The organism is Streptomyces sp. PA03-5A, from assembly GCF_033792725.1.
Lineage (GTDB): Bacteria > Actinomycetota > Actinomycetes > Streptomycetales > Streptomycetaceae > Actinacidiphila.
The window spans coordinates 112,033-167,151 of sequence record NZ_JARAVL010000015.1 but is presented as its reverse complement, the minus strand read 5'-3'; the positions used below and the strand labels follow the sequence as shown (position 1 = coordinate 167,151).

56 protein-coding genes and 1 pseudogene (1 of these 57 only partly in view) are annotated in these 55,119 nt (G+C 72.7%); 23 read left to right on the top strand and 34 right to left on the bottom strand.

What is annotated here, in order from left to right; translation table 11 throughout:
- On the top strand, window positions 1-202 hold the 3' portion of the coding sequence (locus tag PV410_RS20470) for a GlsB/YeaQ/YmgE family stress response membrane protein (RefSeq protein ID WP_500326465.1). It extends 62 nt beyond the left edge of the window; the window shows 202 of its 264 coding nt (coding positions 63-264); its start codon lies beyond the left edge, outside the window; the stop codon is at window positions 200-202.
- Window positions 203-366: 164 nt separating this feature from the next.
- Window positions 367-870, top strand: a complete 504-nt coding sequence (locus PV410_RS20465; protein WP_500326463.1) for a DUF6328 family protein — start codon at window positions 367-369, stop codon at window positions 868-870.
- On the opposite strand, the gene PV410_RS20460 is transcribed toward PV410_RS20465, so the two are convergent.
- The 3 genes from PV410_RS20460 to PV410_RS20450 all read right to left on the bottom strand — a co-directional run bounded on the left by PV410_RS20460 (window position 774) and on the right by PV410_RS20450 (window position 2,758).
- Complete coding sequence (locus PV410_RS20460; protein WP_500326462.1) at window positions 774-1,616, bottom strand: hypothetical protein; 843 nt, start codon at window positions 1,614-1,616, stop codon at window positions 774-776. The genes PV410_RS20465 and PV410_RS20460 overlap by 97 nt on opposite strands.
- On the bottom strand, window positions 1,613-2,257 hold the full coding sequence (locus tag PV410_RS20455; RefSeq protein WP_500326461.1) for a hypothetical protein: 645 nt from the start codon (window positions 2,255-2,257) through the stop codon (window positions 1,613-1,615). The genes PV410_RS20460 and PV410_RS20455 overlap by 4 nt, the downstream gene beginning before the upstream one ends.
- 132 nt (window positions 2,258-2,389) lie before the next feature.
- Window positions 2,390-2,758: an ATP-binding protein gene (locus tag PV410_RS20450; RefSeq protein ID WP_500326459.1), complete on the bottom strand. Its 369-nt coding sequence runs from the start codon at window positions 2,756-2,758 to the stop codon at window positions 2,390-2,392.
- Window positions 2,759-2,980: 222 nt separating this feature from the next.
- On the opposite strand from PV410_RS20450, the gene PV410_RS20445 reads away from it, so the two are divergent.
- On the top strand, window positions 2,981-3,847 hold the full coding sequence (locus tag PV410_RS20445) for a SigB/SigF/SigG family RNA polymerase sigma factor (RefSeq protein WP_500326457.1): 867 nt from the start codon (window positions 2,981-2,983) through the stop codon (window positions 3,845-3,847).
- A 78-nt stretch (window positions 3,848-3,925) separates the two neighbouring features.
- Complete coding sequence (locus PV410_RS20440) at window positions 3,926-5,122, top strand: low temperature requirement protein A (RefSeq protein WP_500326456.1); 1,197 nt, start codon at window positions 3,926-3,928, stop codon at window positions 5,120-5,122.
- Between the two features lie 57 nt (window positions 5,123-5,179).
- Here the strand turns inward: PV410_RS20440 and PV410_RS20435 are convergent, their stop codons facing one another.
- Window positions 5,180-7,357, bottom strand: coding sequence for a pectate lyase-like domain-containing protein (locus PV410_RS20435; RefSeq protein ID WP_500326454.1), 2,178 nt, complete (start codon window positions 7,355-7,357; stop codon window positions 5,180-5,182).
- 425 nt (window positions 7,358-7,782) lie between these two features.
- Between PV410_RS20435 and PV410_RS20430 the strand changes: the two genes are divergently transcribed.
- Entirely contained in the window at window positions 7,783-8,235 is a 453-nt protein-coding gene (locus tag PV410_RS20430; RefSeq protein WP_500326452.1) for a hypothetical protein, read from the top strand.
- On the opposite strand, the gene PV410_RS20425 is transcribed toward PV410_RS20430, so the two are convergent.
- Window positions 8,183-9,682, bottom strand: coding sequence for a hypothetical protein (locus PV410_RS20425; protein WP_500326450.1), 1,500 nt, complete (start codon window positions 9,680-9,682; stop codon window positions 8,183-8,185). The two genes, PV410_RS20430 and PV410_RS20425, sit on opposite strands and share 53 nt — an antisense overlap.
- Before the next feature lie 82 nt (window positions 9,683-9,764).
- Here PV410_RS20425 and PV410_RS20420 point away from each other — a divergent pair, with 82 nt between their 5' ends.
- Window positions 9,765-10,100, top strand: coding sequence for a YkvA family protein (locus PV410_RS20420; RefSeq protein ID WP_018562476.1), 336 nt, complete (start codon window positions 9,765-9,767; stop codon window positions 10,098-10,100).
- A gap of 24 nt (window positions 10,101-10,124) precedes the next feature.
- Here the strand turns inward: PV410_RS20420 and PV410_RS20415 are convergent, their stop codons facing one another.
- From PV410_RS20415 to PV410_RS20405, 3 genes are all read right to left on the bottom strand, one after another.
- Window positions 10,125-11,582, bottom strand: coding sequence for an ATP-binding protein (locus PV410_RS20415; RefSeq protein ID WP_500326448.1), 1,458 nt, complete (start codon window positions 11,580-11,582; stop codon window positions 10,125-10,127).
- Window positions 11,579-13,237, bottom strand: a complete 1,659-nt coding sequence (locus PV410_RS20410; protein ID WP_500326446.1) for an NAD(P)/FAD-dependent oxidoreductase — start codon at window positions 13,235-13,237, stop codon at window positions 11,579-11,581. Before PV410_RS20410 ends, PV410_RS20415 begins: the two co-directional genes overlap by 4 nt.
- A gap of 145 nt (window positions 13,238-13,382) precedes the next feature.
- Entirely contained in the window at window positions 13,383-13,739 is a 357-nt protein-coding gene (locus PV410_RS20405) for a DUF427 domain-containing protein (protein WP_500326445.1), read from the bottom strand.
- A gap of 160 nt (window positions 13,740-13,899) precedes the next feature.
- On the opposite strand from PV410_RS20405, the gene PV410_RS20400 reads away from it, so the two are divergent.
- Window positions 13,900-14,412: a hypothetical protein gene (locus PV410_RS20400; RefSeq protein WP_500326443.1), complete on the top strand. Its 513-nt coding sequence runs from the start codon at window positions 13,900-13,902 to the stop codon at window positions 14,410-14,412.
- Between the two features lie 161 nt (window positions 14,413-14,573).
- Here the strand turns inward: PV410_RS20400 and PV410_RS20395 are convergent, their stop codons facing one another.
- The 4 genes from PV410_RS20395 to PV410_RS20380 form a co-directional block, all read right to left on the bottom strand.
- On the bottom strand, window positions 14,574-15,410 hold the full coding sequence (locus PV410_RS20395; RefSeq protein ID WP_500326441.1) for an endo alpha-1,4 polygalactosaminidase: 837 nt from the start codon (window positions 15,408-15,410) through the stop codon (window positions 14,574-14,576).
- An 88-nt stretch (window positions 15,411-15,498) separates the two neighbouring features.
- Window positions 15,499-15,765 (bottom strand): hypothetical protein, encoded by a 267-nt coding sequence (locus PV410_RS20390; protein WP_499515626.1) that lies wholly within the window; start codon window positions 15,763-15,765, stop codon window positions 15,499-15,501.
- Window positions 15,766-15,940: 175 nt separating this feature from the next.
- Window positions 15,941-16,093, bottom strand: coding sequence for an MFS transporter small subunit (locus tag PV410_RS20385; RefSeq protein WP_499515627.1), 153 nt, complete (start codon window positions 16,091-16,093; stop codon window positions 15,941-15,943).
- A complete protein-coding gene (locus tag PV410_RS20380; RefSeq protein ID WP_500326439.1) occupies window positions 16,090-17,481 on the bottom strand; it encodes an L-lactate MFS transporter in 1,392 nt (463 codons plus the stop codon). The genes PV410_RS20385 and PV410_RS20380 overlap by 4 nt, the downstream gene beginning before the upstream one ends.
- A 331-nt stretch (window positions 17,482-17,812) precedes the next feature.
- Here PV410_RS20380 and PV410_RS20375 point away from each other — a divergent pair, with 331 nt between their 5' ends.
- The 3 genes from PV410_RS20375 (at window position 17,813) to PV410_RS20365 (ending at window position 22,076) form a co-directional block, all read left to right on the top strand.
- Complete coding sequence (locus PV410_RS20375; RefSeq protein ID WP_500326437.1) at window positions 17,813-19,345, top strand: GMC family oxidoreductase; 1,533 nt, start codon at window positions 17,813-17,815, stop codon at window positions 19,343-19,345.
- Window positions 19,346-19,433: 88 nt separating this feature from the next.
- The gene (locus PV410_RS20370; RefSeq protein ID WP_500326436.1) at window positions 19,434-21,224 is read left to right on the top strand and encodes a SpoIIE family protein phosphatase; all 1,791 of its coding nucleotides are present in this window, start codon (window positions 19,434-19,436) and stop codon (window positions 21,222-21,224) included.
- A gap of 6 nt (window positions 21,225-21,230) precedes the next feature.
- Window positions 21,231-22,076, top strand: a complete 846-nt coding sequence (locus PV410_RS20365; protein WP_500326435.1) for a GNAT family N-acetyltransferase — start codon at window positions 21,231-21,233, stop codon at window positions 22,074-22,076.
- Between the two features lie 98 nt (window positions 22,077-22,174).
- On the opposite strand, the gene PV410_RS20360 is transcribed toward PV410_RS20365, so the two are convergent.
- Window positions 22,175-23,047: a chitosanase gene (locus PV410_RS20360; RefSeq protein ID WP_500326433.1), complete on the bottom strand. Its 873-nt coding sequence runs from the start codon at window positions 23,045-23,047 to the stop codon at window positions 22,175-22,177.
- 242 nt (window positions 23,048-23,289) lie between these two features.
- Here PV410_RS20360 and PV410_RS20355 point away from each other — a divergent pair, with 242 nt between their 5' ends.
- On the top strand, window positions 23,290-25,440 hold the full coding sequence (locus PV410_RS20355) for a SpoIIE family protein phosphatase (RefSeq protein WP_500326431.1): 2,151 nt from the start codon (window positions 23,290-23,292) through the stop codon (window positions 25,438-25,440).
- 73 nt (window positions 25,441-25,513) lie between these two features.
- On the opposite strand, the gene ykgO is transcribed toward PV410_RS20355, so the two are convergent.
- Window positions 25,514-25,636 carry a type B 50S ribosomal protein L36 gene (gene ykgO / locus PV410_RS20350; RefSeq protein ID WP_018562490.1) on the bottom strand — a complete coding sequence of 41 codons (123 nt, stop codon included), beginning with the start codon at window positions 25,634-25,636 and terminating at the stop codon, window positions 25,514-25,516.
- A gap of 120 nt (window positions 25,637-25,756) precedes the next feature.
- Between ykgO and PV410_RS20345 the strand changes: the two genes are divergently transcribed.
- Window positions 25,757-26,275 carry a DUF1003 domain-containing protein gene (locus PV410_RS20345; RefSeq protein ID WP_500326429.1) on the top strand — a complete coding sequence of 173 codons (519 nt, stop codon included), beginning with the start codon at window positions 25,757-25,759 and terminating at the stop codon, window positions 26,273-26,275.
- Here the strand turns inward: PV410_RS20345 and PV410_RS20340 are convergent.
- Complete coding sequence (locus PV410_RS20340) at window positions 26,270-26,611, bottom strand: hypothetical protein (protein ID WP_500326427.1); 342 nt, start codon at window positions 26,609-26,611, stop codon at window positions 26,270-26,272. The genes PV410_RS20345 and PV410_RS20340 overlap by 6 nt on opposite strands.
- Window positions 26,612-26,634: 23 nt before the next feature.
- A complete protein-coding gene (locus PV410_RS20335; RefSeq protein ID WP_499515636.1) occupies window positions 26,635-26,826 on the bottom strand; it encodes a hypothetical protein in 192 nt (63 codons plus the stop codon).
- 208 nt (window positions 26,827-27,034) lie between these two features.
- Between PV410_RS20335 and PV410_RS20330 the strand changes: the two genes are divergently transcribed.
- Window positions 27,035-28,801 (top strand): ABC transporter ATP-binding protein, encoded by a 1,767-nt coding sequence (locus PV410_RS20330; protein WP_500326425.1) that lies wholly within the window; start codon window positions 27,035-27,037, stop codon window positions 28,799-28,801.
- An 88-nt stretch (window positions 28,802-28,889) separates the two neighbouring features.
- On the opposite strand, the gene PV410_RS20325 is transcribed toward PV410_RS20330, so the two are convergent.
- Window positions 28,890-29,132: a hypothetical protein gene (locus tag PV410_RS20325; protein WP_500326423.1), complete on the bottom strand. Its 243-nt coding sequence runs from the start codon at window positions 29,130-29,132 to the stop codon at window positions 28,890-28,892.
- 295 nt (window positions 29,133-29,427) lie between these two features.
- On the opposite strand from PV410_RS20325, the gene PV410_RS20320 reads away from it, so the two are divergent.
- Window positions 29,428-30,627: a PP2C family protein-serine/threonine phosphatase gene (locus PV410_RS20320; protein ID WP_500326421.1), complete on the top strand. Its 1,200-nt coding sequence runs from the start codon at window positions 29,428-29,430 to the stop codon at window positions 30,625-30,627.
- Window positions 30,628-30,864: 237 nt separating this feature from the next.
- Window positions 30,865-31,023, top strand: coding sequence for a hypothetical protein (locus PV410_RS20315; protein ID WP_179279708.1), 159 nt, complete (start codon window positions 30,865-30,867; stop codon window positions 31,021-31,023).
- A gap of 123 nt (window positions 31,024-31,146) precedes the next feature.
- Here PV410_RS20315 and PV410_RS20310 read toward each other — a convergent pair whose 3' ends face one another.
- The 8 genes from PV410_RS20310 to PV410_RS20275 form a co-directional block, all read right to left on the bottom strand.
- Entirely contained in the window at window positions 31,147-31,599 is a 453-nt protein-coding gene (locus PV410_RS20310; RefSeq protein ID WP_500326419.1) for a DUF5990 family protein, read from the bottom strand.
- A gap of 2 nt (window positions 31,600-31,601) precedes the next feature.
- Entirely contained in the window at window positions 31,602-31,973 is a 372-nt protein-coding gene (locus PV410_RS20305; RefSeq protein ID WP_500326417.1) for an ASCH domain-containing protein, read from the bottom strand.
- A 74-nt stretch (window positions 31,974-32,047) separates the two neighbouring features.
- Window positions 32,048-32,995, bottom strand: coding sequence for a carbohydrate kinase family protein (locus PV410_RS20300; RefSeq protein WP_500326416.1), 948 nt, complete (start codon window positions 32,993-32,995; stop codon window positions 32,048-32,050).
- The gene (locus tag PV410_RS20295; RefSeq protein ID WP_500326414.1) at window positions 32,992-33,981 is read right to left on the bottom strand and encodes a zinc-dependent alcohol dehydrogenase family protein; all 990 of its coding nucleotides are present in this window, start codon (window positions 33,979-33,981) and stop codon (window positions 32,992-32,994) included. Before PV410_RS20295 ends, PV410_RS20300 begins: the two co-directional genes overlap by 4 nt.
- On the bottom strand, window positions 33,978-34,829 hold the full coding sequence (locus tag PV410_RS20290; RefSeq protein WP_500326412.1) for a carbohydrate ABC transporter permease: 852 nt from the start codon (window positions 34,827-34,829) through the stop codon (window positions 33,978-33,980). Before PV410_RS20290 ends, PV410_RS20295 begins: the two co-directional genes overlap by 4 nt.
- Window positions 34,826-35,800: a carbohydrate ABC transporter permease gene (locus PV410_RS20285; RefSeq protein ID WP_500326411.1), complete on the bottom strand. Its 975-nt coding sequence runs from the start codon at window positions 35,798-35,800 to the stop codon at window positions 34,826-34,828. Before PV410_RS20285 ends, PV410_RS20290 begins: the two co-directional genes overlap by 4 nt.
- Before the next feature lie 7 nt (window positions 35,801-35,807).
- Window positions 35,808-37,202: an ABC transporter substrate-binding protein gene (locus tag PV410_RS20280; RefSeq protein ID WP_500326409.1), complete on the bottom strand. Its 1,395-nt coding sequence runs from the start codon at window positions 37,200-37,202 to the stop codon at window positions 35,808-35,810.
- Between the two features lie 118 nt (window positions 37,203-37,320).
- Window positions 37,321-38,082 (bottom strand): DeoR/GlpR family DNA-binding transcription regulator, encoded by a 762-nt coding sequence (locus tag PV410_RS20275; RefSeq protein ID WP_500326407.1) that lies wholly within the window; start codon window positions 38,080-38,082, stop codon window positions 37,321-37,323.
- A gap of 279 nt (window positions 38,083-38,361) precedes the next feature.
- Between PV410_RS20275 and PV410_RS20270 the strand changes: the two genes are divergently transcribed.
- Window positions 38,362-39,300: a squalene/phytoene synthase family protein gene (locus PV410_RS20270; protein ID WP_500326405.1), complete on the top strand. Its 939-nt coding sequence runs from the start codon at window positions 38,362-38,364 to the stop codon at window positions 39,298-39,300.
- A 24-nt stretch (window positions 39,301-39,324) separates the two neighbouring features.
- On the opposite strand, the gene PV410_RS20265 is transcribed toward PV410_RS20270, so the two are convergent.
- Window positions 39,325-39,792, bottom strand: coding sequence for a hypothetical protein (locus PV410_RS20265; protein WP_500326404.1), 468 nt, complete (start codon window positions 39,790-39,792; stop codon window positions 39,325-39,327).
- A gap of 210 nt (window positions 39,793-40,002) precedes the next feature.
- Between PV410_RS20265 and PV410_RS20260 the strand changes: the two genes are divergently transcribed.
- From PV410_RS20260 to PV410_RS20245, 4 genes and pseudogenes are all read left to right on the top strand, one after another.
- Window positions 40,003-40,260, top strand: a complete 258-nt coding sequence (locus PV410_RS20260; protein WP_500326402.1) for a hypothetical protein — start codon at window positions 40,003-40,005, stop codon at window positions 40,258-40,260.
- 48 nt (window positions 40,261-40,308) lie between these two features.
- Window positions 40,309-40,728, top strand: coding sequence for a DddA-like double-stranded DNA deaminase toxin (locus tag PV410_RS20255; RefSeq protein WP_500326400.1), 420 nt, complete (start codon window positions 40,309-40,311; stop codon window positions 40,726-40,728).
- 11 nt (window positions 40,729-40,739) lie between these two features.
- Window positions 40,740-41,297 carry an Imm1 family immunity protein gene (locus PV410_RS20250; RefSeq protein ID WP_500326399.1) on the top strand — a complete coding sequence of 186 codons (558 nt, stop codon included), beginning with the start codon at window positions 40,740-40,742 and terminating at the stop codon, window positions 41,295-41,297.
- A gap of 689 nt (window positions 41,298-41,986) precedes the next feature.
- A pseudogene (locus PV410_RS20245) lies at window positions 41,987-42,436 on the top strand (MHYT domain-containing protein); the annotation flags it as partial.
- A gap of 446 nt (window positions 42,437-42,882) precedes the next feature.
- On the opposite strand, the gene PV410_RS20240 reads toward PV410_RS20245, so the two are convergent.
- From PV410_RS20240 to PV410_RS20215, 6 genes are read right to left on the bottom strand one after another with little or no spacing between them, the layout of a single operon-like run.
- Window positions 42,883-44,187 (bottom strand): vWA domain-containing protein, encoded by a 1,305-nt coding sequence (locus tag PV410_RS20240; RefSeq protein WP_500326397.1) that lies wholly within the window; start codon window positions 44,185-44,187, stop codon window positions 42,883-42,885.
- The gene (locus tag PV410_RS20235) at window positions 44,177-45,079 is read right to left on the bottom strand and encodes an AAA family ATPase (RefSeq protein ID WP_500326395.1); all 903 of its coding nucleotides are present in this window, start codon (window positions 45,077-45,079) and stop codon (window positions 44,177-44,179) included. Before PV410_RS20235 ends, PV410_RS20240 begins: the two co-directional genes overlap by 11 nt.
- Window positions 45,076-46,032: an XdhC family protein gene (locus tag PV410_RS20230; protein ID WP_500326393.1), complete on the bottom strand. Its 957-nt coding sequence runs from the start codon at window positions 46,030-46,032 to the stop codon at window positions 45,076-45,078. Before PV410_RS20230 ends, PV410_RS20235 begins: the two co-directional genes overlap by 4 nt.
- Window positions 46,029-48,407: an aerobic carbon-monoxide dehydrogenase large subunit gene (locus PV410_RS20225; RefSeq protein WP_500326392.1), complete on the bottom strand. Its 2,379-nt coding sequence runs from the start codon at window positions 48,405-48,407 to the stop codon at window positions 46,029-46,031. The genes PV410_RS20230 and PV410_RS20225 overlap by 4 nt, the downstream gene beginning before the upstream one ends.
- Window positions 48,404-48,904: a (2Fe-2S)-binding protein gene (locus tag PV410_RS20220; RefSeq protein WP_499515655.1), complete on the bottom strand. Its 501-nt coding sequence runs from the start codon at window positions 48,902-48,904 to the stop codon at window positions 48,404-48,406. Before PV410_RS20220 ends, PV410_RS20225 begins: the two co-directional genes overlap by 4 nt.
- Window positions 48,901-49,791, bottom strand: coding sequence for an FAD binding domain-containing protein (locus tag PV410_RS20215; protein WP_500326390.1), 891 nt, complete (start codon window positions 49,789-49,791; stop codon window positions 48,901-48,903). The genes PV410_RS20220 and PV410_RS20215 overlap by 4 nt, the downstream gene beginning before the upstream one ends.
- Before the next feature lie 159 nt (window positions 49,792-49,950).
- Between PV410_RS20215 and PV410_RS20210 the strand changes: the two genes are divergently transcribed.
- The 3 genes from PV410_RS20210 (at window position 49,951) to PV410_RS20200 (ending at window position 53,021) form a co-directional block, all read left to right on the top strand.
- The gene (locus PV410_RS20210; protein ID WP_500326388.1) at window positions 49,951-50,910 is read left to right on the top strand and encodes a LysR family transcriptional regulator; all 960 of its coding nucleotides are present in this window, start codon (window positions 49,951-49,953) and stop codon (window positions 50,908-50,910) included.
- Window positions 50,911-51,063: 153 nt separating this feature from the next.
- Window positions 51,064-51,900, top strand: coding sequence for an SRPBCC family protein (locus PV410_RS20205; protein ID WP_500326387.1), 837 nt, complete (start codon window positions 51,064-51,066; stop codon window positions 51,898-51,900).
- A gap of 8 nt (window positions 51,901-51,908) precedes the next feature.
- Window positions 51,909-53,021: an XdhC family protein gene (locus tag PV410_RS20200; protein WP_500326385.1), complete on the top strand. Its 1,113-nt coding sequence runs from the start codon at window positions 51,909-51,911 to the stop codon at window positions 53,019-53,021.
- Between the two features lie 94 nt (window positions 53,022-53,115).
- On the opposite strand, the gene PV410_RS20195 is transcribed toward PV410_RS20200, so the two are convergent.
- The gene (locus tag PV410_RS20195; protein ID WP_500326383.1) at window positions 53,116-53,682 is read right to left on the bottom strand and encodes a cysteine hydrolase family protein; all 567 of its coding nucleotides are present in this window, start codon (window positions 53,680-53,682) and stop codon (window positions 53,116-53,118) included.
- A 102-nt stretch (window positions 53,683-53,784) separates the two neighbouring features.
- On the bottom strand, window positions 53,785-54,936 hold the full coding sequence (locus PV410_RS20190) for a glycoside hydrolase family 64 protein (protein ID WP_500326532.1): 1,152 nt from the start codon (window positions 54,934-54,936) through the stop codon (window positions 53,785-53,787).
- Window positions 54,937-55,119: the final 183 nt, after the last annotated feature.

The following is a 55,119-nucleotide window of genomic DNA, read 5'->3' as shown; positions in this document are numbered from 1 at the left end:
TCTGGTGGCGCCGGGGCGGCAGCCGATCGGAGTGCTGTGGACGGTCGTCGTCGGCATCGTGGCGGCCTTCATCGGCAGCGCGATCGCCCAGGGGTTCGGCGTCGCCGACACCGACGGCGTCGACTGGGTCGAGTGGCTGATACAGATCGGCCTCGCGGCCGTCGGAGTGAGCCTGCTGTCGCGGAGCAAGGCGCGGCGGTGAGCACCGCGGTCCGGCCGCCCCCGTCCGGGGGCGGCCGGACCGCGTGAGGACGGCGACCGGTCCGGTCGCCGTCCTCGTCCTGTCCCGGGCACGCCGCGCGCGGCGGAGGGCCCTGATGGTAGGTCACCTATGACGTGCACGACCGAGGAGTGGGAGGGTGTGCCATGTCCAGGGACGACGCGGACGGCCGGACCGGCCCGGAAGACGGGCGCGACGAGACCGAGGACGAGCGCGCCGACCGGAAGTGGAGCGAGCTCATCCAGGAGGTGCGGGTCGCCCAGACGGGCGTGCAGATCCTCTTCGGCTTCCTGCTGACGGTCGTCTTCACGCCGCACTACCAGCGGCTCGGCTCCACCGACCACACGATCTACATCGTGACGGTCGTGCTCGGTGCCTGCGCGACAGGGGCGTTGATCGGCCCGGTCTCCTTCCACCGGATCGTCTCCGGCCGCCGCATCAAGCCGCAGGCCGTGCGCTGGGCCTCGCGGCTCACCTTCGTCGGGCTCGTGCTGCTGCTGGCGACGATGACCTCGGCGCTGCTCCTGGTGCTGCGGGCCGCCACGCACGACGCCTATGTGCCGTGGCTCGTCGCCGGCGTCCTGGTCTGGTACCTGGTCTGCTGGTACGGACTGCCGTTCTGGGCCCGGTACCGGCACACGGGCGACTGAGCCCCGACGTGGGACACGCGAACGCCGTGGCCAGGAAACCCGGGGGTTTCCTGGCCACGGCGTTCGCGTCGTGCGGTCCTGCGTCGTGCGGTCCTCAGACGTGCAGGACGCGGTCGACGAGGTCGCGGTAGCTCCCGCAGGGCCACGCGCAGCCGCTCGGTGTCGCCGTCGTCGTGCTCGCCGGCCCGCCAGCCCGAGCGCAGTTCGTCGCGCCGGCTGCGCAGTTCCTCGACCAGTCGTTCGGTGGCCTCGCCGAGGACCTCGTCGGCCTCCTCCACGGCGTGGCGCGGCTCGTCGACGAAGCCGCCGACCGCGTGGTGCAGGCGCTGCTGCAGCTTGTCCACCGCGCCGTCCACCCGCGGCGGCGCGCCGGGGGCGGGCACCCGCCCTTCCTGCGCCGGCCGCCGGGCCGCCGCGGGCCGCTCCGTGTCGCCGGGCTTCTCCGCTGCCGCGGGCTTCCCGACCGTCGCGTGCCTGTCGGCCGCCGAGGGCTTGCCGGCTTCCTCGGGCCGCGACCATCCGGCGGGCCGCTGCGCGGCAGGCGCCTCGCCCTTCTTCCCCGTGGTCTGCGGTGCCTGGGGGGCCCGCTGTTCGCGGGTGCCACCGGCCGTGGGGGACGGCCGCTCGTCGGGGGTCCGCTCGGCGGAGGCTCCGGCCGGGCCGTTGCGTACCTCGCGGCCGGTGCCGTCGGTCTCGTCGGTTCCGTCGGTTCCGTCGGTGTCGCGGTGCTCGTGCGTGGGATTCATCGGCTGCTCCAGGTCGGCATGTGGAAGCGGTGGGAGCCGCGTCGGCCGGAGCCCGTGTCACCTGCGCCGTCCTCGCGCGAGGTGCTGCGGGGCTCCTTGTCCACCGCGATGAGGTCGTCGAACAGCGCCCGGGCGTGGAGCAACCGAGCGCGCAGTTCCTCGGTGTCCGCCGCGGTGCGGTCACCGTCGTTCCGGGATTGCGAGACCCCGCGCAGGTCGCGGTAGGCCTGGAGGTGCCGCGGGCGGTGGACCGACAGGGCGTCGATCTGCTCGCCCGAGGTGTGCTCCGGGAAGCCGCGGTCGTGCGCCAGCCGGTCCAGCAGGCCCGACGCCTCCTGCACCGCCTGCGCGGGGGAGTCGACGAACCGCTCCTGCAGGGCGGCCCACTCGGCGCGGTACTCCTCGGCCTGACGTGCGTTCAGCGGCTCCGGGGTCAGGCCGCCGTGCCGGTCGACACGCTCCTGCAACTCCCGGTGCGCCGCGTCCGTGTCGCCGTCGTGCCGCGCGACCGTGCGTTCGTACTCCGGTCCGAAGCGGCGCCTGAGCTGTCCCGTGCCGCTGCCGCGCCGCGACATCACGGCCGCGGCGAGGACGATCAGGACAACGAGGACGACCGCCCCGATGATGATGCCCGTGGTCATGGTGTGCCTCCTGGGGGCCGTCGTCGGGCCCCGGCATTCGAACTGACCTTGATGCGGGTCCTTGGTGTGCTCACGGTGCGTGTTTCCGCAATCCGTTCGTCCACACGTACGACGTCGGGAGGTGACGATGCGTCAGCGCGGCAGGTGCACGTGGATGACCTTGCCGCCCGCGCGCAGGAGCGTCACCCGGAAGTCCCGGGCCAGCCGGCGCACCAGGCGCAGGCCGTAGCCGCCCGGCAGGAAGCGGTCGGAGGGCTGGGGCGCGGCCGGCAGCCGGTCGTTGTGGTCCTGGACGGACACGCGGATCGCGTCCGGCACCGCCACCACGTCGAGGGCCGCCAGCCCGCCGCCGTACCGGAAGGCGTTGGTGACCAGTTCGGAGACGACCAGCAGGCAGTCCTCGACCCGCTCCGGATCCACGCCTCTGAGCCGGGCGCGGGCGAAGTCACGCGCCTCGCCTATGGTGGTGGGCAGCGGCCGGTCCGCAGTGGCGGGCCGCACGATCCCCCCGCCTTCCGCGTCTAGGTCAATGCTGTACACGCACGATCACCCCGTAGGCATCATCGGTCCCTCTGTGGTCTGCCCCTGCTGGCCGGTCCTACGCTGCCTTCGGCGCGATTCACGTTCTTCCGGGATCGGGGGGAATGCTTCGCGGAGGAGGGGGTACCCGAGGGGCAACGTACGGGAACATGACGTAGAGGTGCAGAGGTGCGAGGAGGAGCCGTGATCGCCCACGTGAGCGGGACGAGCACCGGGGTCGAGAGCCCCGAGGTCGACGTACTGCCGCAGATCACCGACCCGAGCAGCGTGGCCCCCACGAGCGCGCGCCGGCTGTCCAAGCTCTTCCTCGAGCGCCTGACGGTGCTCGAGGAGGGCACCCACGAACACCAGTACGCCCGCAACACCCTGATCGAGATGAACATGTCGCTCGTGCGGTTCGCGGCCAGGCGCTTCCGCGACCGCAGCGACGAGATGGAGGACATCGTCCAGGTCGGCACGATCGGGCTGATCAAGGCCATCGACCGGTTCGACATCTCGCGCGAGGTCGAGTTCACGACCTTCGCGGTGCCGTACATCGTCGGTGAGATCAAGCGGTTCTTCCGCGACACCACTTGGGCCGTGCACGTGCCGCGCCGCCTCCAGGAGCGCCGGGTGGAGCTGGCCCGGGCCCGGGACGAGCTGTCCTCCCGGCTGGGCCGCGCCCCCAAGGTGAGCGAGCTCGCGGCGCTCATGGACATCTCCGAGGCCGAGGTCGTCGAGGCCCAGGTGGCCTCCAACGGTTACACCGCCTCCTCCCTCGACGCCGCCATGAACGGCGACGACGGCGACGACGGCGAGACCGTGCTCGCCGACTTCATCGGCGCGGTCGACCCCGCCATGGAACTCGTCGAGGACCTCGGCTCCCTCGCACCGCTCGTCGTGGAGCTCGGCGAACGCGACCGGCAGCTGCTCCATCTGCGCTACGTGGAGGAACTGACGCAGGCCCAGATCGGCGAGATCATGGGCTGCACGCAGATGCACGTCTCCCGGCTGCTCTCGCGCACCCTGGCCCGGCTGCGGGCCGGACTGCTCCAGGACGGCTGCGCCTGACCTCACCCCGTCCCCCGCCACGTGCCCGCGCCCGGTCCCTTCGGGCGCGGGCACGCGCGCACCGCCTACGATGCGCGGATGACCGATCACGATCACGTGGCGCCGGACCGCCGCTTCCGCCCGCTGGTCCGGATGACGGCCCGCGACCCGCACGAACCGCACCGGGTCGCCACCCCGCTGGAACTGCTCTTCGACCTCTGTTTCGTGGTGGCGGTCGCCCAGGCCGGCGCCCGGCTGGTGCACGCGGTCGCCGAGGGCCATGCCGGGCGCGGTGTCCTCGGCTACTGCCTGGTCTTCTTCGCGATCTGGCTGGCCTGGATGAACTTCACCTGGTTCGCCTCGGCCTTCGACACCGACGACGTGCCCTACCGCATCGCCACCTTCGTCCAGATCACCGGTGTCCTGGTCCTGGCGGCAGGAGTTCCCCGGGCCTTCGACGCCAACGACTTCTCGATCGCCGTGGCCGGCTACATCATCATGCGCGTCGCACTCGCCTTCCAGTGGCTGCGCGCGGCACGCAACGCGGCCGGACCGGCACGGACCACGGCGCTGAGCTACGCCGCCGGTCTGGTCGTCGTCCAGGTGGGATGGGTCCTCCTGCTGCTCCAGCCCGTCGGCGGGCTGTGGAACTGGGGCTTCCTGATCCTGGCCGTCGCGGAACTGGTGGTGCCCGCCTGGGCCGAGCGGGCGCAGCGCACCACCTGGCATCCGCACCACATCTCCGAGCGCTACGGCCTGTTCACCATCATCGTGCTCGGTGAGTCGGTGGCCGCGGCGACGGTGGCCGTGCAGTCCGCCGTCGACGAGTCCACCGCGCTCGGCGAGCTGCTGCCCGTCGCCGTCGGGGGGCTGCTCATCGTCTTCTGCGCCTACTGGATCTACTTCGCCATCCCCATCCACCAGCACCTCACCAGCAGCGCGCGGGCGTTCCTGTGGGGTTACGGGCACTACCTCGTCTTCGGCTCGGCCGCCGCCATCGGGGCGGGGCTTGAGGTGGTGGTCGAGCAGGCCGTGCACAAGGCGCACATCTCGCAGACGGCCGCCGCGGCCGCCGTCACGCTGCCGACCGCGCTGTTCCTGCTGACGGTCTGGCTGATCCACTCCCGCAGCGCCAAGCGCGGGTTCGCCGAGCACGCGGTGCTGCCCGCCTGTGCCCTGGTGGTGCTCGCGAGCACCTTCTGCGGGAGCGCGGCGGTGCCGGTGGCGGGGCTCGCCATGGCCGCGGCGGTCGCCGTGGGCGAGGTGCTGCACTCCCGGCGCTGGCCTGCCGCCTGAGGGCGGCGGACGGGGTGCCCCGCCGGAGGACGGGGCACCCCTGCTCCGGCCCTGTCGTCAGGGGAAGGAGACCACCGTGGACGGCGTGGTCGAGGTGCCGGAGGTCGCGGCACCGGTGCCGTTGATGACGTGGTCGTACTGGCCCATGCCGCCCAGGGAGACCACCAGGACGTCGTGCATCTTGATCCCGGACTTCACCGGGACCTCGAAGCCGTGGTCCATGCGGATCGTCGGATCGGTGGTGAAGTTGCAGTAGCTGCCCAGGCCCCAGGCCTCGTGGGTGTTCACCGAGTCGTCCACCTTGTAGGCGGCCCAGCCCTTCGTCGCGCCGTTCTGGATGGCGGCCTGGCTGGGGGCGTCGTAGGCGATCTCGTTCTGGAAGAAGACCGTCCTGCCCCGCTCGCCGCTCCACTGGACGTCGTACTTCTTGAAGTGCTCGACGAACAGGCCGGTGGCCAGGACGTCGTCGCCGTTCACGCGCAGGCCGTAGTCGGCCGGGTTGGTGTCCCAGCCCACTCCGGCGCCGTGATCGGCGCGCCAGATCCAGGTGTGGTCGATGACGGTGTCGTCGCTGTTGACCTCCATGCTGGTGGTCGCCTTGCCAGGTCCGGCGCCGCCGATGCGGATGAAGACGTCCTGCACGGTCGTCGGGTTGGCGGCGTGGTCGGCGGCCGCGCCCTGCGGGCCGACCTGGAGCAGCACCTGGGAGTTGACCGCACCGGCGTCGATCAGGAAGCCGGCCAGCTTCACGCCGTCGACGTCGGCGACCTTCATGGCGGTGACGCCATTGTCGGGGATGACCGTCGCGAGGCCGAGGCCCAGCACGACCGTGTCGGCGCGGGTGACGTTGATGGTCTGGTCGACGTGGTAGATGCCCGGGGTGAACAGCAGGTTGAGGCCCTGGGCGAGCGCGGCGTTGATGGTGGCGGCCGTCGCGCCCGGCTTGACCACGTAGAACTGGCTCAGCGGGATCGAGGAGCCCTGCGGCGCGCCGTTGCCCCAGCTGGTGCCGCGGGCGTTGGTGCGCTTGGCCGGCACGAAGACCTTGTAGTCGTTGCCGTCGAGGTAGAGGAAGGGCTTCTCGCGGGAGACGGGGGTGGTGTCGAGCGTGGTGTACGGCGGGTTGGGGAAGCTCTGCGCGGGAGCGCCCTGGACGCCGGAGAAGACCATGTTCCACACGCCGTTGGTCCAGCCGCCGACCGAGCTGTCGCGGGTGTACCACTGCTGCTGCGAGTACGGGCCCACAGTGCCGTCGATCTTGCTGTCGGCGATGTAACCGCCGCTGGCCCAGCCGTAGCCGTTGGGTGCGAGGTTGAGGCCGCCCTTGACGTGCATGCGGCGGAAGGGCGCGGCCTGGGCGACGGCCCAGCGGTCGGTGCCGGAGACCGGGTTGAGGGCGAGGTTCTCCGCGGAGCGCCAGAAGTTCTGGGTGGCGTTGCCGTTGAACCAGCCGGCGTCCACGGTCACGTCGCCGTTGAAGGTGGTGTCGTCGGGGGAGAGGCCGAGCCCGGCGATCGAGGTGTAGAAGCCGATGTTGGCGTTGATGTTGTTGTAGGTGCCGGGCTTGAACAGCAGCGCGTAGCGTCCGGTGCCGAACTGCGCGGACTCCTGCTGCTGGAAGACCTGGTCCAGCTTGGCCTGGATGCCCGGGGTCGAGGGGTCGAAGACCAGGACGTTCGGGCCGAGGTCGCCGCCGCCGGGGATCACCGGGCCGGTGCCGCCGTCGGTGGTGTGCACGGCGAGCTCCCACAGCGAGTAGCCGTATGCGGTGGCGCGGGTGGTGCCGTACACGCGCAGGTAGCGGCCCGTGCCGCTGACGGCGCGGGTCTCGGTGCCGCCGGCGCCGGTGGTCGTGGAGGCGACCGTGGTCCAGTCGGTGCCGTTGGCGGAGAGCTGGATCTGGTAGGCCTTGGCGTAGGCGGCCTCCCACGTGAGGACGACCTCGCAGACGCTCTGGGAGCCGCCGAGGTCCACCTGGATCCACTGGGGGTCGCTGAAGGCGCTGGACCAGCGGGTTCCGGCGTTGCCGTCGACGGCGTTGGCGGCGGTGAAGGAGCCGTTCTCGGCGGAGGATGCGGTGGCGGTCCTGCCCTGTGCGGCATTGGCGGTGCCGCAGGCGGCGGCGTGGGCCGTGGTGAGCGGTCCGGCCGGGACGGTGATCAGGGCGAGCAGCACCGCCAGGAGGGCGATCAGCCCCAGGGGTCTGCGGCGGGCGGCATTGACTTCGGGTCTCATAGGAACTCCTGTGTCAGCCTCACGACTTAATTTAGGGCGTGAGTTAAGACGTGACAGAAGTGGGGGTCAAGACTCCTCGCAGAAAGTGTTTCTGACGGGCTAACAGCTCGCCTGCCGCTGCAGGCTCTTGCGCAGCCGTGACCTGCAGGGAGTTCCATCCGTTCGGAACTTGAACGCGAGCAGCCTCATCCTGGCCACCTGAAGCTCCCCGCACCAATCTTGACGTGAAGTCTTGACGCCATCCGTGCCCCTCGGTTGACTGCCGTCGCGGCAGCCGGAACCGGCTCGGGTACCGGTTCCGGCCGCTGCCACCACCATGCCCCCGTTCCTCGCGCGCCCCCGCTCTCCACCACCCGGGTTCGCGTCCGGCAGAAGGGCCGATTCCACGGGTCCCACAAATGATCTTCACGGGTTAGACTCCGCGGGTGTCCGAACTCCGCACACTGGTCCTCGGGTTCCGGCAGGCGATCCTCGACTGCCCCGACCCGGGCCTGGTCTCCCTGGAGCGTTTCCCGCACGGCTCGTGCGGGGACGCCTCCATCCTCCTCGGCCAGTACCTGTACGAGAACGGCCAGGGCGTGTGGACCTACGTCAGCGCCTGGGAGAACCGCGCCACCCACGCGTGGATCGAGAAGAACGGCCTGCGCATCGACATCACCGCCGACCAGTTCGACGGGGTCGGCACCCCCGTGATCATCGCCTCGGGAGGCGGCTGGCACGACCGCTTCACGGTCGACCCCACCGCCTCCCACGGCGCTCTCATCGATGTGCGCCAGGACTTCGCCCGACGCGAACTGCGCACCGCCTACGAGCGGTTGACGGCGGTCATCCGGCGGCATCGGCCGGGAGCGGAAGGGGCGCCACCAGCCTGCGCATGACCGCGGGCTCCAGCGCCGGGTTCGCCGCCGCCCGGTGCGCGAGCTCCTCGTCGTCGAGCAACTCCGCGAGCCTGGCCGGAGAGAGGTTCGGATGGCCCGCCCCAGCCGCCCGCACACCGGGATCGGGGTCGTGGGTCAGCCGGTCCACGGTCTCCGCAGCGGTGGCCGGGTCCCGGGCGGCCAGGGCGCGGACGGCCGGGTCTTCGTGCCGGGCGTACCGCGCGAGCCCGGCGGTCGGGAACCGCGGCCGGGTGAGGAGGAGTTCGCGCTCGTACCCGGTGTACTCCAGGAAGGCGCTCAGCAGCAGCTCGGTGGGCGCCTCCGGATGGTTCTGCGCGAGCAGTACCCGCACACCGAGGTCGTCGTCCGCGGCCAGCCGCGCCACCAGGTCGGACGGCAGGCTGTGATCGCCGGCGGCGCGCCGCCGCAGCAACGGGTGCCCGGACAGGGCGTCCCGCCGCACCGCGGCGGGATCCCGGGGCCACAGGCGTTGCAGTACCGGTCCGAAGGTGCCGCCCACCGGCACCTCGTAGTCGATCGCCACGCGTTCCGCCTCGCTCAGTGCGGGATGCACGGAGAGCGCGAGCCGTACCCGCGGATCGGCGTCCACGGCGAGGGCCCGGCGCTCCTCCGCCCCGAGGTCGCAGCGGTATGCGATCCGTTCCCGCACCTCGGGGTCGGCATCGGCGGCCAGCAGGACCACCACGTCGGCGGGAAGGGTGGGGTTGCCCGCGATCATCCGCCGGTCCCCCTCGCCCACGGGGGCGTTGAGCACACCCTCCACGACGCCTCGGCTCAGGGCGCAGTGCATCAGCGCATGAGTCCGCCCATGGCACGACCGGTCGGGCAGCTCCCGCTCCACCCACGCCGGGTCCTCGTGCCGCAGGTGCTGCCGCACCATGTCCCGTACCTCCTCGTCCGGGTCCGCCAGGAGGACGTCGCGGATCTCGTCCGGCACGCCGCGCCATGCGACGCCCATGCGTCGCACCTTCGGCTCCGGGTGGGCGTGCATCGACTCCATCAGTCCGGCGGAGGCCTGGCGGTAGAGGGTGCCCAGCAACTCCCCCTCGTACGTCAGGATCATGTGGACGACGGCCTGGTCCGGGAGCGGCCGGGGGCGCACGCTCCACGGCATCCGGGGGGTCTCGGCCAGGTGCGCCCGCACGAACCATTCGGTGTCGTCCAGCAGCCGTGCCCGCTGGGCCGGCTCGGCGTGCGGACTGCGGGCGAGGAAGCTGCGGGTGTACCTGTCGGGGTGGCGGACGACGGCGTCGACCACGGCGTCCGGCAGCGCCCGGTCGCGGCACAGGACCATCCGTGCCGCCGGCGGACCGTCGGCGAGCAGCCGCAGCAGGACGTCCTCGGGGGCCGCGGGATTCAGCGCCAGGCCGGCGAGCCGGCGTGCGGGCAGCCCGGCGGTCTCCCAGATCTCCTCGGGTGTGATCATGTAATCTGTGCTTCCTTTCCGCGGGGGCTGGGCACCGTTTCCGCGCACACCGGCCGGGTACACGGGATCGCAGGAGGCAGACATGGACCTGGGTGACTGGTCGACCACGGCCCTCGTGATCGCCGCGGTGGCGGTCGTGGTGATGCTCGTGGTGGCGGTCGTGCTCGTGGTGAAGATGGCGCGCATCCGTACCCTGCTGCGCAGCGCGGACGTACCGCGCTCGGGCAAACTGGCCTTCTGGGCGGGGCTCGTCTACCTGGTCTGCCCGGTGGACCTGCTGCCCGATCCGATCCTCATCGACGACATCGGTGTGCTGCTGCTGGCGCTGCGTTCGCTCAAGAGCGCGGCCGACGGGCAGCTGCCCGTCGGCCGCGACCGCGCACGGACCCTTCCCAAGTCCAAGAGCCCGGTGGCCTGAACCACCCCTCCGCCCGGGGAGGGCTCAGCCCGTCCGCTCCGCGTCCCCCGGCTGCCTCTCGGGCTGGGCGACCGGCAGGCACACGGTGAAGCGCGTGTCGCCGGGGCTCGACTCGACCCGGATGTCGCCGTGGTGCTTGTTGACCACGATGCGGTACGAGATATCCAGGCCCAGCCCGGTGCCCTCGCCCACCGGCTTGGTGGTGAAGAACGGCTCGAAGATCCGCGGCCGGATCTCCGGGGAGATGCCGGGACCGGTGTCGCCCACCTCCACCACCAGGCGGTCCGGACCGTCCCACGAGCTGCGCAGCGTCAGGGTGCCCGAACCGTCCATGGCGTCGAGGGCGTTGACGATGAGGTTGGTCCACACCTGGTTGAGCTCGGCGCCGTACGCCTGGATCTGCGGCAGGCTGCGGTCGTACTCCTTCACGACGCGCACCCCGCCGGGGATCTTCGCGTGGAGCATCGTGAGCGTCGCGTCGAGCAGCGCGTGGACGTCCACCGTCTGCTGCGGGGCCCGGTCCAGCTGCGAGTACTGCTTCGCGGCCCCGACCAGTCCGGAGATCCGGGTGACGGCGTCGTCGATCTCGCCCATGAGCAGTTCGGTGTCGAGGGTGTACGTGAGCCAGCGGATCGCCGCCTCCAGCCGGTCCTCGCCGACCGCGTCGACCACGGAGTCCAGCCACTCCGCGTCCACACCGCCCGCGACCAGCGTCGAGGACAGCTCCCAGGAGCCGTTGACGCCGTGGTCCTCGAGCCAGTCCGTCAGTTCGTCCTCGGCGTCGGCCGCCTCCAGCGCCGACCGCTCGGGCGCCGACGCCATGCGCTTGATCGCGGCGTCCTGCAGCTCGACCAGCTGGTGCAGTTGCCGGGTGTCGAGCCGGCCGTCCGCGATCATCGCGAGCTTGTGCCGCATGCCGGCCACCCGGTCGCGCAGCGCCGAGGTGGCGCGCACCGCGGCGGCGGCCGGATTGTTCAGCTCATGGGTGAGCCCGGCGGACAGCGAGCCCAGCGCCAGCAGCCGCTCGCGCTCCCCGACGATGGTGTTCTGCTTGCGGTAGCCGAAGAACGCCCCCTCCAGCAGGTGCACCGCCATCGGGAACCACGCGCGCATCGCCCCGGCGAACTCCTCGGCCGGGATCACGAAGAACTCGCAGTCGGTGACCGCCTTCAGCGAGTTGGGGTACGTCTGCTCCACCCGGTCCCCGAGGTACGCCTGCGTCGCGCCGGCGTACACGCCCCGCAGGTCGGTGCGGTTGACCTCCACCACGTCGCCGTGGACCAGGCGGCCCAGCGACACCGTGCCGCTGAGCAGCACGTAGAAGCAGGTCGCCGGATCGCCCTCGGCGTAGACGGGGTTGTTCGCCGGGACCCGCTCCACCCGGCCCTGTTCGCCCAGCCAGTCCAGTTCCTTCTCGCCGAGCGACTCGAACAGGAACAGGGTCCGCAGCTGCTCCGGCCCGAGCCGGTCCGTCGTGGTCACTGCGCCTCCAGATACCGGTGCACCAGGGATACGGCCATCGCGCCCTCGCCGACCGCGGAGGCCACCCGCTTGACCGACTCCGCCCGCACGTCACCGGCGGCGAAGACACCGGGCACGCTGGCCTCCAGGTGGTACGGGTCACGGGGGAGCGGCCAGCCCGCGGGCCGCTTGCCGCCGCCGATCAGGTCGGGGCCGGTGACCACGAAGCCGCGCCGGTCCCGCTCCACGACACCCTCCAGCCAGTCCGTGCGGGGTTCGGCGCCGATGAAGACGAACAGGAACGAGGCGTCGACGGTGGTCACCGTGCCGGTCTTCGCGTCGCGGAGCATCAGTTGCTCCAGGTGGTCGCCGCCCTTGCCGCCGACGACCTCGGTGCAGGGGCTGACCTTGATGTTGTCGATGGCCGCGATCTGGTCGATCAGGTACTGCGACATCGAACGCTGCAGGTCCGCGCCGCGGATCAGCAGGTGGACCCGGCACGCGTTGCGGGAGAAGTAGACGGCCGCCTGCCCGGCCGAGTTGGCCCCGCCGACGATGTAGACCTCCTGGCCCGCGCAGTTCATGGCCTCGGTCATCGCCGAGCCGTAGAAGACCCCGGCACCGGTGAACTCCGCCAGCCCAGGCGCTTCGAGCCGCCGGTAGGACACCCCGGTCGCCAGCACCACCGTGTGCGCCGCGATGGACGAGCCGTCACCGAAGGACAGCACCCTTCCGGTGCCCACCGCCTCCAGCGCGACCACCTCCCGGGTGCTGAGGATCTCCGCCCCGAACTTCGTCGCCTGCCGGCGGGCCCGGTCGGTCAGCTGGGCGCCGGAGACGCCGTCCGGGAAGCCGAGGTAGTTCTCGATGCGGCTGCTCTGCCCCGCCTGGCCGCCGGTCGCCCGGCGCTCCACCAGTACCGTGCGCAGACCCTCGGACGCGCCGTACACCGCCGCACCCAGCCCCGCGGGGCCGCCGCCGACCACCACCAGGTCGTAGAAGTCGGAGGCCGGGACGGTGCTCAGCCCCACGTGGGCGGCGAGCTCGGCCTCCGTGGGCCGCACCAGCGTCGTCCCGTCCGCGGTGACCACCAGCGGTACGTCGGCCGGCGTCAGCCCGGCGGCGGTCAGCAACTGCTCGGCCTGGGGCTCCTCCGCGGGCAGCCAGCGGTAGGGCACCAGGTTGCGGGTGAGGAAGTCACGCACCTTGAACGAGGGCGCCGACCAGCGGTGGCCGACCACGCGGGTCTCGGACGCCGTCGGGTCCGGCGTGGTGATCCACGCGTCGAGCAGGGTGTCGATCACCGGGTAGAGGTTCTCCTCCGGCGGGCTCCACGGCTTCAGCAGGTAGTGGTCGAGGTCGACGATGTTGATGGCGTCGATGGCCGCGCTGGTGTCGGCGTACGCCGTGAGCAGCACACGGCGGGCGAGCGGGAAGAGGTCCATCGCCGCCTCGAGGAACTCCACCCCGTTCATCTTCGGCATGCGGTAGTCGGCGAGCATCACCGCGAGTTGTTCACCTCGCAGTTTGATCTCCCGCAGCGCGCTCAGGGCCTCGTCGCCGGAGGTGGCGCGCACCACCCGGTAGCGGTCCCCGTACCTGCGGCGGATGTCCCGGGCCACGGCGCGGGACACTGCCGGATCGTCGTCGACGGTCAGGATCGTCGGATTCGCCATGTGACCATCATTGCTCCCCGGCGGCCGTCGTGCGCAGTAAACCGAACAGTCGTGCTTGAACCTGCGCCAGGGGACCCGCCTCAGGCCGCGTGCGCGCTCCGGGACGTCGTGACGGACGGTGCGCCCCCGCGCACCGTCCGCCAGGTCAGGCGTCCTCGACGGCGACGGCGGCCACGGTGTCGTAGAAGGAGACGTGGCCCGTGATCTCGGGCACCGACGCGAGCGGCTCCTCGTAGACCCAGGCGACGTCGTTGTGGTCGGCGTACGACCAGTAGGAGGCGACGCCCTTGTAGGGGCAGGTGGTGTTGGTGTCGCTGGGGCGGAAGAGCGCGAGGTCCACGTCCTGCGGCGGGATGTAGTAGCGCACCGGCAGACCGGTCTCGTGGACCAGTACCGGCCGCCGGGTCTCGGCCACGACCTTGCCGTCGATCGTGACGGTCACGTGCTGGGTGCCGGGTACCGCGTCCACGCGGTGACCGCGGCGGCTGTCCGTGGGGGGCATGGTCTTCCCTTCCTCGGGTCCGTCCGGATCCGTTGCAACGGCGGCGGTGCCGCCCCACATTCCCCGGGCGCCCCGGGGTCCCCCGCATGCACGCATCTGCGTGACTCCGGCGGCGGTCCCCCGTTGGCCCTTCAAGATCACAGTGAAGGAGGTCCGCCCGATGAGCACCCGCCGTCACCAGAAGGGCCGCAAGCACCGCACGGTCAATCGCACGCCGAGGCCCGTCGCCCCCGTCCGTACCGCGCCGGCGGCCGCACCAGCCGCCCCGGCCGCACCAGCCGCCCCGGCCGCCTCGCCGGTCCCGCCCGCCCCTTCCGACACCGCCGCCTCGCCGGTCCCGCCCGCCCCTTCCGGCACCGCGGTACCCGCCCCCGTGCCCGCCCCGGCCGCGCCTCCGGGAGCGTCGACCACCCGGCCCCCGTCCCCGGCGCCTGCCGCGGCCGTCGTGCCGGCTCCCGCCGAGCCCCGCCTCGAGGAGTCCGGCCTCGCCCGTACGGCGCTCAAGACCCTCCAGGAACTCCGCGCGGCCGGGAGCGACGGGACGACCATCGACGCCCTGAGCGCCAGCGTCGGCTACCAGCCCGCGACCATTGCACGGCACATCGACAGCCTCGCCGCCCACCACCTGGTCCAGCAGCGGGACGGCCGCTGGTACGCCGTGACCACGTCATGACCCCGGGCGTGGCGGCCGGCCGGTGGCGCGTTCCCCGGAGAGGTCCAGAACGCTGAACCCCAGGCGCCGGTGGAGACCGGTCGCTGCCGTCCGCCACGCCCACACCGACAGTGCCGCGCTGCCCTGCCGGACGGATCCGCCCGCGGGCCCTGGCGCGGCGGTCAGCAGCTACGGAAGACGTGGCCCGGCTCCCCGGCGGGCACCACGTCGCGGTCGCGGAGCACCACCGCGAGGCGGGCACCCCAGCGGCGGCAGGTCGCCGTGAAGTCGGCGGCGTCGTACGCCACGACGAGGACGCGGCCGTCGTACGCGGAGGCGTACCGGCCGCACTCGTCGTACGCGCCGCACTCCTCGGCGACTGCGAAGTCGAAGCCGATGGCGGCACGCTGGGGGAGGAGCTCGGCCGTGTTCTTCTGGGCGACGGCCAGCCCCGCCGCATGGGCGCGTGCGGTGAGCAGCCGGGCGAACGCGGCGTTGTCGGCCGCCGTGAGCAGGCCGTCGGAGCGCTCGAACGAGTCGAGGTTGTCCGGCTCGACCGCCTGGAACCCCCGCCGCGCGCAGTCGTCGATCCAGGCGCCGACGATCTCCGCCAGTGCCGTCCGCCCGGCGGCGGTGGAGGTGTCCAGCAGCGCCTCGTCCCACTCGTCGTCCATGACGAGCCCGCCGTCCCCGTCGTGCAGCAGCAGGCCCGGATTCCGGGCGCGCCACCGGGACAGCTCGCCGGGCTGGGCCTGGAAGGCGTTGACGTAGCAGACCGAGTAAACGCCCGGGGCCGGCCGGTCCGCGCGGTCGCGGGAGACCACGCGCACGCCCTTCGGCGGCGGGTAGCCGCCGCCGATCTGGTAGTCGAAGGACGCCCCCGCCTCCGGCGGCACCACGTGCGGGGCGGCGGAGGGGCGGTCGCCGGTACCGCACCCGGTGGTCAGCGCCAGGGCCGCCAGGACGGCGAGGACGACGGGGACGGCACGCGGCGCCGCGCACGGGTCGGGGAGGGGCACACACGCTCCTGGACGGCGAAGGCCGGGCGGGGGAGCACCATCCTCCCGTCCGGCCCCGTGGTGCCCTCGGCCGGGTCCGCGCCGCGGCTCACATGAAGCCGCCGCCGGTCCAGTGGGTGCCGGTGAGCCACACGAGCGCGATGAGCGTGTCGATCGCGCCCAGGACGACGGCGATCAGCGGGAGCACCGGCTTGGCGCCGCGGAAGGTGCGGCCCATCGCGAGCCAGCCGCACACGACCGCGGCCGGGCCGAGGATGATGCCGAGAACGAAGAATCCGGCGACCGCGCAGATCAGGCCGACGACGCCCAGGGTGTCGGGGCTCGCGCCGGTACGGGTACCGCTGCTGTGGGGCATGGTTCCTTCCTCCGTGGGTCGGCGCCCGCTCCGCGGCACGGAACGTGCGGTCCTCTACGGGGTCCGGATACCCCCGTCCGGCATGCTCAGCCGTGCCGGTGGGGTCGGCGTGTGACGGGGCCGCCCGGTCCGTGCGGACGGGGCGGCCCGTGGCGGGAGCCGGCGGTGAAGCCGGTCAGCCGGTGAACAACTGCTTGAGCTTCAGGCCGAGTTCGTAGACGCCGTAGGCGAAGGGCGCGCCGACCCACAGCCAGGCGACGACCATGAGCGGCAGCCGGCCGCCCCCGGCGGAGGCGTCGGCGGCGGGCGCGGGGTTCGGGGCGGTCATCGGACGGCTCCTTCCGACTCGGTTCCGGTCGTGGCCTTGGGCTCGGCGGACGGTCCGTCATGGTGGCGCGGATGGACCGGTCGTACCAGCTCGTTGGCGACGAAGCCGATCACCAGCAGCACCATCATGATGACGAAGGACGTGGAGTAGAGGTCGGGCCCCGTCCGTCCCGCCGACTTCTCGTGGTCGGCGATCGCGTTCACGATCAGCGGCCCGAGCACGCCGGCCGTGGACCAGGCGGTCAGCAGCCGTCCGTGGATCGCGCCCACCTGGTACGTCCCGAAGAGGTCCTTGAGGTAGGCGGGCACGGTGGCGAACCCGCCGCCGTAGAAGGACAGGATGACGGCGGCGGCGATGATGAACAGCGGCTTGGAGTCGTCGCCGAGCAGGGCGATGAGCAGGTACAGCAGCGCCCCCGCACCGAGGTAGAGGCGGTAGATGTTCTTCCGCCCGACCAGGTCGGAGGTGGAGGACCAGGTGATCCGGCCGAGCATGTTGCCGAGCGACAGCAGGCCGACGAAACCGGCGGCGGCGGTGGCCGTCACCGGGGTGGAGGTGTTCGCGAAGAAGTCGGTGATCATCGGCGCGGCCTTCTCCAGGATGCCGATGCCCGCCGTCACGTTCATGCAGAGCACCACCCACAGGCACCAGAACTGCGGGGTGCGCAGCGCGTTGCGCGCCGACACGTGGGCGGTGGTGACGAGCGGGCGCGCGGTGTCGGCCGCCGGGGTCCAGCCGGCCGGCCGCCAGTCGTCCGCGGGGACCCGGACCAGCAGCACCCCGAAGGTCATGAAGACCGCGTAGACGAGGCCCATCACCAGGAAGGTCTGCCCGATGCCGGCGGAGTCGGCGCCGAAGGAGGACAGCAACTGCGTCGACCAGGGCGACGCGATGAGCGCGCCGCCGCCGAAGCCCATGATGGCGATGCCGGTGGCGAGCCCGGGCCGGTCGGGGAACCACTTGATGAGCGTGGAGACCGGCGAGATGTAGCCGATGCCGAGGCCTATGCCGCCGACGAGGCCGTAACCGAGGACGATCAGCCAGTACTGGCGCGTGGCGGCGCCGAGGGCCGAGATGAGGAAGCCGGAGGAGAAGCAGAGGGCCGACACGCACATAGCCCACCTGGGCCCGTTGCGCTCGACGAGCGTGCCGCCGAACGCGGCCGACAGGCCGAGCATGACGATCGCCAGCTGGAACGGCAGCGCCGACTGGGTGCCGCTCAGCCCGAGCGAGGACTCCAGCGGGGGCTTGAAGACGCTCCAGGCGTACGCCTGCCCGATGGCGAGGTGGATGGAGAGTGCGGCCGGCGGTACCAGCCAGCGGCTCCAGCCCGGCGGTGCGACGGTGCGGGCACGGGTGAGGACGTCGGGTACGCCCGTTGACGCCATGGCGAGTACCTCCGTGAGGGGACTTGATCCCGTGGACCGTACAACTTTCATCCATCCCTGGGTAGGGCGTCGGGCGATGAACTTGCCCTGGCGGCGGGAGGGTTCGGGGTCCGGGCGGCATCGGGCCGATCCTCGGCGGACCGGCGCCCGCAGGCGCGGCTCACGGACTGGGCGGACATGAGGGATTTGCCGGGATCTGCCCATATCGATTCGTAATAGGTGTAATAACTGGCGGCTTGTTCGGCTATGAGTGGTTGGGGTTATCGTGTCCGGTGTTAGCCGATTCGGGCTATCACTGGAAACGCCGGACGTGGCCGGTCAGAGGTGACCCATGCATGCGATAACGGACAGCTACGACTACGTGGTCGTCGGCGGCGGCACCGCGGGCAGCGTGCTCGCCGCGCGCCTTTCCGAACGAGGCGGCGCGCGCGTGCTCCTGCTGGAGGCGGGCGGAGACCGGCCACCAGCCGCGGCGGCGTCGCCGCCTGCCTGGCCGACGCTGCTGGGGACGCCCGCGAACTGGGGCGGCACCACCGTCCGGCAGTCCGCCACGGGCACCACCACCCCCCTCGCGCGCGGCCGCGGCCTGGGCGGGGGGTCAACCATCAACGCCATGACCTTCGTGCGCGGTCACCGCTCCGGCTACGACGCGTGGACCGCGGGCGGCGCGAAGGGCTGGGGCTTCGACGACCTGCTCCCGTACTTCAAGCGCAGCGAGAACGCCCCCGGGCGGGACCCCGTGCTCCGCGGCGTCGGCGGCCCCCTGACCGTGGGACCCGCCAGCCCGCCCCATCCGGTCGTGGCCGCGCTCCTGACGGCGGCGACCCAGACCGGGTACCGGCGGGCGGCCGACATCGCCGGCGGTCTGGAGGAGGGCTTCGGCTGGAGCGACCTCAACATCGTCGGGGGCCGGCGGCAGAGCGCCGCCGACGCCTACCTCACCCCCGCCCGGCACCGCCCCAACCTGACCGTGGTGACCGGTGCACTGGCCCACCGCCTGCTCCTGCGCGACGGCCGGTGCGTCGGGGTGGAGTACGGGCACGCCGACCGCACCGGTACCGGCACCGTCGCGGTCGGGTGCCGCGGCGAGGTCGTCCTCACCGCGGGGACCATCGGTACGGCGCAGTTGCTGATGCTCTCCGGCGTCGGCCCGGAGGCGCACCTGCGGGACATGGGTGTCGACGTCGCCCTCGACCTGCCGGGCGTCGGGTCGAACCTGCAGGACCACCCCCTGGCCGACGTCGTCCACCGCGCGGCCCGGCCCGTTCCGCCCGGGACCAACAACCACGGCGAGGCCGTCGGCCTGGTCCGCAGCCGGCTCGGCATCCGCGACCCCGACGTGCAGGTGCTCCTGGCCGACGCGCCGGGCCGCGCGCCCGCGCCCCACGTGCCGGACGGGCAGGGGTACCGGATCGCGGTCTCCCCGATGCGGCCGTACAGCCGCGGCACCGTACGGCTCGCGAGCGCCGCACCGGACGCCCTGCCCCTGGTGGACCCGGACTACTACGGCGACGAACGCGACCTGAGCACGATGGTCGAAGCGCTCTTCCTGGCACGGGAGATCGGCCGGGCGCACGCCCTCGACGGATGGCGTGCGCACGAGGTCCTGCCCGGGCCCGACGTGAAGGACGACGCCGGCCTGCGGGCCTACGCGCGCAGCACCCTGGCCTCGTACATGCACCCCGTCGGCACGTGCCGGATCGGCATCGACGACCTCGCCGTCGTCGACACGGACCTGCGCGTGCACGGCATCGACGGCCTCCGGATCGCCGACGCCTCCGTGATGCCCACCATCCCCTCCGGCAACATCGCCGCCACGGTCTACGCCATCGCCGAACGCGCGGCGGACCTCCTCGGGCGCTGAGCCCCCCTCGGCCCGGATCCGGCCACCCTCACCGGCCGGATCCGGGCGCCTGCACATCCCCGCAGCCCAGACGAAGGACCGACGCGACATGGCATCACCCGCACCGATCGACCTGGCCGGCCTCCTCCAGCGGGTGGTGGGCGTCACCGGGGCGGCGCTGGGGTCCGCACTCGCCCCCTCGGCGATCGGCCTCGCCCTCTGGAACACCGACCTGCGGTGCACGTGGGTCAATGACTCGCTCGAGGACTACGACGGCATCCCGCGGGAGCGACGGCTGGGACGCCGTCCGGACGCGGCGCTGCCCGCCGGGGCACGCGCGCTGGAGGCCGTGATGCGCCAGGTGCTGGCGACGGGCGCTCCCGTCACCGGCCGCGAGTACCTCGTGCCGGCGGTGGACGGCGTGCGCGCTGAGGGGGCGTACTCCGTCTCCTGCATCCGCCTGGAGGACACGGCGGGCCGGCCGATGGGCGTGTGCCTGGTCGTCCTGCGGATCACGGGCGGGCACCGGCCCGGTGACCGCCTGGCGCTGCTCGGCGAGGCCGGTGCCCGCGTCGGCACCACCCTGGACGTCATGCGCACCGCGCAGGAACTGGCCGCGTTCACCGTCTCGTGCCTCGCCGACTACGTCACCGTCGACCTCGCGGACACCCTGCGGCTCGGTGAGGAGCCGCTGTCCCGGCTCGGCCCGGACGGCGACTACCTGCCGGTGTTCCGCCGGGCGGGCCTGGCCTCGGTCCACGAGGGCGCGCCGGAGGCGGTCTCCCGGGTGGGCGACGTGGTGTACGTACCGTCGTCCTCGCCCCTCAAGCGCGTCCTGTCCACCGGCCGCTCGCTGCTCGAACCGGCGCTGGACACCGCCTCCTCGTGGCTCAGCCGGGACCCGGCACGGGCCGGGAAGATCGACGAGTTCGGGATGCACTCGCTGATGATCCTGCCGCTCAGGGCCCACGGCGTCGTCCTGGGCGTGGTGTTGTTCCTGCGCACCGACGACCCGCGGCCGTTCGACGAGGACGACCTGCTGTTCGCCGAGGAACTGGTCGCCAGGGCCGCGCTGAGCCTGGACAACGCACGCCGCTACACGCACGAGCGCGCCACGGCCCTCGCCCTCCAGCGGGGCCTGCTCCCGCGCCGGGTGTGCGGCGGCCCCTCCTTGGACGTGGTCTCCCGCTTCCTCCCCGCGGACCTCGAGGACGGTGTGGGCGGTGACTGGTACGACGTGATCCCGCTGCCGCGCGACCGGGTGGCGCTCGTGGTCGGCGACGTGGTCGGCCACGGCATCGACGCCGCGGCCACGATGGGCCGGCTCCGGACGGCGGTGCGGACGCTCGCCGACCTCGACCTGGCGCCGGAACAGCTGCTCGCCCACCTCGACCAGGCGATCATCCGCCTCGCCGAGGAGGAGGGGGAGGGCCTCCACGCCGCCTCCGTGAGCGCCACCTGCCTGTACGCCGTCTACGACCCCGCCTCCCGCCGCTGCACCATGGCCAGGGCCGGGCACCCGCCGCCCGCCGTACGCCACCCCGGAGGCGGCGTCACCTTCCTCGACCTGCCCAACGGCACACCGCTCGGCCTCGGGATGCCCCCGTACCAGGCCGCCGAGGTGGACCTGCCCGAGGGCAGCCTCCTTGCCCTCTACACCGACGGCCTCATCGAGGACCGCCGGCACGACGTCGACACCGGGATGGAGCGCGTGCGGCGCGCCCTCGACCGGCCCGGGCTGCGCTTGGACGACCTCTGCTCGGCGGTGCTCGGCACCCTGCCGAGCGCGACACCCCCCGACGACGTCACCCTCCTCATCGCCCGCACCCGCGCGGTGTCCCCGGCGCCTTCGCGCCCCCGGTGCCCGTCACCGTTTCCCGGCAACCGATTCCAGAGGTAGGTCTCCATGACCGCGTTCCACGTCTCCTCCGCCGGCGCCGAGGACATCAGCCGGCTCTCCGACTGGGCCGACGACGAGGGATGGAACCCCGGCAGGTCCGACGGGCAGGCCTTCTTCCCCGCCGATCCGGCCGGCTTCCTGTTCGGCAGGCTCGACGGTGAACCCGTCGCCTCGGTCTCCGCGGTGCGCTACGGGGCCGACTTCGGCTTCGTCGGCCTCTACATCGCCCGGCCGCCCTTCCGCGGCCAGGGTTACGGGTTCCGGGTCTGGCGCGCCGGACTCGACCACCTCGCCGGCCGCAACGTCGGCCTCGACGGGGTCGTCGCGCAACAGGAGAACTACCGCAGGTCGGGGTTCAGCACGGCCTGGCGGAACATCCGTTACCAGGGCACGCCGTCGGGCGGGGTCATGCCCGGCGGCGTCGCCCTGATCGACGCCAGGAGCGTCGGATTCGCCGAACTGGCCCGCTACGACCGCCGGTTCTTCCCCGCCGCGCGCGACGCCTTCCTCGCCTCCTGGATCACCCTTCCGGACCGCACCGCCCTCGCGGCGGTCGCCGACGGCCGCCTGCAGGGCCTCGGCGTGCTGCGCGCCGCCCGCGGCCCGTCCCGTGTGGGGCCGTTGTACGCCTCGTCCGGGAAGGTCGCCCTCGCGCTCCTCATGGGGCTGGCCCGCACCACACCGGGGGAGCCCCTCGTGATCGACGTCCCCGAGCCCAACGAGGCGGCCGTGCGTCTGGTGGAACACCTCGGTCTGGCACCCGTGTTCGAGGCCGCGCGCATGTACACGGGCCCGGTCCCCGACGTCGACCTGACCGGCATGTACGGCGTCACCAGCCTGGAGCTCGGCTAGGCCCGGGCCCGGGCCCGGGCCCGGATCCAGGCCCGGCACCGCTCCGGGCGGCCTCCCCCCGGTCGGGGAGACCGCCCGGAGGGGCGTGCGCGGGGACGTCACTGGTTGATGGTGTAACTGTCCCCGTAGACCTTCCACTTGAGCGGGGGGTTGAGGTCGAGGTTGCCGTTGTTGAGGAAGACGCGCTGTTCCGTATCGACCCGGGTGGTGTCGCTGTGCGCCTCCTCGGTCTTCATCGCCGCCTTGCGCGCGTCGAGGAAGGCGTGGAGGTACGTCGTCTCGTCGCCGCCCTGTGCGGGGGTCCTGGCCTTGGACAGGGCGGTCTTGCGGATGCCGCCGAAGCTGACCTTGTCCTCGCCGGGGCCGTGCATGACGATCGCGTCGTAGTACGCGAACTGGCCGAGCGCGCGCAGCCCGTCCGCCTTGGCCTGCTGGACCGCGGGGCCGAAGTAGACGCGGTCGCGTTCGTCGTTCTGCGCCTGCTGGAACGCCTGGTCGGCGGCGGCGCTGCGCCAGGCGCTCTCGAAGCCGGAGCCGAGGCCGCTGTGCGAGTCGGTCCCGTTGACCCGGCGCAGCGCGGGCAGGTAGCGGGCGAGCGGGTTGCCGGGCTTGCGATCGGTGTACAGCTCGACGAGTTCGAGCATGTCCCCGGTGCCGGAGCAGAAGCCGATGATGCCCGCGGTGTAGCCGCGGCCGTCGCCGATGTCCTCGATGTACTTGTACTGGGCCTTCCAGTCGAGCGAGGAGTTCTCGGCGCTGGACACCAGCTGCATGGCGATGTCCTTCTTGTGCGGGTCGTCGAGCCCGACGCCGGCCGCGGCCGCGGCGGCGGCGGCCGGCTGCCCCGGCGCGGCCGAGGCCAGGGAGCCGACGCCGACGGCCAGGACGCCCGCGGTCAGGGCGGCGGTCGCATAGAGGACGGCGCGCCGGCGGGGGAGGGTGCGTGCATGACGGTGTGGGGGGATCTGCACGGGTGACTCCGTGGGTCAGAAGTTAGGAAACCTTCCTAACAGAGCCACATTGAAGCACCGGGCCAGTCGAACGCCAAGAGGTTCGAACAAAAACGCCGCATGTCATCTGTCCGCAGAGGCAAGGGAGTTGGGCGCCGCTGCCGGATGGCCACACGCCTCCGCCCGGGGCCGTACGTCTCCCGCATGCGCGGTCCGCGGCCCGGAGGCAGTCTGGACGGGAAGAGGCGGAGGAGGTGATACCCGTGCCGGACGGGTTCCCTTCCGCTCCGTCGCACCCCGAGGCCGGGGAGCGGACCGACCAGGGCCTGCTGGCCCCGGCGCTGTTCGCGATGATGGACGGCGTGCGGGCGCACGCGGGAGGGATCTACCTCCTCGCCCCCGGCGAGCCGGTGCTGGAGATGGCCGTCATGGCCGGCCTGCCGCGCGCCTTCGCCGCACCGTGGGAACGGGTGGGGCTGGGCGCCCCGATCCCCGTGGCGGAGGCACTGCGCGAACGCCGGCTGGTCTGGGTCGGCGGCGAGGAGGAGATGGCGCGCCGGTACCCGCGGATCGCACTCGTCCTGCCGTACCCCTTCACCCTCGCCGCACTGCCCGTCGAGACCGCCGGCGCCGCCTTCGGCTCGGTGTTCGTCACCTGGCCGGGCGCCCATCCGCCCGAGCTGGCCGACTGGGAGCGCGAGCACCTGGTCACCGCCTGCGACCGGCTCGCCCGGCACCTGGAACACGAGGCCGCCGCGGGCCGGCCGGTCCGGCGCGGGCAGCATGTGACGATCGGCGCCCCGGTCGCCGGGGTCTCCTCGGCGGTCGAGGCGGTGCGCATGGTGGGCCGGCTGCCGGAGGGACTGTGCTCCCTCGACCTCGACGGGCGGGTCACCTACGCCAACGGGGCGGCGTCCCGCCGGCTGGGCGTACCGGTGCGCAAGCTGCTCGGGCACACGCTGTGGCGGACGCTGCCCTGGCTCGACGACCCCGTGCACCAGGAACGGCACCGCGCGGCGCTGATCAGCCGGCAGCCCACTTCGTTCACCGCGCTGCGCCCGCCGGGCGACTGGCTCACCTTCCAGCTCCATCCCAGCAGCAACGGCGTCAGCGTCCGCATCTCACCGGCCCGCGGCCCGGTGGCGCAGGCGCCGGTGGTGCCCGGCGGCCCGCACGGCGTGACGCAGCCCGCGGTCGGACTGGTGGCCATCTCCCACCTCGTGAACCTGTCCGGGGCACTCACGGAGGCCGTCTGCGTGCAGGACGTGATCGACCTGGTCGCCGAGGAGATCATGCCCGCGGTCGGCAGCCGGGTGGTGGCCATGGTCGCCCCGGAGGCCGGGAGGATGCGCGTGCTCGGCCACCGGGGCTACCGGGATCCGTCGGTCGTCGACCGGTACGACGGCATCTCGATGTCGGCGCCGGTGCCCGCCGCCCAGGTGCTGGCCAGCGGTGCGCCGGCGTTCCTGGAGTCCGAGCAGGAGATGCGGGAGCGCTTCCCCGACCGGCCGCCGGTTGCCGACGGCATGGCGGCGTGGGCCTACCTCCCGCTCATCGCCTCCGGCCGTCCCGTGGGCACCTGCGTGCTGGGATATCCCGAACCGCACCGCTTCGGGGCCGACGAGCGGGCCCTGCTGACCAGCCTCGGCGGCCTGATCGCCCAGGCCCTGGAACGGGCGCGGCTCTACGACGCCAAGCACCGGCTGGCCCACGGCCTGCAGTCCGCGCTCCTCCCGCGGACCCTGCCGGTGCTCCCCGGCCTGGAGGCCGCGGCACGGTACCTCGCGGGCACCGAGGGCATGGACATCGGCGGCGACTTCTACGACCTGCTGTCCGTGGGGGACCGGGCGGCCGCGGTGATCGGCGACGTGCAGGGGCACAACGTCACCGCGGCGGGCCTGATGGGCCAGGTCCGCACGGCGGTCCGGGCGTACTCCGCCGTCGGGCAGTCCCCCGGCCAGGTGATGGAGTGCACCAACCGGCTGCTGCTGGACCTGGACGTGGACCTCCTCGCCAGCTGCATCTACCTGCACCTCGACCCGGACGGGCAGCGGGCTATGGCGGCGGGGGCGGGCCACCCGGCCCCCTTGCTGCGGGAACCGGGTGGCCATGTGCGGGCGCTCGACCTCGCGCAGGGCCCGCTGCTGGGCATCGACGCGGAAGCGGTCTACCGCACCGTCGAGTTCCCGTTCCCGCCGGGCTCGGTGCTCATGCTCTACACCGACGGGCTGGTCGAGTGCCCGGGGACCGACGTCGACGCCGAACTGTCGGACCTCTCGGACCACCTCGCCGTGGCCGGCGAGCTGCCGCTGGACCGGGTCGCCGACGGCGTGCTCGCCCTCACCGCCGAGCGCCGGCGGCGCACCGACGACATCGCGCTGCTGCTGTTGCGTTCCCTGACGCCGCCCCGGTGACCCGGTCGCGGACGCAGACGCAGACGGGCGCCGCGCGCCGTCATGGGACGGTGCGCGGCGCCCGGTCCGCGGCTCAGCCCTGGCGGGCCTTGAAGCGGGGGTCCCTCTTGTTGATCACGTAGACGCGGCCGCGACGGCGGACGATCTGCGAGCCGGGGGCGTTCTTGAGGGAGCGCAGCGAGGCACGTACCTTCACCGGTTCGCCTCCTTTCGGGCGGTTCTTGATCCGCCCATGCCAACACGGGAAGGGTGCGGTTTCTTCCCCCGCCGGTTCCCGGTGCCGGTGCCGTGGAGCGCCGGGGGCAGGATGAGGGCCATGAGTTCCCCCTCCGACGGCCCCGCCGTCCCCTCGCCGCCGCGCCCGCTCGTCCGCTCCCCGCACGAACGGGTCGTCTTCGCCCGCGGGAGGGGTGCCCAGGACCGGGTCGCGGACGCGATCACCGCCTTCGCCGGCTCGATGGCCTTCGTCTACGTCCACATCGTCTGGTTCGCGGTCTGGATCCTGCTCAACCAGGGGCTCGCGGGGCCGGGCGCGGTCTTCGACCCGTACCCCTTCGGGCTGCTCACCATGATCGTCAGCCTGGAGGCGATCTTCCTCTCCACCTTCGTCATGGTCAGTCAGAACCGCCAGGCCGCCCGTGACAACATCCGCGCCGACCTCGCCTTCGAGACGAACGTGCGCTCCGAGGTCTGGACCGCGCACATAGGCCGGGCCCTGGGCCTCGACCCCGAGGAGGTCGAGCGGAACGTCCGGCAGCTCATCGCCGAGAGCCGGGCCCGGATGGAGGTCACGGCCCCGCCGGCGACGGCGGCCGCGGAGCCGCCCGCGTCATGACCCCTGGCCGTCCGGGTCCGCGCCGCCCAGCGGACCGGGGCCGGTGAAGTCCGGACTGGCGAAGTCCGGACTGGAGTACCCGGGCGACTCGAAACCCGGCGACTCGAAACCGGGCTCCGCGACGACCCCGACCTCCGGCTCCGGGACCTCGTACTCCGGGATCGGCGGGGGCGGCGGTACGGCTCCGCCGTCTCCGTCCCCGACCCCGACCCCGTCCCCGGTGCCGGGGTCGGTGCCCGGGCCGGGGCCGTCGGCCGAGGTGGAGAACCCCGGACTGCTGAAGCCCGGGCGGTGCCGTGCCGCGCCTTCGGGCGCGTCATCTCGGCGGTACGTCATGGTCGTCCCCCTCCCCGGAGGGCTCAGCGCCGCCGCCGGCGGTACCCCGACCAGCGGGCGCCCGCGCCCGAGCCGACCCCGCCGAGGTGCGCGGCGAGCAGCGTCAGCCCGACCAGCAGCAGGCTCGTCGGCGTGAACACGGCCTCCGTCGCCGTCCCGGTGGCGTTGATGATGAACGCGACCGCGAAGACGACGGCCGCAACGATGGCCAGCATCGTCCCTCCCAGTGGTCCGGGGGCGCGCCCTCGTGCCGCCCCTTCCCCCACCGTCTGCCCCCGGACCGGCCCCCCAGTCGGCCGGGACCCGTCAGCGCCCCCCTGACGGTGTCCCTGGGAGCGCTCACAGCCTAGGATTCCGCGGTGACCGGACGATGAGCCAGTGCCGTCTCATCACCCCGCGCCCTCGTGCACCCGGAGTCCCCGCATGGCGTCGCCGCACGGCCCGCTCGACCACCGCTACCGCGGTGAGCACCCGATCCGCACCCTCGCCTACCTCTTCCGGCACGACCGCGGCCGACTGGCCCTGGCCGTGCTGGCGTTCATGGTCAAGCACACCCCGATCTGGCTGACCCCGCTGGTCACCGCGCAGATCATCGACGTCATCGTGCAGCACCGGCCGCTGTCGGGCATGCTGCTCGGCACCGGCGTGCTGCTGCTGATGCTGGTCCTCAACTACCCCTTCCACCTGCTCTACGTGCGCTGCTGGTACGGCAGCGCCCGCCGCACCGGCACCCGGCTGCGCTCCGCGTTGTGCCAGCGCATGCAGCAGCTCTCCATCGGCTACCACGCGAAGGTCAACTCCGCGGTCCTGCAGACCAAGGTCATCCGGGACGTCGAGGCCATCGAGCAGGCGGTCCAGCAGACCGGCGACATGGGCCTGTCCGCGCTCGCCACGCTGCTGGGCGCGCTGGTGGTCATCGCCGTGCAGGCACCGTCCTTCCTGCCGGTCTTCCTGGTCGTCGTGCCCGCGACGTCCGCGCTGGTGATGTGGCTGCGGGGGCGGCTGCGCGAGTCCAACGAATCGTTCCGCCAGGAGGTCGAGCAACTCTCCTCGCGGGTCACCGAGATGACCACACTCATCCCCATCACGCGCGCGCACGGCCTGGAGTCCACCGCGCTGCGCCGCGTGGACGGCACGCTCAGCCAGGTCCTCACCGCGGGGCTGCGTCTGGACCGGCTCAACGGCCGCTTCGGCTCCCTCGCCTGGATCGTCCTCAACGTCCTGGGCACCTGCTGCCTGCTCGGCTCCGCGCTCGCCGCGTACCACGGCTGGCTCGGTGTCACCCCAGGCGACGTCGTCATGCTGACCACCTACTTCTCCGCCCTCACCGCAGCCGTGACCACCCTGCTCAGCCTCACCCCCGTGGTGAGCAAGGGACTGGAGTCGGTGCGCTCGGTCGGCGAGGTGCTGCAGGCGCCCGACCTCGAGCAGAACGCGGGCAAGTCCGAGGTGGCCGCCGTCCGCGGGCGGGTGGACTTCCAAGGCGTCGGATTCACCTACGACGACGCCGCCGACCACTCGGTGCGCGACTTCTCCTTCACCGTCCGCCCGGGCGAGACCATCGCGCTGGTGGGCGCCTCGGGGGCCGGCAAGTCGACCGTCCTCAACCTCGTCATCGGCTTCCTGCGCCCCACCGAGGGCCGGATCCTGCTGGACGGGGCGGACATGGAGACCCTGGACCTGCGCAGCTACCGCCGCTTCGTGTCCGTCGTGCCGCAGGAGTCCATCCTCTTCGAGGGGACCATCCGGGAGAACGTCGCGTACGGCATGCCGGGCGTCCCCGAGGAGGCGGTACGGGAGGCCCTGCGGGCCGCCAACGCCCTGGAGTTCGTGGAGCGGCTGCCGGCCGGTCTCGCCACGGTCGTCGGCGAGCGGGGCGCCCGGCTGTCCGGCGGCCAGAAGCAGCGCCTGGCCATCGCCCGCGCGCTGATCCGCGACCCCCGTGTGCTGGTGCTGGACGAGGCGACCTCCGCCCTCGACTCCCGCTCCGAGGCCCTCGTCCAGCAGGCGCTGGAACGCCTGGTGCGCAACCGCACCGTCTTCGTGGTGGCCCACCGGCTGTCCACCATCCGCAACGCCGACCGCATCGTCGTCATGGACGGCGGAAGGATCACGGAGGTGGGCTCGCACGAGCAACTGCTCCGCGCAGGCGGCCCGTACGCCGCGCTGCGCAGCGCCCAGACCGCCTGAGCCCGCCGGCCCCGCACGCGCCCGGGGGCGCCCTCCGCGTTCGCGGAGCGGCGCCCCCGGGGCGTTTCCGTGCGGATCGGGCCGAGGGTCAGCGGCGGTGGTGGTTGACGACGTGGTGGTGACGGTGCGTCCGGTGCCCGTGCCAGCGGTGGTGATGACGCTTGCCGTGGTGGCTGTGGTGGCCGTGGTGGCCGCGCCCGTGGTCACCGTGCGTGGCGTGCGTGCCGTGGGCGCGGACGGACTCCGGCGTGACGGCGCCGGCGCCCGCCGCACCGCCCAGGACGACGGCCACGGCCACACCGACCGCGGCCACGAAACGGGAAACGCGCATGGATCGACTCCTGTCTCCGCGGGTGCCGTGGGCACCCGCACGGGTGGGACACGAGAAGCGTCGGGCCTCGCGGTGCCGGTTAAGGTGCGGCACGCCCGTATTGGCACTCGATTTGCTGGAATATGACGTTCTGCGGAACCGGCGCCTGTAGGCGATCCGGGGATGCCCGCGTCGCCGCGGCATCGCGTGACTGGACGCATTTGCAGGTCAGGAGCGGTGCGATGTTTCGGGCGAGGTGTCCGGGGCAGGTGCCCCACGTCCCGGCCCGCGGCCGGGGACGGCGCACCGACAGGTGATGGTGACGGTGGACGACACCGGCTTCGGCACCCTGCTGAGCGGGCTCCTGCAGCGCTCGCACAAGGTCGCCCCGGAGGAGTGGGGCGCCGCTGTCGCACGTGCCGCCCACGAGGTGGGCCTGGACGACGTGACGGTCCTCCTCGCCGACGTCCAGCAGTCCCGGCTCGTCCCGCTGCCGGGCGGCCCGGCCTGCGGTGCGCGCCGCGCCGTGGCCGTCGACGGCACGCCCGCGGGCGCCGCCTACCGGACGGTCTCACTGCGCCTGAGCGAGCGGGACGACCGGGTCACGATGTGGCTCCCCCTCGTGGACGGCGTGGAGCGGATCGGCGTCATGGAGGTCACCGCCCACCGGATCGACCCCGAACTGCTCGCCCGCTGCCGCGCGCTCGCCGACGTGACGGGCCTGGCGATCGTCTCCGGTGCGGGGGCGGGCGACGACATGCTGCGGCTCGTCCGCAGCCGCCCGATGAGCGCCGCCGCGGAGCTGGTGTGGGCCTTCCTGCCGCCGCGGACCCTCGGCACGACCGAGGTGACCTCCAGCGCCGTGCTGGAGCCCGCGTACGAGATCGGCGGCGACGCCTTCGACCAAAGCCTCCAGGGGGACCACCTGCACCTGACGGTGGTCGACGCGATGGGCCACGACCTCGCTTCGGGGCTCGTGGCGGCCGTGGCGCTGGCCGGCTGCCGGGCGGCCCGGCGCGCCGGCGCCGACCTGGGCGAGATCGTCAAGTCCGTGGACGAGACCCTGGCCGAGTGGATCCCGGACCGGTTCGCGACCGCGGTCTTCGCCGACCTCGACGTCCGCAGCGGCCAGTTCGCGTGGGCGAACTGCGGGCACCCCGTGCCACGGCTGATCCGCGCCCGGCACGTGGTCAACGGCGCCCTGGAGCGCGACGCGGACCTGCCGCTCGGCCTCGGTCCGGAGTGCGGCGGACGCCCGCGCTCCGTCCACTCCACACGGCTGCAACCCGGTGACCGGGTCCTGGTCCACACCGACGGCGTGACCGAGTCCCGCACCGAGGGCGGCGACGAGTTCGGCGAGCGGCGCCTCACCGAGTACGTCGTGCACGCCACCGCGCTCGGCGACCCCGCCCCGGAGGTCCTGCGGCGGCTCGTCCACGCCATCCTGGCGCACCGGCACGGCCGTCTCGACGACGACGCCACCGTCCTGCTCGCCGAGTGGCACCCCACCCGCTGAACACGGGTGCCCGGGGCGGTTTCCACCGCGTGGCCCGGGGCAGCCGCATTCCGACGGCCCACGGACCGCCCGCGTGGCAGCGGACACGGTCGGTGCCGCGGCCATCGCGCAGCGCGACGGCCGCCGGGCGCCCGCCGGGTGTCCCCGAGAGACATGCCCTGATCGGGAATGTTATGTGGTGTAAATCACGTTCGAACGGGTATGCGGTGTCGAGAAGACCTGAGGAGGCGCCCAGCCGTGGACACACGCAACGGCCACCCGACCAGCACCCGCATCCCCCGCGACCAGCAGATACGCACCTGCCGGCCTGCTGTCGTGAAGGAAGGCCGGGGCAATCCGCCGCAGCGGGAGCCCGACAGCGGCAAGGAATGGAACATCGTCAGGGGCGAGGACTGAGGGACCCGAGCCCCCCTGTGACGGAACGGGACCACTGCCCGGCGCCGGTGGGAAGGCGGAAGCGGTCGTGCGGACCGTGGGCGCGCCCACCGGTGGGGTGGCGGTCCCGTTCGCGCGTCCTCCTCAGCCCCTCGCGTCAGGCGCCTGCGCCGACCACGAGATGAGCGGCGGCCGCACGGCGGCGCACAGCGGGCCGCCCCTGGCGTCGGTGAGGCCCAGCCGCCCGACGAGCATCCCGGAGCGTGTGGCCTCGCGGAGCGTCCCGGTCCCGACGCCGTCGAGCATCAGCTTGGCGCGGCGGAACATCGTGAAGCCGCCGTCACCGGCCACCGTGCCCCAGGACAGGTAGACGAAACGGGCGCCGGGGCCGCCCTGGACGTAGGGGCCCGTGACGTCGACGCCGTCAGGGGTCTCACGGACCCGGCAGTCGAGGTCCCACGTCGCCGCCGCGGCGTCCCCCGGCCGCAGGTCCAGGAGTTCCGAGGGACGGGCGCGGCGCTGCACGGCGACGTGGACGCCGGCGTGGTCGCCGAAGCCGCGGCCGGGCAGCTCGCGTGCCTCGATGCGGAGCCGCACGGTCAGCCTCCCGCCGTCACGAGCCGGAACGCCAGGCACACCACGGACGTCGCGTCCTCGACGGGGGTGCCCGCGCGTTCCCAGAAACGGCGGTGCCCGGCCCGCCAGTCGGTGAGGGAGGCGTCCCCCTCACCCTCGGCGGCGGCGTGCTCCCACGTCACGTCCGCGAACGACGTCACCTCCACGCCGGTGATCTCGATGACGCCCACGCAGCGGCTCTCGCGGTCCAGCAGGGCCAGCCGCTCGCCGACGAACTCCAGCCCCTCGGACTCCTCGACGTACTCGGACAGCAGTCCGGTCGTCGCGGTCTTCCTGCCCGCCAGGACCAGGGAGTTCAGCTCGTCGCGCAGCGCGTCGGGCGTGCCGAGCTCCATGGAGCGCATTCCGTCGACCCGCGGCCACATCGGCGTACCGCCCCTCGTGCGTGGGAGTGCCGTCCGCGGGATCATCACACGACGGGTGTCACCTCCGCCAGGAACGGAGGGTCCGCTCCCGCCCGCCCGCAGGTCAGAGCCGCGACCCGCGCGGCGAGTTCCAGGGCGTCGGCCACCGCGAGCGGCACGGGACCGCCGTCCGCGGCCGCGGACAGCCGCCCCCGGGCCGCCGCCCCGCCGAGCAGCCCGGCGGAGAGGAGACCGGCGAGCAGACCCGCCATGAAGGCGTCACCGGCGCCGATCGTGTCGACGACCTCCACCCGGTGGGCGGGAACACGGTGCCGTCCCCCCGGTGCCCAGTGGGCCTCGGCACCTCCCGCGCCCCGGGTGAGGACGACCAGGCGGGGACCGCGGCGCGCCCAGTCGGCGGCGACGTCGCCCGGATCCCGACCGGGGTGGAGCCACCCGAGGTCCTCCTCGCTGGCCTTCACCACGTCGGCGAGCGCCACCAGCCGTTCGACGCGCGGCCGTTCGGTCTCGGGCGGACCGAGCAGCGCGGGCCTGAGGTTCGGGTCGTACGAGACGGTGTGCCCACGCCGCCGGACCGCCGCGACCAGGGCGAGCAGCCGCCCCGCACCCGGCTCCAGCGCGGTGGCGATCGAACCGGTGTGGAGGTGCCCCGGCACGCCGAGCGACCCGACCGGGGGCAGGTCCCAGGTGATGTCGAACCGGTACGCGGCGCTGCCGCTCCCGTCGAGCTCGGCCCTGGCCGTGGACGTCGGGGCGTCCACGACCGACCCCGGCAGCAGCGCGACGCTCCCCTCCACCAGCCGTTCGACCAGCGCGTCGCCGTGCGCGTCCCGGCCGATGCGCGTGGCCAGGGTGACCGGGTGCCCGAGCCGGGCCAGGCCGAGCGCGGTGTTGGCCGGGCTGCCGCCCGGGTGGGCCTGCCGCGTCCCGTCGGGTCCCACGACCACGTCGGTCAGCGCCTCGCCGGCGACCAGCGTGGCGGGCGCGGTCACGGCCGCACCAGGATCTTGCGGCCGACCCCCGCCGCGAAGCGCTCGATGGCGTGGGGGTAGTCGGTGAGCGGGAAGCGGTCGCTGATGAACACCCCGGGGTCCAGCACCCCGGCGGCGAAGAGCTCAGCGGCGCGCTCGAAGCTGTGCAGGACCGCCATGGAGCCCGTGATGGTGATCTCCTCGTTGTAGATCCGGTACGGCTCGATGACCGCGCGGGCGGCGTAGTCGGCGACCCCGAACTGCAGGAAGGTGCCGCCCCTGCCGACCCGTTGCAGCCCGTCCTGGATCGCGGCGGCGTTGCCGGTGGCGTCCACGACGACCTCCCAGCCGCGCGGGCGGGCGATCTCCTGAGCCGAGCCGGCCGTGCGGTCGCAGCCCAGCAGCCGCGCGGTGGCGAGCCGTTCGGGGTTGACGTCGACGACGTCCACGCTCGCCGCCCCCGTGCGCTTGGCGAGCTCCAGCATCATCAGGCCCATCGTTCCCGAGCCGTAGATCAGCACATGGGCGCCGAGCCGGCTGCGCAGCACGTCGTAGCCGCGCACGGCGCACGACAGCGGCTCGATCAGCGCGGCGTCGGCGGTCGCCACGTGGTCGGGCAGGACCACGCAGTTGGCGACCGGTGCGACGGCGAACTCGGCGGCGCCGCCCGGCTCGGTGACCCCGATCGCGGCCCACCGCTCGCACAGGTTGCCGCGGCCCAGGCGGCAGTAGTGGCACTCGCCGCAGTGCAGCGAGGGGTCGACGGCGACCCGGGCGCCGACCGCCACCTCCGTGACGGCCGAACCGACCGCGACCACCTCGCCGGCGAACTCGTGTCCCGGCACGATCGGCAGCGTCGGCGCGAACTCGCCCTGCAGGATGTGCAGATCCGTTCCGCACAGGCCGCAGGCCGCGACCGCGACCACCACGTCCCGAGGACCGGGGGCGGGGTCCTCGACGGTGGCGAGCTCGATCTTCCCGGGCTCGGCGATGACGACTGCCTTCACTTGACGGCTCCCAGTGACAGGCCCTGGACCAGCCGGTCCTGGGCGGCGAATCCGGCGACGAGGACGGGCAGGGACACCACGACGGCCGCGGCGCAGACCTTGGCGAGGAAGAGCCCCTGACTGGTGACGAAGGAGGTGAGGAAGACCGGCGCGGTCACCGAACGGACACCGGTGAGCACCCGGGCGAAGAGCATCTCGTTCCAGCTGAAGATGAAGCAGATCAGCGAGGTGGCGGCGATGCCGGGGGCGGAGACGGGGATGACGATGCGGCGGAAGACGGCCGGCAGTCCTGCGCCGTCGATCGCGGCGGCCTCGAGGATCGCCACCGGGATCTCGGCGAGGAAGGACCGCATCATCCAGACCGCGATCGGCAGGTTCATCGAGGTGTAGAGCAGGACCATCAGCCAGACGTTGTCCAGCAGCCCGAGGTTCTGCGCCACGAGGTAGACCGGCAGCAGCCCGGCCACCGCGGGCAGCATCTTCGTGGACAGGAAGAAGAACAGCACGTCGGACCACTTGCGGACGGGACGGACCGACAGCGCGTACGCGGCGGGTATCGCCAGTGCCAGCACCAGGAGGGTGGAGACCAGGCTCGCCGTCAGGGAGTTGACCAGGGCGGGCCACGGGCTGGCGCCTGTGGCGGCGCCGAAGAACTCCCGGTAGCCGTCGAGGGTGAGCCCGGCGCCGAGGGAGGGCGGGTTGGTGGCGGCGTCCGTCTCGCTGTGCAGCGAGGTCAGCACCATCCACGCGATCGGCGCGACGAACAGCAGGGCGGCGGCCCAGGCGACCAGCCCCCACAGGGAGGCGGAACGACGCCTGCGCGCACCGGGCGCGGCCACGGCGCTCATGAGGACTCCTCCTTCAGCAGCGTCGACACCAGGCGCAGCGCGAGGGTGGCGACGACGATGGTCCCGGCGACCACGACCACGCCGGCCGCCGAGGCCCGGCCGTAGTCGTGCGCCTTGTAGAAGGACTCGTAGATCGTGTACGGCAGGTTGGCGGTGCCCAGGCCGCCCGAGGTGAGGGTGAAGACCGCGTCGAAGTTCTGCACGACGTAGACCGAGCCCAGCAGCGCGGCCAGTTCGAGGTAGCGCCGCAGGTGGGGCAGGGTCAGGAAGCGGAAGACCTGCCAGGCGTTCGCGCCGTCCACCCGGGCCGCCTCCACGGCCTCCGTGGAGCGGCTCTGCAGTCCGGCGAGCAGGATCAGCATCATGAACGGGGTCCACTGCCACACCAGCGAGGCCCCGATCGCCCCGAGCGGCATCGAGGTGATCCAGTCCGGCTGCGGCGGGCGTCCGCTGCCGAACAGCTGCCACAGCCAGGTCAGGGCGCCGTTGAACAGCCCGTACTCGGGGTTGTAGAGGGCGTGCTTCCACAGCAGCGCCGAGGCGACCGGAACCAGGAGGAACGGCGCGATCAGCAGGGTCCGCACCAGCCCGCGGCCGCGGAACCGCCGGTCCAGCAGCAGCGCCAGGCCCAGTCCCAGCACGAGGCTGACCAGGACGACGCCGGCCGTGAGCCAGACGGTGGTCAGGACGGACGCCCGCAGGTCGGCGTCGCCGAACACGTTGGCGTAGTTGGTCAGTCCGGTGAAGCCGCGCCGGTCGGGGTAGAGGGCGTTCCAGTCCATGAAGGAGATCACCAGCGTGGCCACGAAGGGCAGCTGGGTGACGGCCACCATGAACACCAGCGCCGGCATCAGGGGCGCGCGCCGGGCCCACGCGGCGGCCCGGCCGGGGCCCGCGGTCCGGGCGGCCACCGCCCGGACCGGTGCCCGGTCGCGCACCCCTTCCGTGACGGCGCTCGACGTACCGGTCATGGCCGAATCACCCGTTCCGGTACTGGGCGGCGACCTTCTCCGCGAGTTGCTGGGCCTTGTCCAGCGCCGCGTCCACCGAGGTGCGCCCGGCGATCGCGGAGGCGATCTCCTGCGAGACCTTGGTGCCGAGGTCGGGGAACTCGGGGATGTCGACGAACTGGATGCCGAGCGTCGGCCGCGGCTGGACGCCCGGGTCGCGCGGGTCGGCCCCGGCGATGGCCTCCTCGGTGGCCTTGGCGAAGGGGCCCGCCACCTTCAGGTAGTCCGCGTTCGCGTACGTGGAGGTGCGCTTGCCCGCCGGGACGCGGGCCCAGCCGAGCTTCTCGCCGACGAGTTCCTCGTACCCCTTGCCGGACGCCCAGGCCACGAACTTCGCCGCGTCGTCCTGGTGCTTGCTCGCCTTCTGGATGCCCCACGCCCAGGTGTACAGCCAGCCGGAGCTGTCGGTCCTCACCACGGGCGCCGGGGCGTAGCCGACCTTGCCGGCGACGGGGGAGCCGGCACTGTCGAGGATCCCGGCCGCCGAGGTGGCGTCGTACCACATGGCGGTCTTGCCCTGCTGGAAGGCGCCCAGGCACTCGGCGAAACCGGCCTGCGGTGCGCCCGCCTCACCGTGCTCGCGGACCAGGTCGACGTAGAACTTCGTCGCCTCCTTGAAGGCGGGCGCGTTCACCTGGGCCTGCCAGTCCTCGCTGAACCAGGTGCCGCCGAAGGTGTTGACGACGGTGGTCAGCGGAGCCATCACCTCGCCCCAGCCGGGCAGCCCGCGCAGGCAGATGCCCTTCATGCCGGGCTCGGCGCCGTCGGCCTTCGCCGCGAGGCCGGCGACCTGCTGCCAGGTGGGGCGGTCGGGCATGGTGAGGCCCTTCGCCTCGAACACGTCCTTGCGGTACATCAGGAACGACGACTCGCCGTAGAACGGCTCCGCGTACAGCTTGCCGTCGGCGCCGGTCAGGCTCTTCCTCATCGACGGCAGGATGTCCGCCTGGTCGAAGTCCGGGTCCTTGGCGACGGTGTCGTCCAGCGGGGCCAGCCAGCCGTTCTTGCCGTAGATCGGCGCCTCGTAGTTGCTGATGGACGCGACGTCGTAGGTGCCGGCCTGGCTGGAGAACTCCTGGCTGATCTTGTCGCGGACGTCGTTCTCGGGCAGCACCGTGAAGTTGACCTTGATGCCGGTGCTCTTGGTGAAGTCCGACGCGGTCAGCTTCTGCAGGTCCAGCATCTGAGGGTTGTTGACCATGAGGACGTTCACGGAGGCGCCGTCGCCCTCGCCGTCCCCTCCGCCGCCACCCGCGCCGGCGCAGCCGGTGGCGAGCAGGGCCGTGCAGGCCCCGAGTGCGGTCAGCCGGACGGCGGCGCGGCGCCGTGGCGCCCTTGCGCGGTCGGTGTCGGTCCTGGGCATGGGGAGGCCTTCCTATGAGGGGGATCCCGGCATCGGGCCCGCGGCCCGGGGCGCGTCGGGGTGTGCCGGGGCGACCTGCGGCGGCTCGCGCGCAGGGTGGAGGGGGAGGTGCGGTGGATCAGACGCGCATCACGTTGGGGCCGAGCAGCGAGTAGCGGTGGGCCTCGGGGGCCGGCAGGCCCGTGTCGGTGACGATCGTCTCGAAGTCGCCGATCTCCGCGAACCGGCAGAAGCTCGAGGCGCCGAACTTGGTGTGGATCCCGACCAGGACGCGACGCCGCGCGGAGCGCACCGCCTGCGCCTTGACGTCCGCGACGACGGGATCGGGGGTGGTCAGGCCGAAGTCGCGGGATATGCCGTTGGCCCCCATGATCGCCAGGTCGATGACGAAGGAGGACAGCATCTGGGTGGCCCAGGAGCCGACGGTGGCCAGGGTGCGGCCACGTACGCGGCCCCCGAGCAGCAGCACGGTGGTCTCGGGGGACTGGGCGACCGCCGCCGCGGTCGGCAGCGAGGCGGTCACCACGGTCAGCGGGCGGTCGGTGGGGAGCAGCGCCGCCAGCAACTGCTGGGTGTAGCCCTCGTCGATGAAGACGGTCTCCGCCTCGCCGAGCAGCTTCACCCCCGCCGCGGCGATCCGGCGCTTGCCCTCCACCTGGTGGGTCTCGCGGCGGGCCAGGTCCGTCTCGAAGCCGGCGCTCTCCACCGGGTACGCCCCGCCGTGGGTCCGGCGGACCAGTCCGCGCCGCTCCAGCTCGCTGAGGTCACGGCGGATCGTCTCCGGTGCCACCTTGAAGTCCGCGGCCAGTGCGGTGACCTCCACCCGTCCGGCCTGCCGCACCAGGGCCAGGATCCTGTGCTGCCGTTCGTCGCCGCGCATGGCCGCACCTCCCTGGTCCCGGTTCCGTCATGGCCGTTCGGGCATCGGCCGCCCGTTTCCGCCCGTCCGAGATTTATACCGCCGGGGGGAGCGGTGCGGTCAGCCCGTACAAGGGCGGAGTACGCCCGTTTCTGCCCGCTTCCGGAAGTGAGGTGACGCAGGTCGGCGATGGTTCGACCGGATCACGCCAGTGAGTTTGCGGGTTTTTCTGCGTTTGGGTGATCATCGGGTGGCGACACGGCTGACGTCCGGCCGGCGGACGACGGGAGCGGCGCAGCGATGAGCAGGTGGCGGAAGACCCTCGACCGGGCCGGCATCACCGACCCCGCCCTGCGCGCGGCGTACACCGCCCAACGCCGCCTGGTGGCGCGCTTCGACCGGGCCTCGTACGCCGCCGTGCGGCTGCTGCTGCCGGCGCCGCTCGTCCCCGACGCCCTCGCGGCCACCGCCTTCATGCACCACAGCGACAACCTGCTGGACCGCGGTCCGGACGGCCGCGGCGCCTTCGCCGCGTGGGAGGCGCAGGTCCGCGCGGCCCTCGCGGGTGATCCGGGGGACCCGCTGACGCGTGCTCTCGCCCACACCGTCACCCGGCGGCCGGCGCTCCGCGGCATCGTCGCGGACTACCTCGTCGCCGCCCCCGCCGACGCCGAGTGGCGCGGCCTCGCCACCGAGGCCGACTTCCAGGCCTACGTCGACGCGTACGCGCTGCCCGCCTTCCTCCTCGTCGCGGGACTGCTCGCGCCGCCCACCGGCTTCGACGGCTACCGTGCCGCCTGCCGCACCTTCATCGAGGCCGCCCAGCGCCTGGACTTCCTGGAGGACATGGCCGAGGACCTCGCGGACGGGCGGCTGGGCGTTCCCGAGGACGCCCTGGCCCGCCACGGCCTGAGCCGGGCGGCCCTGGCCCGCCACGGCCTGAGCCGGGCGGCCCTGGCCCGGGACCCCGACCCGGCGTCGGTGGCCGCGCTCGTCCGTGACCAGGCCGGCCTGGTGCGGTCCGGCTTCGCCGGCGCCCGCGGGCTCGTGGACCTCGTCCCGGAGCCCAACCGTCCCATGGTCAGTGCCCTCATCGCACTCCAGGGGCACCGGTTGCGCAGCGCGGAGCGCGCCGGCGCGACGCTCGCCCGGCGACCCGCCCCGCGTCCGCTGGGTCCAGCCCTGCTCACCCTCGCCCGCGGGTACGCGAGCACCTTCCGGCACCGCGCGCGGCCGTAGGCCGTGTCGTCCGGCAGCGCCGCGTCACGCCGTGGACGAGCCGGGCGGGCGGTGCCGGCCCGTGGCGAGGACCTCGGAGAGGCTCACGGCGGGACAGCCGAGCATCCCCGTCAGCACGCGCCGCTGGCGCTCGGTCAGAGGGGCGACGAAGACCGCCGCGTCGGCATCGGCCGCTTCGCAGACCGCGGCTGCCTCACGGATCTTCCCGTGGCTCAGCAGGGTCCGTGAGGAATAGGGCAGGGCCATCTTCGTGACCCCGCCGTCCGAGACACCGCGCCGCTGGACGATCCGCCCGACGACCCGGGCACCGCGCGCCGCCAGTTCCACGGCCGCGCCATCCATGAGCGCAGCGAAGTCCTTCTCCTTCGCGGAGAAGAGGCCGACGACCACGACACCGGCCCCCGCCAACTCCACGGGCGCGACCCGGCGCTCGCCGGACCCCGGCCTCGCAGGGCGGGCCGGACGCCGGTCGCGCCGTCGGGGCTGGTGCATGACCCACAGGGTAGACGCCGACGCCCCGCCACCGGTGGCGATACGCGTGGTGCCGCCGACCGGTGCCGAAAGAACGCAGGGGCGTTTCAAAGTCCTGGTGATCACGTGAGTCCGCAGGTTAGAGCCGTTCGGCCGGCCCGTCACGTACGCAACGAAGCTCCGGTTGAACGGGGTGACCTTCCCAAGTCGCCCTGATCCACCGGAGCTTCGATGTGCCGTCAGTCTGCCACCGTCTGTCTCGTCAAGTCGCCTGCTCTGGAGGGTGTGGCCGGGCTCTCGCTGGTGGAGCGGCTGCGGGTGCTGCCCGATCCGCGTCGGCGTCGCGGACGGCCCGAGAATATGGCCACTTTGCGCAATCTGGCGATCAACGCGCTCCGCGCCGCCGGACACCGCAACATCGCCGCCGGCCTCCGCCACGCCTCCTACGACCCTTTTAACCGGCCGCTGGACCTGCCGAACATCCCCTGACCAGCAGGTCTACATGATCACCGCGACTCTGAAACGTCCCTGCTTCCGGTGCGGACAGAGCAAAAGCCGAAGACTATCGGACAGGTCATCAAATTTGGAGAAGACGGCCGCGCGGAGAAGGTTGGTGATCCCTTCCGGAGCAGCAAGTCTTCGAAATACGACGACATAGAAAAGTTCCTCAATGAGTCTCCGGATATCGATACCCCGTCTAACGGTAAGTACGAGGTTGCCAGTCATGTTGAGACCAAACTTGCCTGGAGTATGCGCAATGCGGGCGTGAAGAATCTCGACGTCGTGATCAACCATCAGAGGGGCCCGTGCATACCAGAAGTCGCCGACTACGCATGCAGAGCTGCAGTTCCTGCCATCCTGCCCAAGGGGTCCACCCTGATGGTCTGGTACAAGGATGCGGCGGGTATCCTGCGAAATATCCCGCTGCACGGGGTAGGACCACCAGTGGCTAAGTGAGGTCTGCAACCATGATTCTCAGTGTCGTTTACAACGGTGGGTGGCGTTACGCAGAGGCCTGGGATGAAATTTCGCAGGTCATCCAGGAGGTCATGAGTGGGCTGCATTCGGAGGTTGAAGGGGGCCGCAGCTACTCTCCAGGTGATGACGCCTGGTTCTCCTTCGCCGGCGAGCGACACAGCGACGAGAACCGCGTGGCAGATAATCACCTGCGCCTCGCAGTCAACCATCGGACCGGCTACGGAAGTCTGGTTTGGTTCGTCAATGACAAGAGCCCGAAAAAGGGTGGGATCTACGACTCTGTTTGGGTGTCCGATAATCCTGAGCCACCGGATTTCGATCCGCGAGTGGTATCGGATCCTGGCTATCCACTGTTCCATGACCCGGCCAGTACGCTTCCGATCACCCAGGTGCGTGCCGCGGTGGAGGAGTTCTGCCGGAAAGGCACAGGTGAGCGCCCGGAGTGTATCAATTGGGTTCCCGGCGAAATGAATGGCCAACGCTATGACAGGCCTCCCATAATGGATTTTGAGGAAGACCCGGAGATTGATTGGGAGAGCTTGAAGTAGTCGGGTAAAGGGCCTCATCGGACTTGCGTCCGGTGGGGCCCTTTTGGGTCATATTGGTGTGCCTTGCCGCTGACGTCGAAAGGTTGGGGTGACGGGGTTGCAGGGGCTCAGCCGCAGTCCGGTTTAACGCCCCCTTCCGTCAAGCTGGGCACCGCAACATCGCCGCCGGCGTCCGAGAGGTCTCCTACAGTAAGCGCCCCCACCCGCCCACTGTGGCTCCTGGGAATCGCCTGACCAGCAACGCAACACCACGACTTTGAATCAGCCCTGCGAAAGAACGGGCCGAGCGGCCCGCCGTCCCGGAAAGCCGCCCAATGCCTCCGTCCAGCCGCCGGGTTGACGGGAATTCACGGTGGTGAGAATTATCCGGACGGGAACTTGCTGTTTCCGTTTCCGTCGACACGTGGCGTCGCGGAGAAGTTGGTATAAGGTTCAAGAATCGGTCGTCCGGGTGGGGGCCGGCGGGCCGGTCCCGCCTGTCAGTGTGTCTTGTCTGGGAACGGCAATCGTTCGCTGCGGGATCGCCCGGTGCCGCATTGTCGACGGCGCGCGCCGGAGGGGACGGCAGGCAAAGATGCCGGCCGGGTCCGCGGCCGTTGTGCTCGCCGTCTGTGCCGGTGGGGAGTTCATCAGTGGGGCACCAACAACATCTGTATTCGCACGCCTTCTATCCCGTGCTCGCCTACGTGATGGCGGCCTTGGGCTCTGGCCTCGGGCTCGCCTGTGCGGCCCGCTTCCATGCGCGGGGGCTCGCCAAGGGCTGGGCGTGGCTGGCCGCCGGGGCGCTGACCCTCGGGTCGGGCATCTGGGGCATGCACTTCATCGCCATGCTCGGCTTCTCCGTCGACGGCGTCGAACTCCGTTACGACGTGCCCCTGACCGCCCTCAGCCTGGTCGTCGCGATCGTGATCGTGGGCGTCGGCATGCTGGTCGCCGGGCTGAAGCCGTCCTGGGGCGGGCTGCTCGCCGGGGGAGCCGGCGCGGGGGTCGCCGCCGCCGCGATGCACTACCTGGGCATGGCGGCCCTGCGCTTCCCGGGCACCTTCGCCTACACGACCACGCTCGTGGTGCTCTCGGTGGTCATCGCGGTGGCGGCCGCCACCGTGGCGCTCTGGTTCACCCTGCGCGTGACACGGGCCCGCGCGACTGTGGGCGCCTCGCTGGTGATGGCGATCGCCATCAGCGGCATGCACTACACGGCCATGACGGCCGTCACGGTACGGAGCGTGTCGGGGGTCGTGAGCGAGGACGGCGTCACCGGGATCACCCTCGTCGCCCCGCTCATCATCGGCCTGGGCATCGAGGTGCTGCTGGTCCTCTTCGCCGTCCTGGTGAATCCCGTCGAGGTCGTGGGGAACGCGGGGGCGGCGCCGCGGGAGGAATTCACCTCCCGCCCGCACGAGAACCGCCCGGCACCCGAGGCCGTGCAACACACGGCGCCGGCGAGTTATCACGTCCCGGCTCCCGCCGCGCACTTCGAGGCATTCGGTGGCGACCAGGCGATCCGTACGGCGATTCCCGCGAATACCGGGGCTGAAATCCCGGGAATCGAAGGAGAGTGTAGGGGGCCGGGCCGTCGGGGACGTCATTCCCGTCGGCCTCGCCTCCTTCCGCTTGTGCTTCCGTTTTCCCTTCCGGTTCCTTTTCCCCGCGCGCTTCCGCCGATCGCGTCGGCCACCTCGGCGAGCGCGGCGAAGGTGTGGCCGCTGACGAACTCGTCGCAGTGGGGGAGTGCCGCCGCCATGCCGCCCGCGAGCGGAAGGTAACCCGGCGCCGCCTTGCGGGGGTTGACCCATACGACGCGGTGCGCCAGCCGCCGCAGCCGGGCGGCCTCACGCCCCACCGCCCGCGGGTCCTCGCCCTCCCACCCGTCGGAGAAGATCACGACGATCGCGCCGCGTGCCATGCCGCGGCGGCCGAAGCGGTCGTTGAACTCCGCCAGCGCGTGCCCGATCCGGGTGCCGCCCGACCAGTCCGACGCGGCGGCCCCCGCCCGGCGCAGCGCCGCGTCCACCCCGCTCCGGCCCGAGCGGCGCAGCACCGGGGTGAGGCGGGTCAGACGCGTGGCGAAGACGAAGACCTCGGCTGCCACACCGACCGCCGCCGCGCGGGGGAAGAGCCTGAGGTAGGCACGGGCGTACGGCTCCATCGAGCCCGAGACGTCGCAGAGCAGCACCAGCGGACGGCGCCGCAGCCGGGGGCGCGAGCGGGCCAGGCGCACGGGCTCCAGCCCCGTCGTGCGGATCGCGCGCAGCGTGCGGCGCGGGTCCACCCGGGGGCCGTGGGGGTCGGTGTCGCGGCGCCGGGTCCTGCGCAGCGGGGTGCGCAGCACGATCAGCTCCATCAGCCGGTCCAGGGCGGCCAGTTCCGCCGCGTCCAGGGCGGCGAAGTCCTTGTGGGCGACGACCTCCGCGGTGCTGCCCAGTGTCGCCACCGTCCCCGCAGGGCCGTCCGCCTCCTCCCCGGTGCGGGGGCCGGCCACCGTGCGTGCCGGCCCCGTCCCGGCGGGGGACGGGCCCGGTGCCGTGCGGGCACCGGGGGACGGGGCCACCCGCGCGGCGTCCTCGGCGGCGTCCGGGGGAGCGGCGGTACGGTCGCCGCGCTCCGCGGTTAGGCCCGCGAGCCCGCCGAACACACCCTCGAAGACCCGCTCGAAGGGCGCGACGAGTTCCCGGTCGGTCACGAAGGCCAGCCGCGCCGTCCAGTACAGGGCCTCCCGGTCCACCGGCGGCACCAGCCGCAACGACCGCAGGAAGCACACCGTCCGCTCGGGGGTGACCGGCAGGCCCGCGCGGCGCAGCGCCTCGCCGAGCCGGCCGCCGAACTCCGCCGTGTCGAACAGCGGCAGCGGCAGCGGCCGTGCCGGCCCGGACACCGGCTCAGGCGTCACGGCCGCTGCCCACGAGCCACTCCAGGCCCCGGTCCCGGACCAGTTCCTGGTCCTCCCGGTACTTCAGCAGCGTGCCCAGGGTCGCCCCCGCGGCCTCGGCGTCCAGGCGCCGTACGCCGAGCAGGGCGAGCGCCGCGAGCCAGTCGATGCTCTCGGCGATGCCCGGGGCCTTCTGGATCTCCAGGCCGCGCAGCCGCCGCACCGCCGCGGAGATCGCCTCCGCGAGTTCCGCCGAGGTCCCGGGCACCCGGCGGCGGACGATCCGCACCAGGCGCTCGGGGTCGGGGTAGTCGATCCAGTGGTAGAGGCAGCGCCGCTTGAGGGCGTCGTGCAGATCACGGGTGCGGTTCGAGGTGAGCACCACCACGGGCGGCACCACGGCACGGACGGTGCCGAACTCCGGGATCGTCACGGCCGACTCGGCGAGGACCTCCAGCAGGAAGGCCTCGAAGTCGTCGTCCGCCCGGTCGATCTCGTCGATCAGCAGCACCGCGGGCTCCGGGCCGGGATGGGTGAGCGCGGTCAGCACCGGGCGCCGCAGCAGGTACTCCTCCGTGAACAGGTCGGCCTCGGCGAGCCGTTCGCCGCGCGACTCGGCGAGCCGGATGCCCAGCAGCTGGCGCGCGTGGTTCCACTCGTACAGCGCTTCCGCCGCGTCGAGGCCGTCGTAGCACTGCAGCCGCACCAGAGGGCCGCCCAGCACACCGGCGAGCGCCTTAGCCGCCTCCGTCTTGCCGACCCCGGCCTCTCCTTCCAGCAGCAGCGGCTGCGGCAGCCGCAGCGCCAGGAACAGCGCGGTGACCAGCCCGGGGTCCGCGAGGTAGCCGCGCTCGTCGAGCGCCCGGCGCAGACCCGCGGGGTCCGGGACGCGCTCCTGCGTGAACGTGCTCACCGCGCCTCCGCGTAGCGGGCGGGGTCGGCCTCGAACGCCGTGCGGCAGCCCGCGCAGCAGAACCAGCGGCGCTCGCCCCCGGCGTCGGAGTGCGGGGTGTCCGGTACGGCGGCCACCGTCATCCCGCAGACCGGGTCCGGCGCGGTGGGCGGTGCGGGGTCCCCCGCGGCGGGCGGCCCGCCCACCGGGGGTGCGACGTTCGCCTCGTCCCCGCCCCGTACCGAGGCGACCACCTCGGCGAGGATGGACAGCGCGATCTCGCCCGGCGTGCGGGCGCCGATCCACAGGCCCGCGGGCGTACGGACCGCGTCCCGCTGCTCCCGCGTCAGGTCCAGCCCGGCGACCACCGCCGCCCCGCGCCGGGGACTGGCCACCAGCCCCACGTACGGCACGCCCGCGCGCACCGCCGCCGTCAGCGCGGCCTCCTCGTCACGCCCGTGCGAGGCCACCACGACCGCGTGGACCCCGGCCCGCGACTGCGCGGTGAACCCGCCCGCGGGCGGCCCCGCGACCTCGTAGCCGAGGGCGGGGCCGAAGCCGGTCAGGGCCCGGGCGATGGGCGTGTCGCCCAGAACCAGGACGCGCGGGACGGGACGCCGGGGTTCGAGGAAGATCTCCAACTCCCCGCCCGACAGGCACGGGTTGCGCAGGCTCAGTGCTCCGTCCTCCGCCTCGGGCTCCACTCCGGTGCCCTCGTCCGCCGCCTGCGGGGAGATCCGCAGCAGCAGCGCCTCGCCGCTGGCCAGCGTCCGCAGCGCCTGCGCGCGGACCGTGGCCTCCGCGCAGACGCCGCCGACGAACCCCTCGATCCGGCCGTCCTCCAGCACCACGGCGGTGTCGCCGGGGCGCGCGCTCGCCGGGCGGCGGGCGCGCACCACGGTCGCCCGGACGAACGGGACGTGGCGCGCGGTGAGTTCGGCGATCCGCGCGTCCAGCACCGGGGCCTGGCTCATTGCGGCGCCTCGACCTGGCCGTGCCGCATCGCCTGCCACACCCGGCCGGGCGTGAGCGGCATGTCGGCGTGACGCACGCCGATCGCGTCGAGCACCGCGTTGACCACCGCGGGGGGCGAGCCGACGGTCGCGGACTCGCCGATGCCCTTGGCGCCGATCGGGTGGTGCGGGGACGGTGTGACGGTGTGCCCCAGCTCCCAGGCCGGCACCTCCAGCGCGGTCGGCAGCAGGTAGTCCATGAAGGAGCCGGACAGGCAGTTGCCGTCCTCGTCGAAGCCGATGAACTCCATCAGCGCCATGCCGACCCCGTCCGCGAGGCCGCCGTGCACCTGCCCCTCGATGATCATGGGGTTGATGCGCGTCCCGCAGTCGTCCACCGCGATGAAGCGCCGCACCTTCACCGCGCCCGTGCCCGGGTCGACGTCGACCACGCAGATGTACGCCCCGAACGGGTAGGTCAGGTTGGGCGGGTTGTAGACCGTGGTGGCCTCCAGATGGCCCTCCACGCCCTCCGGCAGCTCCAGGGCGCCGTGCGCGGCCAGCGCGATCTCCTGGATCGTCCTGGTCATCGCCGGGTCGCCCTTGACCGACCAGCGGCCCTTGGTCCACTCCAGGTCCTCGGGCGACACCTCCAGCATCGCCCCCGCGATGATCCGCGCCTTGTCCCGCACCTTGCGGGCCACCAGCGCGGCGGCCGCGCCGGACACGGGGGTGGAGCGGGAGCCGTAGGTGCCGAGCCCGAAGGGCGTCTGGTCGGTGTCGCCGTGCACCACGTCGATGTCCTCGGGCGGGATGCCCAGTTCTTCGGCGACGATCTGCGCGAACGTCGTCTCGTGGCCCTGCCCCTGCGTCTGCACGCTCAGCCGCACCACGGCCTTGCCCGTGGGGTGGACGCGCAGCTCGCAGCCGTCGGCCATGCCCAGACCCAGGATGTCCATGTGCTTGCGCGGGCCCGCGCCCACCGTCTCGGTGAAGAACGACAGCCCGATGCCCATGAGTTCACCGCGCCCGCGCTTTTCCGCCTGCTCTCGGCGCAGCTCCTCGTAGCCGGCGAGGTTCATGGCCTTGCGCAGGCACGCCGGGTAGTCGCCCGAGTCGTACTCCCAGCCGGTCTTGTTCCGGTACGGGAACTGCTCGGGCCGCAGCAGGTTGAGCATCCGCAGTTCGGCGGGGTCGGCGCCGAGTTCGGCCGCGAGGCAGTCCACCATGCGCTCGATCAGGTACACCGCCTCGGTGACGCGGAAGGAGCAGGCGTAGGCGACGCCGCCCGGCGCCTTGTTGGTGTAGACGCCGGTGACCTCGCAGTGCGCCGCCTCGATGTCGTACGAGCCGGTGAAGATGTGGAAGAAGCCCGCCGGGTACTTCGTCGGCTGCGCCGTGGAGTTGAAGGCGCCGTGGTCGGCGAGGACCTTGACGCGCACACCGAGGATGCGGCCCTCGCGGGTCGCCGCGATCTGACCCGTCATGTGGTAGTCGCGGGCGAACGAGGTGCTCATCAGGTTCTCCGAGCGGTCCTCCACCCACTTGACCGGCTTGCCCGTGACGATCGAGCCGACGACCGCGCACACGTACCCGGGGTAGATGCCGACCTTGTTGCCGAAGCCGCCGCCGATGTCCGGGGAGATGACCCGGATCTTGTGCTCGGGCAGCCCCGCGACCATCGCGTACAGCGTGCGGTGCGCGTGCGGCGCCTGGGTGGTCGTCCAGAGCGTCAGCTTGCCGTCGACCGGGTCCATGGAGGCCACCGCGCCGCAGGTCTCCAGCGGCGCGGGGTGCACGCGCGGGTAGAGCATCGTCTGCTCGACGACGACGTCGGCGCCGGCGAACACCTCGTCGGTGGCGGCCCGGTCGCCGGCCTCCCAGTCGAAGATGTGGTTGTCGGTACGGCCCTCCAGGTCGTCACGGATGACCGGAGCGGCCGGGTCGAGGGCGCGGCGGGCGTCGATGACGGGGTCGAGCGGCTCGTAGTCCACGTCGATCAGCTCGATCGCGTCGCGGGCCGCGTAGTGGTCCTCGGCCACGACGAAGGCGACCTCCTGGCCCTGGAAGCGGACCTTGTCGGTGGCGAGCACCGCCTGGGTGTCCATCGACAGCGTCGGCATCCACGCCAGCCCGAGCCCGGCCAGCGTCTCCCCGGTGATCACGGCCTTGACCTTGGGGTGCGCCTCGGCGGCGGAGGTGTCGATGGACACGATCCGGGCGTGTGCGAACGGGCTGCGCAGCACCGCGCCGTGCAGCATCCCCGGCAGCTTCACGTCGTCCACGTAACGGCCCTTGCCGCGGACGAAGCGCGGGTCCTCCTTGCGCTTCATCCGGCCGAAGCCGATCGGCCGCTCCTCGGCGGCGGGCGCGGCGGGTTCCTCGACGGTGGTCATGCCTGGCTCCCCGCTTCCGCACGGCTGCCGGCCTCGTGGGCGGCGGCCCACCGGATGGCCTTGACGATGTTGAGGTAGCCCGTGCACCGGCACAGCTGCCCCGAGATGGCCTCGCGGACCTCGTCCTCGGACGGGTCGGGGTTGCGGTCCAGCAGCGCCCGGCCGCTGAGCATCATCCCCGGGGTGCAGAAGCCGCACTGCAGCCCGTGCTCCTCGATGAAGCCCTGCTGCACCGGGTCGAGGCGGTCGCCGTCGGCCAGCCCCTCGACGGTGCGGATCTCATGACCCTCGGCCATGGCGGCCAGGACCGTGCAGCTCTTGACCGGCTCGCCGTCCATCAGCACCACGCAGGTGCCGCAGTTGCTGGTGTCGCAGCCCCAGTGCGTCCCGGTCAGCTCCAGGTCGTCGCGGAGGAACCGGACGAGCAGATGGCGGGCCTCCACCTCACGGGTGTGGTCCTCGCCGTTGACGTTCACCGTGATCCGCACGTCCGTCATCCCTCCTTCGCGGCCGCGGCCGGGGCGGTGGCCCGGGCGACGGCGCGCCGCAGGGCCCTCTTGGTCAGTTCTCCGGCCAGATGCCGCTTGTACTCGGCCGGTCCACGGCTGTCGGTGACGGGCGAGCAGCTCGCCGACGCCACGCGCCCGGCCTCCTCGACGAGCTCCGGCGACGGCTCACGGCCCTCCAGCAGCTCCTGTACCGCCTCCGCGTGCAGCCCGTCGGCGCCGACCGCCGCCAGACCCACCCCGACGTGCGTCATGCGACCGTCGTCGAGGGAGAGCGCCACCCCGGCCGCCGCCACCGCCCAGTCACCGGCCTTGCGCTCCAGCTTCTCGTAGGCGCTGCCGGAGTGGGCCAGGACCGGGAAGCGCACCTCGGTGAGCATCTCCCCGGCGCCGACCGCCGTCTCGTACGGTCCGCGGTGGAAGTCGGCCATGGCGACGGTGCGTTCGCCGTCCGCGCCGCGGATCACGGCGACCGCGTGCAGCGCCGCGCACACCGCCGACAGGTCCTCGGACGGGTCGGCCTGGCACAGCGAGCCGCCGATGGTGCCGCGGTTGCGGACCGGCGGGTCGGCGATCACCCGCTCGGCGTCGTGGATGATCGGGAAGTGCCGGCCGACCAGCGGCGACTCCAGCAGGGTGCGGTGCCGGGTGAGGGCGCCGACCCGCAGCTCGCCGCCGGTCTCGTCGATGTGGTCGAGTTCGGTGAGGTCGTTGATGTCGACGAGCACCTCCGGCCCGGCCAGACGCAGCTTCATCATGGGGAGCAGGCTGTGCCCTCCCGCGAGGACCCTGGCCTCCTCGCCGAAGCGCCCCAGCAGTTCCAGGGCCTCCTCCACGCTCTGCGCCCGTTGGTACTCGAACGAAGCGGGTACCTGCACGGCACCCTCCTTCCCTGCCCGGACGGTCGACGGTGTGGGTCGATGCGGGGTGCATGTGGGGGGAACACTCGCGCCGCGGGCGGGGTCGGTCAACGGCAACTGAAGAGAATGGTTAATCCGGACTGAGACAGTTGACGCTCGAACAGATGTAATGTCCCCATGACGCTCACGCAGTTGAGGGCCTTCGTCGCCGTGGCCCGACTGGGATCGGTCAAGGCTGCCGCCGAGTCGCTGGGCGTCACCGAGCCCGCGGTGTCCGGGGCCGTCGCGGCGCTCCGCCGCGAGCTGGGCGACGTCCTCTTCATCCGTGCGAGCGGCGGCATCAGCCTCACCCCGGGCGGACAGCGCCTGGCCGCGGGAGCCGCCGAGATCGTCGGCCTGGCCGAGGAGACCCGCCACCGCGTACGGCAGGCCAGCGCCGGCACCGTGCAACTGCGCGTGGCGTCCACCGAGACCGGTGCCGAGCAGGTGCTGCCCGCCCTTCTCGCGTCCTTCGGACGGCGCCAGCCCGACCTGGACGCCGACACGCTGGCGGTCCCCGTCGGGGTCTTCGGCGAACTGCTCAGGGACCGCAGGGCCGACGTCACGATCGGGCCCGCGCCCGCCCCGCACCCGGCGATCGAGTCCGTGCCCTTCCTCCGCTTCCAGCTGGTCGTCGTCGCGGCGCCCGGTCACCCGTTGCGGCAGCACTCCCGTATCGCCCCCGGGCGGCTCGGTCGCGAGCCCTGGCTCTTCGGCCCCGCCGGCATGGACCCCGACACCCTCGCCGGTGCCTTCCTCGCCCGCATCGGCGTCGACCCCGCCAAGGCCACCGCCTTCCCGAGCGTGACCGCCTCGCTCAACGCCGTCGCCGCGGGCGACGGGGTGACGCTGGCCCTGCTGCACGTCGTGCGCGAGGAGTTGCGGCGCTCGCACCTCGTCGTCCTCGACGTCCTCGGCATGCCGATCAACGGGATGCTGTACGCGAGCACCCTCGCCTCCGACCGCCGCTCCGCGGTCGCCGCCGCCCTGTGCCGGTTCGTCACCACCCCCGCCGCCACGCAGGCCCTGCTCGCCCGCTCCAACGGCGTCCCGCTCACGGAGTTCCGGCCGCCCGTCCACGTCACGCTCTGGAGCTGACGACCCGGGCGTGCGGGTTCCCGGGCGGCCCCGCGACCGGCGTCTTAAGCGAACGCTGAACTGCGCGTTGACGGCCTGCGACGGCGGGCCCAAGGTGTGGGCACCGTCCGGGACCGCCGATGACGCCACGACCGGAAGAGAGGTCTGCCCTCGATGGACTTCACCAACGAGTTCCGAGTGAGCCTGCCGCCGGACCAGGCCTGGGCCCTGCTCACCGACGTCGAGCGGATCGCGCCGTGCATGCCGGGCGCGCAGCTCACCGGGCGGGACGGCGACACGTACAACGGCCTCGTGAAGGTGAAGGTCGGTCCGGTGACCGTCCAGTACAAGGGCACCGCCGCCTTCGAGGAGCAGGACGCCGCGAGCCGGACCGCTGTGCTGCGGGCGCGCGGTCGTGACGCCCGGGGCCAGGGCAACGCCGACGCGCGCATCACCGCGCGGCTGGTTCCCGAGGGCGAGGCGACGATGGTGACGGTGGAGACCCGGCTGACGGTCACCGGGAAGGTCGCGCAGTTCGGCAAGGGCATGATCGAAGAGGTCAGCAGGAAGCTGCTGGGCCAGTTCGTGGAGGCCCTGGAGCGGCAACTGGCGCAGGAGCGCGCTCCCGAGCCCGCCGCGGTCGGCGGGGGTGGCGGGAGCGGCGGGGACGGCACCGAGCCGTCGGCCGCGGCACCGCCGCCCTCGACGCCTCCGGCTGCGGAGAGCGCCGAGGCGGAACGGGAAGGAGGCGGGGAAGGGACCGCGGAGAGCCGCTCGCAAGGCGACGCCGAAGGCCCGGCACCCGCGCGCGAGCCGGCACCCGCCCCCGGGCCGGCACCCGCGCGCGAGCCGGCACCCGCCCCCGGGCCGGCACCCGGCCCGGTGCGGCCCACGGCGGAACCCGAGCCGATCGACCTCATGGGCGTCGCCAAGGGCGCCGTGCTCAAGCGGGCGATCCCGGCCGCCGTCGCGGTCGTCGTGCTCGTCCTGCTCATCGTCTGGCTCGTCTGAGGCCCGCGGTGCGAGAGCTCGCGGACCCGCTCCGGGCCTGGTACGCGGCCGGACGCACGATCGGACTCGCCACAGTCGTCGCCGCCTACCGCAGCGCGCCCCGTCCCCCGGGTGCGGCGATGGCCGTGTCCGCCGAGGGCGACGTCGCCGGGAGCGTGTCCGGCGGATGCGTCGAGGCCGCCGTGTACGAGGTGGCGCGGGAGGTCGTCCGTACGATGACGCCGCAGCTGCACCAGTACGGGATCAGCGACGACGACGCCTTCGCCGTCGGCCTCACCTGCGGCGGCACCATCGACGTCTTCGTCGAGCCGGTCTCCCCGGCCACCTTCCCCGAACTGCCCGCCGTCCTCGACGACATGGCGGCGGGCCGGGCGGTCGCGGTGGCCACGGTCGTCGCCGGTCCGGGTGCCGGGACCCGCATGGTGGTGCGCCCCGGGGCACGCTCGGGCGGCCTCGGCTCCGCCGTCCTCGACGAGGCTGTGGCCGGGGACGCCCGCGCCATGCTGGCCCGCGGCACGAGCGCGCAGCGCCGCTACGGCGAACGGCGGGTCTTCGTCCGCTCCTACGCGCCGCCGCCCCGCCTGCTGGTCTTCGGCGCCACCGACTTCGCCGCCGCGCTCGCCCGCCAGGGCGCGCTCCTGGGCCACCGCGTCACGGTCTGCGACGCGCGCCCCGTGTTCACCACCGCGGCCCGCTTCCCCGACGCCCACGAGGTCGTCGTCGAATGGCCGCACCGCTACCTCGCCGCGGAGTCCGCCGCGGGCCGCGTCGACGCCCGGACGATGGTGGCCGTCCTCACCCACGACCCGAAGTTCGACGTGCCGCTGCTGGAGGTGGCCCTGCGCCTCCCCTTCCTGTGTTTCGTCGGGGCGATGGGCTCCCGGCGCACCCACGAGGACCGCCTCGGACGCCTCCGGCACGCGGGCCTGACCGACGCCGAACTCGCCCGCCTCAGCTCGCCGATCGGCCTCGACATCGGCGCCCTCACACCTCAGGAGACGGCGGTCTCCATCGCCGCCCAGATCATCGCCGGGAAGCGCGGCGGCTCCGGGTCCCCGCTCAGCGGCACGACGGGACCGATCCACGCCGCGGCGGTCCACGCGGGACACGGCGCCCGCTGACGGGCCATGATCTGCGGGGCGGCGGACGCCGGACGACGTCCGGCATCCGCCCACATGGCCCATGCGGAAGAGCGGGCGCCCGGGCCCGGAGGGCTCAGCTCGTCCCGGCCGCGGCGAAGGAGACGTCCGCGGTGCCGACGGTGCCGCCGCGGCGCCCGGGGGCGCTCTGGTGCTGCCAGTAGAGGTTGGTGTGCGCGATCACCAACTCCGGGGCCGGCGCCCCGTAGGCGCTGAGGTCCTCCGTGGTGTGCGCGTCGCCGACGAGCGTGACGTCGTAGCCCCGGACGAGCCCGCCGTGCAGGGTCGAGCGGACGCAGGCGTCGGTCTGGGCACCCGTGACAACGAGCCGGCCCACGCCGCGGTCGGCGAGCACCGCCTCCAGCTCGGTGTCCTCGAAGGAGTCCCCGTAGCGCTTGTGGATCAGCGGCTCCGGCTCCTCGCGCACGAGTTCCGGCACGTACTGCCAGCTCTCGCTGCCCTTCTGCAGGCCTTCGTCCGAGTGCTGCACCCAGATCACGGGAACGTCCTCCGCCCGCGCCTTGCCGAGCAGGATGTTGATGTTGGCGATGACGTCGTCCCGGTTGTGGGAGCCGGCCACCACCCCGTTCTGCACGTCGATGACGAGCAGCGCGGTGTTCGGACGGTCGGAAAGGGTCGTCATGGGGACTTCCAGTCTCTCGTCGCGGGTGCCTGTGTCGTCCCCACCCTAGGCCGGGCCACCGACAATCCAGCCCGGCCGGCCCGGCCCCGGGTCGCCGGAGGACTAGTCCAGCGGGTCCAGCGTGAGGGAGGCCTGTTGCGGGTTGGCGTCGTCGACCAGCGACTCGTGGTTGCCCACGTCGTCGAAGGCGAAGGCGTACGCCTTGCCGTCGGCCATCCGAGCGTGGATCTCCCGGGCGTACTGGTTCGTCACGGAGTCCTGGTAGAAGCCGGCCGCGCTCGTGTCCGGCTGGGCGGGGTTGGTGAGCAGGGTGGTGCGGTTGAAACCGGCGCACAGCGTGCGTGAAATCGGGCCGCGCACGAGGTCGTTCGGTGCGTCGAGCAGCTTGTGGCAACCGAACACGCTGTCCGCGTCGGGCTTCTGGAACGAGGTGACGACGGTCCCGGAGGCGTCGGTGAAGTTCATGACGCCGCCGGAGACCCGCCCGTAGTACTTGGTGCCGGGCCGGTCGGCGAAGGGGGTCACCGTGAGCGTCGCGGTGGAGTACTTCTGCCAGACGCGGTTGACGTAGTCGTCCATCACGGTGCGCGGGAGCGCGCCCGTCTCGATCCCGTGGCCGGGGGAGAGGGCGCGGAGCACGGTGCCGTCGGCGCGGGTCTGGACGAGGTTCGCCCAGCCGCCCGTCCGGCCCCGCAGGGCGGCGAAGAAGCCGTTCCAGCCGCCCCGCACGAGGTGCCCGGTGGTGACGGTGCTGCCGTCGGCGCGCTGGAGTCCGACGGCGTACGGGGCGGAGAACATGTCCACCTGCGTGCTGTTGATCCACAGCCCGGAGTCGTTCAGCGTGTACTCGGACCAGTTGAAGAGGATGTCCCGGTTGGGGTCGGACGGGTTCTGCACCGCGGGCTGCACCAGGCCCCCGGTGGTCAGCCGGAAGTCCAGTTTCCGGCCGTAGGAGAAGTAGACCCGGCCGGAGAACTTGGGGAGCCGGATGGTGACGGACCTGCCGTTGGCGGGTCCGGCGATCGAGGCGTCGGGCGCCGGGGTCGGCGGGTTTCCCCCGGCCGGCCAGGGGTGGAAGGTGCCGTTGGCGTCGGCCCAGCCCTGGCGGCCGGTGGCGAGCTCGGTGCCCAGGTCGTAGAGGTACACGGGCTCGTTGCGGCCGGAGTTGTTGGTGATCGTCAGCGGGATGGTGGCGGGGACGGCGGCCTCGGCGCGGGGGGACGTGGTGCCGAGGACGGTGAGGCCGACCGTCATCAGCAGCGCGGCCGGCAGGGCCGCGAGGGGTTTGCGTCGGATGTGCACGCGCTTCCTCCTTGTGTGGGGGCGGAGGGACGTCACGAGGGGCGAAATGGTGCTGAGAGCGCTCTCAAGCGTCGAGGCGTGAGGCGGACATGTCAATCCATGCGTCAGGGTTGTTGAGCACCCCGTGTGGTCGGG

Bases quoted from the DNA above. Each gene is read 5' to 3' on its own strand.
- PV410_RS20465 (WP_500326463.1), top strand. From the start codon at position 367: ATGTCCAGGGACGACGCGGACGGCCGGACCGGCCCGGAAGACGGGCGC.
- PV410_RS20460 (WP_500326462.1), bottom strand. From the start codon at position 1,616: ATGAATCCCACGCACGAGCACCGCGACACCGACGGAACCGACGGAACC.
- PV410_RS20455 (WP_500326461.1), bottom strand. From the start codon at position 2,257: ATGACCACGGGCATCATCATCGGGGCGGTCGTCCTCGTTGTCCTGATC.
- PV410_RS20440 (WP_500326456.1), top strand. From the start codon at position 3,926: ATGACCGATCACGATCACGTGGCGCCGGACCGCCGCTTCCGCCCGCTG.
- PV410_RS20435 (WP_500326454.1), bottom strand. From the start codon at position 7,357: ATGAGACCCGAAGTCAATGCCGCCCGCCGCAGACCCCTGGGGCTGATC.
- PV410_RS20425 (WP_500326450.1), bottom strand. From the start codon at position 9,682: ATGATCACACCCGAGGAGATCTGGGAGACCGCCGGGCTGCCCGCACGC.
- PV410_RS20420 (WP_018562476.1), top strand. From the start codon at position 9,765: ATGGACCTGGGTGACTGGTCGACCACGGCCCTCGTGATCGCCGCGGTG.
- PV410_RS20410 (WP_500326446.1), bottom strand. From the start codon at position 13,237: ATGGCGAATCCGACGATCCTGACCGTCGACGACGATCCGGCAGTGTCC.
- PV410_RS20405 (WP_500326445.1), bottom strand. From the start codon at position 13,739: ATGCCCCCCACGGACAGCCGCCGCGGTCACCGCGTGGACGCGGTACCC.
- PV410_RS20400 (WP_500326443.1), top strand. From the start codon at position 13,900: ATGAGCACCCGCCGTCACCAGAAGGGCCGCAAGCACCGCACGGTCAAT.
- PV410_RS20390 (WP_499515626.1), bottom strand. From the start codon at position 15,765: ATGCCCCACAGCAGCGGTACCCGTACCGGCGCGAGCCCCGACACCCTG.
- PV410_RS20385 (WP_499515627.1), bottom strand. From the start codon at position 16,093: ATGACCGCCCCGAACCCCGCGCCCGCCGCCGACGCCTCCGCCGGGGGC.
- PV410_RS20380 (WP_500326439.1), bottom strand. From the start codon at position 17,481: ATGGCGTCAACGGGCGTACCCGACGTCCTCACCCGTGCCCGCACCGTC.
- PV410_RS20375 (WP_500326437.1), top strand. From the start codon at position 17,813: ATGCATGCGATAACGGACAGCTACGACTACGTGGTCGTCGGCGGCGGC.
- PV410_RS20370 (WP_500326436.1), top strand. From the start codon at position 19,434: ATGGCATCACCCGCACCGATCGACCTGGCCGGCCTCCTCCAGCGGGTG.
- PV410_RS20365 (WP_500326435.1), top strand. From the start codon at position 21,231: ATGACCGCGTTCCACGTCTCCTCCGCCGGCGCCGAGGACATCAGCCGG.
- PV410_RS20345 (WP_500326429.1), top strand. From the start codon at position 25,757: ATGAGTTCCCCCTCCGACGGCCCCGCCGTCCCCTCGCCGCCGCGCCCG.
- PV410_RS20340 (WP_500326427.1), bottom strand. From the start codon at position 26,611: ATGACGTACCGCCGAGATGACGCGCCCGAAGGCGCGGCACGGCACCGC.
- PV410_RS20335 (WP_499515636.1), bottom strand. From the start codon at position 26,826: ATGCTGGCCATCGTTGCGGCCGTCGTCTTCGCGGTCGCGTTCATCATC.
- PV410_RS20330 (WP_500326425.1), top strand. From the start codon at position 27,035: ATGGCGTCGCCGCACGGCCCGCTCGACCACCGCTACCGCGGTGAGCAC.
- PV410_RS20325 (WP_500326423.1), bottom strand. From the start codon at position 29,132: ATGCGCGTTTCCCGTTTCGTGGCCGCGGTCGGTGTGGCCGTGGCCGTC.
- PV410_RS20320 (WP_500326421.1), top strand. From the start codon at position 29,428: ATGGTGACGGTGGACGACACCGGCTTCGGCACCCTGCTGAGCGGGCTC.
- PV410_RS20305 (WP_500326417.1), bottom strand. From the start codon at position 31,973: ATGGAGCTCGGCACGCCCGACGCGCTGCGCGACGAGCTGAACTCCCTG.
- PV410_RS20290 (WP_500326412.1), bottom strand. From the start codon at position 34,829: ATGAGCGCCGTGGCCGCGCCCGGTGCGCGCAGGCGTCGTTCCGCCTCC.
- PV410_RS20285 (WP_500326411.1), bottom strand. From the start codon at position 35,800: ATGACCGGTACGTCGAGCGCCGTCACGGAAGGGGTGCGCGACCGGGCA.
- PV410_RS20280 (WP_500326409.1), bottom strand. From the start codon at position 37,202: ATGCCCAGGACCGACACCGACCGCGCAAGGGCGCCACGGCGCCGCGCC.
- PV410_RS20275 (WP_500326407.1), bottom strand. From the start codon at position 38,082: ATGCGCGGCGACGAACGGCAGCACAGGATCCTGGCCCTGGTGCGGCAG.
- PV410_RS20270 (WP_500326405.1), top strand. From the start codon at position 38,362: ATGAGCAGGTGGCGGAAGACCCTCGACCGGGCCGGCATCACCGACCCC.
- PV410_RS20265 (WP_500326404.1), bottom strand. From the start codon at position 39,792: ATGCACCAGCCCCGACGGCGCGACCGGCGTCCGGCCCGCCCTGCGAGG.
- PV410_RS20260 (WP_500326402.1), top strand. From the start codon at position 40,003: ATGTGCCGTCAGTCTGCCACCGTCTGTCTCGTCAAGTCGCCTGCTCTG.
- PV410_RS20250 (WP_500326399.1), top strand. From the start codon at position 40,740: ATGATTCTCAGTGTCGTTTACAACGGTGGGTGGCGTTACGCAGAGGCC.
- PV410_RS20230 (WP_500326393.1), bottom strand. From the start codon at position 46,032: ATGAGCCAGGCCCCGGTGCTGGACGCGCGGATCGCCGAACTCACCGCG.
- PV410_RS20225 (WP_500326392.1), bottom strand. From the start codon at position 48,407: ATGACCACCGTCGAGGAACCCGCCGCGCCCGCCGCCGAGGAGCGGCCG.
- PV410_RS20220 (WP_499515655.1), bottom strand. From the start codon at position 48,904: ATGACGGACGTGCGGATCACGGTGAACGTCAACGGCGAGGACCACACC.
- PV410_RS20210 (WP_500326388.1), top strand. From the start codon at position 49,951: ATGACGCTCACGCAGTTGAGGGCCTTCGTCGCCGTGGCCCGACTGGGA.
- PV410_RS20205 (WP_500326387.1), top strand. From the start codon at position 51,064: ATGGACTTCACCAACGAGTTCCGAGTGAGCCTGCCGCCGGACCAGGCC.
- PV410_RS20195 (WP_500326383.1), bottom strand. From the start codon at position 53,682: ATGACGACCCTTTCCGACCGTCCGAACACCGCGCTGCTCGTCATCGAC.
- PV410_RS20190 (WP_500326532.1), bottom strand. From the start codon at position 54,936: ATGACGGTCGGCCTCACCGTCCTCGGCACCACGTCCCCCCGCGCCGAG.